This is a genomic window from Nitrospira sp. (assembly GCA_029194665.1).
In the GTDB taxonomy this organism is placed as follows: domain Bacteria; phylum Nitrospirota; class Nitrospiria; order Nitrospirales; family Nitrospiraceae; genus Nitrospira_D.
In genome coordinates, this window is sequence record JARFXO010000004.1 from 399598 (window position 1) to 455577 (window position 55980).

60 protein-coding genes and 1 tRNA gene (2 of these 61 cut by a window edge) are annotated in these 55980 nt (G+C 54.8%); 35 read left to right on the forward strand and 26 right to left on the reverse strand.

Translation table 11 applies throughout. The annotated features are described in order from the left end of the window. Both prpB and P0119_15280 read left to right on the forward strand, forming a co-directional pair. Positions 1 to 1840 carry the 3' portion of a methylisocitrate lyase gene (gene prpB / locus P0119_15275; protein MDF0667418.1) on the forward strand. Its footprint begins 224 nt before the window's first position, so 1840 of the gene's 2064 nt are visible here — the last part of the coding sequence; the start codon falls outside the window, past its left edge; it ends in the stop codon at positions 1838 to 1840. Positions 1841 to 1905: 65 nt separating this feature from the next. Next, positions 1906 to 3630 (forward strand): class I adenylate-forming enzyme family protein, encoded by a 1725-nt coding sequence (locus tag P0119_15280; GenBank protein ID MDF0667419.1) that lies wholly within the window; start codon positions 1906 to 1908, stop codon positions 3628 to 3630. Between the two features lie 314 nt (positions 3631 to 3944). Here the strand turns inward: P0119_15280 and P0119_15285 are convergent, their stop codons facing one another. The 5 genes from P0119_15285 to P0119_15305 all read right to left on the reverse strand — a co-directional run bounded on the left by P0119_15285 (position 3945) and on the right by P0119_15305 (position 6190). After that, the gene (locus P0119_15285; GenBank protein MDF0667420.1) at positions 3945 to 4172 is read right to left on the reverse strand and encodes a hypothetical protein; all 228 of its coding nucleotides are present in this window, start codon (positions 4170 to 4172) and stop codon (positions 3945 to 3947) included. A 61-nt stretch (positions 4173 to 4233) separates the two neighbouring features. Next, positions 4234 to 4605 (reverse strand): hypothetical protein, encoded by a 372-nt coding sequence (locus tag P0119_15290; protein MDF0667421.1) that lies wholly within the window; start codon positions 4603 to 4605, stop codon positions 4234 to 4236. Between the two features lie 466 nt (positions 4606 to 5071). Further along, on the reverse strand, positions 5072 to 5206 hold the full coding sequence (locus tag P0119_15295) for a hypothetical protein (protein ID MDF0667422.1): 135 nt from the start codon (positions 5204 to 5206) through the stop codon (positions 5072 to 5074). Positions 5207 to 5375: 169 nt separating this feature from the next. After that, entirely contained in the window at positions 5376 to 6062 is a 687-nt protein-coding gene (locus tag P0119_15300; protein MDF0667423.1) for a response regulator transcription factor, read from the reverse strand. Continuing rightward, on the reverse strand, positions 6059 to 6190 hold the full coding sequence (locus P0119_15305; protein MDF0667424.1) for a hypothetical protein: 132 nt from the start codon (positions 6188 to 6190) through the stop codon (positions 6059 to 6061). Before P0119_15305 ends, P0119_15300 begins: the two co-directional genes overlap by 4 nt. Positions 6191 to 6520: 330 nt before the next feature. On the opposite strand from P0119_15305, the gene P0119_15310 reads away from it, so the two are divergent. Beyond that, positions 6521 to 7015 carry a thermonuclease family protein gene (locus P0119_15310; GenBank protein ID MDF0667425.1) on the forward strand — a complete coding sequence of 165 codons (495 nt, stop codon included), beginning with the start codon at positions 6521 to 6523 and terminating at the stop codon, positions 7013 to 7015. Positions 7016 to 7614: 599 nt separating this feature from the next. Here P0119_15310 and P0119_15315 read toward each other — a convergent pair. After that, positions 7615 to 7959 (reverse strand): hypothetical protein, encoded by a 345-nt coding sequence (locus P0119_15315; protein ID MDF0667426.1) that lies wholly within the window; start codon positions 7957 to 7959, stop codon positions 7615 to 7617. 506 nt (positions 7960 to 8465) lie between these two features. On the opposite strand from P0119_15315, the gene P0119_15320 reads away from it, so the two are divergent. Beyond that, positions 8466 to 9149, forward strand: a complete 684-nt coding sequence (locus tag P0119_15320; GenBank protein MDF0667427.1) for an Abi-alpha family protein — start codon at positions 8466 to 8468, stop codon at positions 9147 to 9149. Positions 9150 to 9298: 149 nt separating this feature from the next. After that, positions 9299 to 9721 (forward strand): hypothetical protein, encoded by a 423-nt coding sequence (locus P0119_15325; GenBank protein ID MDF0667428.1) that lies wholly within the window; start codon positions 9299 to 9301, stop codon positions 9719 to 9721. A gap of 12 nt (positions 9722 to 9733) precedes the next feature. On the opposite strand, the gene P0119_15330 is transcribed toward P0119_15325, so the two are convergent. Together P0119_15330 and P0119_15335 are read right to left on the reverse strand one after the other, a co-directional pair. Then, positions 9734 to 10207 (reverse strand): IS630 family transposase, encoded by a 474-nt coding sequence (locus tag P0119_15330; GenBank protein ID MDF0667429.1) that lies wholly within the window; start codon positions 10205 to 10207, stop codon positions 9734 to 9736. Continuing rightward, positions 10158 to 10562, reverse strand: a complete 405-nt coding sequence (locus P0119_15335; protein MDF0667430.1) for an IS630 transposase-related protein — start codon at positions 10560 to 10562, stop codon at positions 10158 to 10160. The genes P0119_15330 and P0119_15335 overlap by 50 nt, the downstream gene beginning before the upstream one ends. A 496-nt stretch (positions 10563 to 11058) precedes the next feature. Here P0119_15335 and P0119_15340 point away from each other — a divergent pair, with 496 nt between their 5' ends. Both P0119_15340 and P0119_15345 read left to right on the forward strand, forming a co-directional pair. Next, the gene (locus tag P0119_15340) at positions 11059 to 11250 is read left to right on the forward strand and encodes a hypothetical protein (GenBank protein ID MDF0667431.1); all 192 of its coding nucleotides are present in this window, start codon (positions 11059 to 11061) and stop codon (positions 11248 to 11250) included. After that, positions 11247 to 11729: a hypothetical protein gene (locus P0119_15345; GenBank protein ID MDF0667432.1), complete on the forward strand. Its 483-nt coding sequence runs from the start codon at positions 11247 to 11249 to the stop codon at positions 11727 to 11729. The genes P0119_15340 and P0119_15345 overlap by 4 nt, the downstream gene beginning before the upstream one ends. A gap of 65 nt (positions 11730 to 11794) precedes the next feature. Here P0119_15345 and P0119_15350 read toward each other — a convergent pair whose 3' ends face one another. From P0119_15350 to P0119_15360, 3 genes are all read right to left on the reverse strand, one after another. Then, positions 11795 to 12217, reverse strand: coding sequence for a hypothetical protein (locus P0119_15350; protein MDF0667433.1), 423 nt, complete (start codon positions 12215 to 12217; stop codon positions 11795 to 11797). A gap of 229 nt (positions 12218 to 12446) precedes the next feature. Continuing rightward, complete coding sequence (locus P0119_15355) at positions 12447 to 12749, reverse strand: hypothetical protein (GenBank protein ID MDF0667434.1); 303 nt, start codon at positions 12747 to 12749, stop codon at positions 12447 to 12449. 89 nt (positions 12750 to 12838) lie between these two features. Next, positions 12839 to 13186: a 4Fe-4S dicluster domain-containing protein gene (locus P0119_15360; protein ID MDF0667435.1), complete on the reverse strand. Its 348-nt coding sequence runs from the start codon at positions 13184 to 13186 to the stop codon at positions 12839 to 12841. 762 nt (positions 13187 to 13948) lie between these two features. Here P0119_15360 and P0119_15365 point away from each other — a divergent pair. Next, entirely contained in the window at positions 13949 to 15097 is a 1149-nt protein-coding gene (locus P0119_15365) for an FAD-dependent oxidoreductase (GenBank protein MDF0667436.1), read from the forward strand. A 101-nt stretch (positions 15098 to 15198) separates the two neighbouring features. Here the strand turns inward: P0119_15365 and P0119_15370 are convergent, their stop codons facing one another. Continuing rightward, on the reverse strand, positions 15199 to 17004 hold the full coding sequence (locus P0119_15370) for an OmpA family protein (protein ID MDF0667437.1): 1806 nt from the start codon (positions 17002 to 17004) through the stop codon (positions 15199 to 15201). A gap of 568 nt (positions 17005 to 17572) precedes the next feature. Here P0119_15370 and P0119_15375 point away from each other — a divergent pair. The 9 genes from P0119_15375 (at position 17573) to P0119_15415 (ending at position 27675) form a co-directional block, all read left to right on the forward strand. Next, positions 17573 to 18538 carry a hypothetical protein gene (locus P0119_15375; GenBank protein ID MDF0667438.1) on the forward strand — a complete coding sequence of 322 codons (966 nt, stop codon included), beginning with the start codon at positions 17573 to 17575 and terminating at the stop codon, positions 18536 to 18538. Positions 18539 to 19047: 509 nt separating this feature from the next. Continuing rightward, entirely contained in the window at positions 19048 to 19698 is a 651-nt protein-coding gene (locus P0119_15380; GenBank protein MDF0667439.1) for an isoprenylcysteine carboxylmethyltransferase family protein, read from the forward strand. A 117-nt stretch (positions 19699 to 19815) separates the two neighbouring features. After that, positions 19816 to 20103, forward strand: coding sequence for a hypothetical protein (locus P0119_15385; GenBank protein ID MDF0667440.1), 288 nt, complete (start codon positions 19816 to 19818; stop codon positions 20101 to 20103). A gap of 259 nt (positions 20104 to 20362) precedes the next feature. Next, positions 20363 to 21973, forward strand: coding sequence for a DUF2235 domain-containing protein (locus P0119_15390; protein MDF0667441.1), 1611 nt, complete (start codon positions 20363 to 20365; stop codon positions 21971 to 21973). 590 nt (positions 21974 to 22563) lie between these two features. Beyond that, a complete protein-coding gene (locus P0119_15395) occupies positions 22564 to 22788 on the forward strand; it encodes a hypothetical protein (GenBank protein MDF0667442.1) in 225 nt (74 codons plus the stop codon). Then, positions 22785 to 24248, forward strand: a complete 1464-nt coding sequence (locus P0119_15400) for a class I SAM-dependent methyltransferase (protein ID MDF0667443.1) — start codon at positions 22785 to 22787, stop codon at positions 24246 to 24248. The genes P0119_15395 and P0119_15400 overlap by 4 nt, the downstream gene beginning before the upstream one ends. After that, the gene (locus P0119_15405) at positions 24245 to 25945 is read left to right on the forward strand and encodes a hypothetical protein (protein MDF0667444.1); all 1701 of its coding nucleotides are present in this window, start codon (positions 24245 to 24247) and stop codon (positions 25943 to 25945) included. Before P0119_15400 ends, P0119_15405 begins: the two co-directional genes overlap by 4 nt. Before the next feature lie 426 nt (positions 25946 to 26371). Next, entirely contained in the window at positions 26372 to 26719 is a 348-nt protein-coding gene (locus P0119_15410; protein MDF0667445.1) for a DUF3574 domain-containing protein, read from the forward strand. 161 nt (positions 26720 to 26880) lie between these two features. Next, positions 26881 to 27675, forward strand: a complete 795-nt coding sequence (locus P0119_15415) for a hypothetical protein (protein ID MDF0667446.1) — start codon at positions 26881 to 26883, stop codon at positions 27673 to 27675. Between the two features lie 127 nt (positions 27676 to 27802). Here P0119_15415 and P0119_15420 read toward each other — a convergent pair whose 3' ends face one another. Both P0119_15420 and P0119_15425 read right to left on the reverse strand, forming a co-directional pair. Then, positions 27803 to 28225 carry an HIT family protein gene (locus P0119_15420; protein ID MDF0667447.1) on the reverse strand — a complete coding sequence of 141 codons (423 nt, stop codon included), beginning with the start codon at positions 28223 to 28225 and terminating at the stop codon, positions 27803 to 27805. Next, positions 28222 to 28944, reverse strand: coding sequence for a hypothetical protein (locus P0119_15425; GenBank protein MDF0667448.1), 723 nt, complete (start codon positions 28942 to 28944; stop codon positions 28222 to 28224). The genes P0119_15420 and P0119_15425 overlap by 4 nt, the downstream gene beginning before the upstream one ends. 124 nt (positions 28945 to 29068) lie before the next feature. Here P0119_15425 and P0119_15430 point away from each other — a divergent pair, with 124 nt between their 5' ends. The 9 genes from P0119_15430 to P0119_15470 all read left to right on the forward strand — a co-directional run bounded on the left by P0119_15430 (position 29069) and on the right by P0119_15470 (position 38195). Then, the gene (locus P0119_15430; protein MDF0667449.1) at positions 29069 to 29884 is read left to right on the forward strand and encodes an HD domain-containing protein; all 816 of its coding nucleotides are present in this window, start codon (positions 29069 to 29071) and stop codon (positions 29882 to 29884) included. Continuing rightward, on the forward strand, positions 29881 to 30306 hold the full coding sequence (locus P0119_15435) for a secondary thiamine-phosphate synthase enzyme YjbQ (GenBank protein MDF0667450.1): 426 nt from the start codon (positions 29881 to 29883) through the stop codon (positions 30304 to 30306). The genes P0119_15430 and P0119_15435 overlap by 4 nt, the downstream gene beginning before the upstream one ends. Next, complete coding sequence (locus P0119_15440) at positions 30299 to 31417, forward strand: trypsin-like peptidase domain-containing protein (GenBank protein MDF0667451.1); 1119 nt, start codon at positions 30299 to 30301, stop codon at positions 31415 to 31417. Before P0119_15435 ends, P0119_15440 begins: the two co-directional genes overlap by 8 nt. A 65-nt stretch (positions 31418 to 31482) precedes the next feature. Further along, a complete protein-coding gene (locus P0119_15445; protein ID MDF0667452.1) occupies positions 31483 to 33219 on the forward strand; it encodes an AAA family ATPase in 1737 nt (578 codons plus the stop codon). A gap of 86 nt (positions 33220 to 33305) precedes the next feature. After that, positions 33306 to 34832, forward strand: a complete 1527-nt coding sequence (locus P0119_15450; GenBank protein ID MDF0667453.1) for a proteasome accessory factor PafA2 family protein — start codon at positions 33306 to 33308, stop codon at positions 34830 to 34832. Continuing rightward, positions 34829 to 35020 carry a ubiquitin-like protein UBact gene (locus tag P0119_15455; protein MDF0667454.1) on the forward strand — a complete coding sequence of 64 codons (192 nt, stop codon included), beginning with the start codon at positions 34829 to 34831 and terminating at the stop codon, positions 35018 to 35020. Before P0119_15450 ends, P0119_15455 begins: the two co-directional genes overlap by 4 nt. A gap of 88 nt (positions 35021 to 35108) precedes the next feature. Continuing rightward, on the forward strand, positions 35109 to 35882 hold the full coding sequence (locus P0119_15460; GenBank protein MDF0667455.1) for a proteasome subunit alpha: 774 nt from the start codon (positions 35109 to 35111) through the stop codon (positions 35880 to 35882). Positions 35883 to 35894: 12 nt separating this feature from the next. Then, complete coding sequence (locus P0119_15465; GenBank protein MDF0667456.1) at positions 35895 to 36704, forward strand: hypothetical protein; 810 nt, start codon at positions 35895 to 35897, stop codon at positions 36702 to 36704. Between the two features lie 3 nt (positions 36705 to 36707). Next, positions 36708 to 38195 (forward strand): proteasome accessory factor PafA2 family protein, encoded by a 1488-nt coding sequence (locus tag P0119_15470; GenBank protein ID MDF0667457.1) that lies wholly within the window; start codon positions 36708 to 36710, stop codon positions 38193 to 38195. 44 nt (positions 38196 to 38239) lie between these two features. Here the strand turns inward: P0119_15470 and P0119_15475 are convergent, their stop codons facing one another. Beyond that, positions 38240 to 39229 (reverse strand): alpha/beta fold hydrolase, encoded by a 990-nt coding sequence (locus tag P0119_15475; GenBank protein ID MDF0667458.1) that lies wholly within the window; start codon positions 39227 to 39229, stop codon positions 38240 to 38242. A gap of 127 nt (positions 39230 to 39356) precedes the next feature. Here P0119_15475 and P0119_15480 point away from each other — a divergent pair, with 127 nt between their 5' ends. Then, complete coding sequence (locus P0119_15480) at positions 39357 to 40004, forward strand: class II aldolase/adducin family protein (protein ID MDF0667459.1); 648 nt, start codon at positions 39357 to 39359, stop codon at positions 40002 to 40004. A 459-nt stretch (positions 40005 to 40463) separates the two neighbouring features. On the opposite strand, the gene P0119_15485 is transcribed toward P0119_15480, so the two are convergent. From P0119_15485 to P0119_15535, 11 genes are all read right to left on the reverse strand, one after another. Further along, positions 40464 to 41162 (reverse strand): outer membrane beta-barrel protein, encoded by a 699-nt coding sequence (locus tag P0119_15485; protein ID MDF0667460.1) that lies wholly within the window; start codon positions 41160 to 41162, stop codon positions 40464 to 40466. Positions 41163 to 41433: 271 nt separating this feature from the next. Further along, positions 41434 to 41509: transfer RNA gene (locus P0119_15490), tRNA-Asn, on the reverse strand. Positions 41510 to 41572: 63 nt separating this feature from the next. Further along, positions 41573 to 41890 (reverse strand): hypothetical protein, encoded by a 318-nt coding sequence (locus tag P0119_15495; protein ID MDF0667461.1) that lies wholly within the window; start codon positions 41888 to 41890, stop codon positions 41573 to 41575. Between the two features lie 28 nt (positions 41891 to 41918). Continuing rightward, positions 41919 to 42197 (reverse strand): pyruvate ferredoxin oxidoreductase, encoded by a 279-nt coding sequence (locus P0119_15500; protein ID MDF0667462.1) that lies wholly within the window; start codon positions 42195 to 42197, stop codon positions 41919 to 41921. An 18-nt stretch (positions 42198 to 42215) separates the two neighbouring features. After that, positions 42216 to 42923: a 2-oxoacid:acceptor oxidoreductase family protein gene (locus P0119_15505; protein ID MDF0667463.1), complete on the reverse strand. Its 708-nt coding sequence runs from the start codon at positions 42921 to 42923 to the stop codon at positions 42216 to 42218. Between the two features lie 15 nt (positions 42924 to 42938). Continuing rightward, a complete protein-coding gene (locus P0119_15510; GenBank protein MDF0667464.1) occupies positions 42939 to 43850 on the reverse strand; it encodes a thiamine pyrophosphate-dependent enzyme in 912 nt (303 codons plus the stop codon). 56 nt (positions 43851 to 43906) lie between these two features. Next, the gene (locus P0119_15515) at positions 43907 to 45118 is read right to left on the reverse strand and encodes a transketolase C-terminal domain-containing protein (GenBank protein MDF0667465.1); all 1212 of its coding nucleotides are present in this window, start codon (positions 45116 to 45118) and stop codon (positions 43907 to 43909) included. A 40-nt stretch (positions 45119 to 45158) separates the two neighbouring features. Then, complete coding sequence (locus P0119_15520; GenBank protein ID MDF0667466.1) at positions 45159 to 45794, reverse strand: carbon monoxide dehydrogenase beta subunit family protein; 636 nt, start codon at positions 45792 to 45794, stop codon at positions 45159 to 45161. 343 nt (positions 45795 to 46137) lie between these two features. After that, positions 46138 to 47244 carry a hypothetical protein gene (locus P0119_15525; GenBank protein MDF0667467.1) on the reverse strand — a complete coding sequence of 369 codons (1107 nt, stop codon included), beginning with the start codon at positions 47242 to 47244 and terminating at the stop codon, positions 46138 to 46140. Between the two features lie 238 nt (positions 47245 to 47482). Next, positions 47483 to 47764 (reverse strand): YciI family protein, encoded by a 282-nt coding sequence (locus P0119_15530; GenBank protein MDF0667468.1) that lies wholly within the window; start codon positions 47762 to 47764, stop codon positions 47483 to 47485. A gap of 56 nt (positions 47765 to 47820) precedes the next feature. Next, positions 47821 to 48237, reverse strand: coding sequence for a DUF2203 domain-containing protein (locus P0119_15535; protein MDF0667469.1), 417 nt, complete (start codon positions 48235 to 48237; stop codon positions 47821 to 47823). Positions 48238 to 48722: 485 nt separating this feature from the next. On the opposite strand from P0119_15535, the gene rho reads away from it, so the two are divergent. From rho to hisB, 8 genes are all read left to right on the forward strand, one after another. Then, positions 48723 to 49970, forward strand: coding sequence for a transcription termination factor Rho (rho, locus tag P0119_15540; protein ID MDF0667470.1), 1248 nt, complete (start codon positions 48723 to 48725; stop codon positions 49968 to 49970). Between the two features lie 96 nt (positions 49971 to 50066). Further along, positions 50067 to 50273, forward strand: a complete 207-nt coding sequence (rpmE, locus tag P0119_15545; protein MDF0667471.1) for a 50S ribosomal protein L31 — start codon at positions 50067 to 50069, stop codon at positions 50271 to 50273. A 98-nt stretch (positions 50274 to 50371) separates the two neighbouring features. Then, entirely contained in the window at positions 50372 to 51451 is a 1080-nt protein-coding gene (prfA, locus tag P0119_15550; protein ID MDF0667472.1) for a peptide chain release factor 1, read from the forward strand. A 41-nt stretch (positions 51452 to 51492) separates the two neighbouring features. Continuing rightward, positions 51493 to 52344, forward strand: a complete 852-nt coding sequence (prmC, locus tag P0119_15555) for a peptide chain release factor N(5)-glutamine methyltransferase (GenBank protein MDF0667473.1) — start codon at positions 51493 to 51495, stop codon at positions 52342 to 52344. 9 nt (positions 52345 to 52353) lie between these two features. Then, the gene (murA, locus tag P0119_15560; protein ID MDF0667474.1) at positions 52354 to 53622 is read left to right on the forward strand and encodes a UDP-N-acetylglucosamine 1-carboxyvinyltransferase; all 1269 of its coding nucleotides are present in this window, start codon (positions 52354 to 52356) and stop codon (positions 53620 to 53622) included. Between the two features lie 9 nt (positions 53623 to 53631). Further along, positions 53632 to 54330: an ATP phosphoribosyltransferase gene (gene hisG / locus P0119_15565; protein ID MDF0667475.1), complete on the forward strand. Its 699-nt coding sequence runs from the start codon at positions 53632 to 53634 to the stop codon at positions 54328 to 54330. After that, complete coding sequence (hisD, locus tag P0119_15570; GenBank protein ID MDF0667476.1) at positions 54327 to 55610, forward strand: histidinol dehydrogenase; 1284 nt, start codon at positions 54327 to 54329, stop codon at positions 55608 to 55610. The genes hisG and hisD overlap by 4 nt, the downstream gene beginning before the upstream one ends. Then, a protein-coding gene (hisB, locus tag P0119_15575; protein MDF0667477.1) for an imidazoleglycerol-phosphate dehydratase HisB crosses the window boundary here: on the forward strand, positions 55607 to 55980 show its 5' portion. 235 nt of this gene lie beyond the right edge of the window; 374 of the gene's 609 nt are visible here — the first part of the coding sequence; the start codon lies at positions 55607 to 55609; the stop codon falls past the right edge of the window. The genes hisD and hisB overlap by 4 nt, the downstream gene beginning before the upstream one ends.

Here is a 55980-nt window from a genome sequence, read left to right on the forward strand (position 1 = left end):
CGCCCGCTCGGTCTCGATTCCGACCATTGTCGATGCGGACACAGGATATGGCGGTACGCTATCCATCGCGGAGGCGGTGTGGGCTTTCGAGGAGAGTGAGCTCGCCGGCATGCAGATCGAAGATCAAGAAACGGCCAAGAAGTGCGGCCATCTTTCTGGGAAAAGTTTGGTGCCTGTAGAAGAAATGACAGCCAAAATCAAGGCGGCAGTCCATGCCAAACGAGATCCAGATTTCATGATTATTGCGCGCACTGATGCCCGCAGCGTGGAGGGACTTGAGGCGGCAGTTCAACGTGCCGCGGCTTACGCGGAAGCTGGGGCGGATGCGTTATTTCCCGAGGCTCTGGAATCGGCCGTAGAATTCCGAACGTTTGTTCGCGAATTGACGGAGAGAGGAATCACTGTTCCACTGATCGCCAATATGACGGAGTTCGGGAAAACGCCGCTATTGAGCGTTGCAGAATTTGAGAGGCTAGGGTATCGCGGCGTGCTCTTTCCTGTTACGGGGTTACGAACGGCTTTGCAAGCGGTCGAGAGGCTATTGGCCGAGCTGAAGCTGTTTGGGTCTCAGAAGGACTGGCTCCATCGCATGATGACAAGACGAGAACTGTACAGTCTGCTCCGGTATACCGATGCCGGTGAGCATCGGGAAGGGGGACGTATGAGCATCGCAATGAAGGGGTCTCTCGTGGATGAGGTGAAAGGTCGTCCTGCTTATAGCCCCGGTCTTGAAGGCGTGATCGCCGGGGAATCGGCTCTCTGCCTTGTCGACGAAGGGGAAGCCGGTCTCCTCTATCGCGGTTACCCGATCCGTGATTTAGCGGAGGATGGCACATTTGAGGAAGTCGCCTATTTGCTGCTGTTCGGTCATCTGCCGAATCGGCTGGAGTTAGCAGACTTCTCAGCGCAACTCATCCATCACGCTGTCCTTCCTCATTTCCTCGAAGTGTTCCTTGGTGCAGTGCCTTCCGGCTCACATCCGATGGATATGGTCCGAACGGGCGTTTCCCTGCTGGGCATGGTCGATCCGGACGCAGCCGACAACTCGCACGAGGCGAACGTTCGGAAATCGGTCCGGCTGTTGGCACAGATCCCACTGATGATTGCGACCTCCTATCGGTTCGTGAGCGGCAAACCTCTGGTGCGACCGCAAGGGGATCTGACCTTTGCGGAGAATCTCTTGTACCTCCTCACTGACCGGCGGGGAAGCGATGAAGCGAAAGCCATGGCTCACGTTCTCGACGTCTCCCTCACACTGTACGCCGAACATGAATTCAATGCGTCCACGTTTGCCGCCCGGGTGACTGCGTCGACAATGACGGATCTGCATTCGGCCGTTACTTCGGCGATCGGAACGCTCAAGGGACCGCTCCATGGCGGGGCCAACGAGGCGGTGGCCGAGATGTTTCTCGGTATCGGCAGCCGTGAACAGGCGGAAGCATGGGTACGGGAGGCGCTCCGACAGAAACAGCGGATCATGGGTTTCGGTCACCGCGTGCTCAAGAAGGGAGACAGCCGTTCAGCCATCATTCAACGGCACGCTGAATCGTTGAGCTGGATCTGCGGAGACCGCCGATGGTACGAGATTGCGACCGCCGTCGATCAGGTCATGGAACAGGAAAAAGGTCTCCGTCCCAACCTGGATTTCTACACCGCGGTCGCCTATCTTTTGATGGAGATCCCCCGCACGCTGTATACGCCGGTGTTCATCTGTTCCCGCATCACCGGATGGTGCGCCCATGTCATTGAACAACAGGATCGCAATCGGTTGATGAGGCCCCGGGCTCTCTATACGGGGCCGCCGAAGAGGGAATATGTCCCCCTTGATCGTCGTACCTGAGCGCATCACGCATGCACGGTTGATGAGGCTGGGTGCCCTCTACACGGGATCATCGAGGAGAGGATATGTCTCCATTAATTAGCGTACCTGAGCACATCACGCGGGCGCGGAAGGGCGAAGGCCTGTGTCCTCTGCTCCCATGGAACTCGTTCGCGGACTTCTTCAAATCCCGCGTCTACGATTGCGCCCTGGTCAATCGGCCATGCTTGACCTATTGCGACGATGACAGGTCTGTTCGCTATACGTACAGCTACGCGGAATTCGGAACGGTAGTCCAACTGGCCGCGGCGTTCCTGCATGACCATGTGGGGGTACGACGGGGGGATCGGATGGCGACGATCCTCTTTAATCACGACGTCACTGTGGTGCTGTACTTTGCTGCGTGGGTCCTGGGGATCACGATTGTTCCGATCAACGTCGAAGAATCCATGGAAAAGAAACGTTACATCCTGCAACATTCCGAGGCATCGGCCGTCTGTTGCTGGCACTCCTATCTTGATGAGGTGAAAGACCTTCAGCGAGAGCTTCCGTCTTTGCGCCATGTGATTGCGGTGAATGACGAAGGCTTCGTGGAAGGACCGAAGCCTAGGACGGGTGCTATGGTGGGAGTCTCCTCCCACCTAGACACAGCATCCCACACTCCCAGACTCGATGACGAAGCACTCATCGTTTACACATCCGGGACGACCGGTCCGCCCAAAGGTGTGATCCTTACCGTGGAGAATTTGCTCCTTGATGCTGACGCGATCACCGACTGGCATCGGTTCGGAGAGGGCGACCGCTTGATGTGCGTGCTCCCGATTCACCACGTGAACGGGATGGTCGTCACGCTGATCACCCCGTTTTACTGTAAAGGCGGTGCCGTCCTGAATCGCAAGTTCAAAAGCGCCACGTTCTGGCGAAGATTGCACGAGGAGGGCGTGACTTGCGTGAGCGTCGTGCCGACGATCCTGGAATTTCTCCTTGATGCGAACGAAGATCTAACGGCATACAAGCTGGAGGGTTTCAGTGGACTCATCTGCGGCGCGGGCCCCTTGCTCAAAGACACCGCGACAAGGTTCGAAGCCCGATTCGGGTTTCCGATTCGCCATGGTTACGGCTTGTCCGAAACCACCTGCTATTCCTGTTTTCTGCCGAATGACCTCTCGTGTGATGAGCATCGCCATTGGATCGGAGATTACGAGTTCCCCTCCATCGGAGTTCCGCTGCGACACAATCGGATGGCGATCGTGGACAGCGATGGGCACCAGCTGCCGGAGATGGCAAGGGGAGAAATTTGCATCCGCGGCGGGACCGTATGTGCCGGGTACTTCAAGCGGGACGACGCTAATGAGGCGGCGTTCCAATGGGGGTGGTTCCGCTCCGGAGACGAGGGGTTTTATGTCCGCGATCAGCTCGGTCGGCCGTTTTTCTTCATTTCAGGTCGGCTCAAGGAATTGATTATTCGAGGCGGTGTCAATATTGCTCCGCTCGAAATCGACGCGGTGTTGAGGACTCATCCTCTCGTCCGTTTCGCGATGGCCGTTCCCTTCGAGCATCGCTACTATGGGGAAGAGATTGCCGCCTATGTGGTGGCGCGAGACGATGTTTCGCCACCCACAGAGGCCGAATTACTCGCGCACTGCCGTCGGCGGCTTCCCTTCTCGAAATGTCCCAAGGTCGTCCAATTTGGACAGGCGGTACCCTATACCTCGACCGGCAAACCCAAGCGCTTGGAATTGAAAACCTCCCTTGCTTCCGCATTGGCGGTCTATCGTGACTATCAATTCAAGGACGCAAAGGTGATATAGCACGGAGAGGCGAATCACCGGCGAATAGACGCAGCCGGTGGTGCTGATCAAAAGAGTGGGGGTTGCGGGCCCCATTGCAAGCCGGCGAGGTCAGGGTCTTCACCCTCTTGTGTCGGTCGATTGAGCTTGGCGGCCTTCCGCTGTGCACGGCGCTCTTCTTTGTCACGTTGTTTCTGCAGACGTGCTTTCTCGCGGTCCCGCTTTGCGGCTGTGGTTTTGCCTGTTCCTCCGATGATGTCCTCCTTTCGGGTGCGACGCGTCTATATAAGGCCTACTACGAGGCGGCACCACGCTTGTCGGTAACCACCGACGCCTTAGGGTCCCGGTTTGGGGCGTCCGGCCTTTGCATGAGACCGGGAGAGCGTATCTGAGCTGAGGCCTTGTTTTGCTGCTGAGATGATCTGGCGACGAATATCGTCTATCGACATTGTCGACGACGTCCGTTCCGGGTCTTGTAGTCCGAGCAGATCCCACCGGACCTTCGTCCTACGAATGGCCCGCTTTCGTCGGTGCGACGCTTTGGTTCCCCATGATGTCTTCATCGCATTTACACCTTCAAGGGTTGAACGTTACGAAATGGACGGGAAGATGTCCGCCTTACAATCATCGCGACTTGTCGAGAGACGGAGCCACTTTGTCCCCAGCAGTCACGAACCGATCTTCCGGAAAGACTGCCCGGAGCCGGTCGGTGACGGACCGACGGTACAGTTCCGGCTCGCGAGCGAGCAGAACCAACTTGTTGTTGTCGAGCAGAATATTGAGGTGATCCTCCGAGACGAGTAACCGCGTGCTATCCCCTACATTCACGCGATACAATGTTTTCCCGTCAGGATTACGCTCTGAGCCGGATACCATCTCCGTCAAGCCGTCAATGACACCTTCATAGGCCTCCGAGCGATGACGCACTCTCGTGCCGTCTGGGATGCGGACCCAACGCTCAACGGGTGTCGGTCGATTCATCTTGGCGGTACTCATGGACATTCACTCCGCGTGTGGTCGCTCATCTGTTTGTCTCCTTGACTCTATGTCACAGGGCTGCCGGATACGGTGCACATGCAGCCTGCACCAGCCTCCCTTGCCCGAAGTAGCGGTCGAGGGACACCGCTGAGTCGATCTCGGAGTCTCCGTCGGCTACACGGATGGCGGAGGCACAAAGGTCGCTGCTCGACGAACTCACCGCAGACTGATCAATACAATCGCGCACGAGAGAAACGGTGAGGGAAAAGCGCGAGGATCAGAATTCGTGTGGCTCAGTGTACCATATGGGAATGTGGATTGCGAACGAAGAAAGCCCCACTGCGGCAAGCTGGCGTTTCGGCTAACAACATCGTTCATAGGCAGCCGGAGCCGTGGGAGGACGGCTCCGGCTGGCATTCCCGTCCTTACGGTAGACACTCACCTCATCACGCCACTCAGCTGGACCTCTGCTATCGATCGATCATCAGAAGTGGAAACCGAAACCGCCGGACAGGACTGCAAAGACAACGATCCCGAGAAAAAACGCCGCATACACGTACGTCCATGTTGGCTCAGACTTGAGCTCGTCTTTTACATCCTTCATGTGTATATGCTGCATCGCGCTTCACCTCCTTGCTTCGAACGTTCGGTTTTCCGGATCAGGATGTCTGGACCGCCCTCTGTATTTAGTCAGATATTATGAAGTGAGCCGCTCCTTCGCCATCGCTCAGAGGATGGAATTTTCACCTACATCGTTAGAGTGAGAACATACGTGTGAGCAGGCAGGTTTAGTGAGTGCGAAGATAGGTAATGACGGCCTCGACACGTCCCTCGACGGAGAGCTTCTGATAGATGTGATGAAGATGCGTCTTTACTGTATCGACCGACAGGCACAACTGGTCAGCAATTTCCTTGTTGCTCCGACCGGCAGACGCGCAAGCCAAGATCTCTTGTTCACGGTCAGTCAGACTGGAAAGCAGAATGTTATTGTCCTCATAAGTGTGCCGCACCGCGCCGGGAACGGTGCGGGCGAGGTGTTCGAGCATGGTTGGTGACAAGACGTGTTCTCCACGAGCGGTTGTTCTGATTATACGAAGGAAGGCCGTACAATCGGTGTCTTTCAGGATGTAGCCGAAGGCCCCAGCCTGCATGGCTGCGACAATCCTGTTATCCTCATCGTACCGGGCCAGCAGCAGCACTCGCGTGTTGGGAAGGTGCTTGCGAACGAGTTTCGTGACCGATTCCACATCGAGATCAGGCATATCCACGTCTAACAGGACGATGTCGGGTTTGTGTTCTAGCGCCTGGCGATGGGCCTCGCGCCCATCCGTTGCTTCCACCACTGCGGCGATATCTCGCTCCCGTTCCAAGAGTACCCGCAGGCTTTGTCTGAACAGGCGTTGGGCTTCGACAATGAGCAGTCGGATGGACTTGGGTTGTATTTTGTGATCGGTACGATGGGCTGCGCTTCTCATGTTCGTGATCCCACCGGGATCGCTTGATAGGTTCCGTTGGCGGCGCAAAACAACAGGAGTTCCCTAAAGTGAATCGCACAGATCTCGACGCCTAGGATGATATCGACGGTGTTATAGCGGTACGACATACCTGCCTCCCTACTACATCGGGCAATCGCATGTGTGGCCGCAAGTCACAGCGAAAGAAGTTCGCCGGGCTCGCGAGCCCGATGACATCCTTCCAAGACAACTCAGTGAGATAATTGTTCAGAGACACAAGAGAGCAGGGGCCACAGTTGCCATGCACAGTCGGTCGGTGCGGTATTCTCACGACGAACATGACCACCACCCCCTGGAAAATGAGGCGGTATCGACAATTCAATCTACGCCTCACAGATATGACGATCAAGGGGGCACTCGTGGTGTCCAAGAATCAGGAAATAGTTGGCCGGAACATGCTGAGGCGCTAGCATAGGCCCATGTTCCGAACAGTCCTGCTTGTGTCAACAATAGCGTCTACATGGTTGATGGCCTGGCCGACGGTGGCGGCAACCGACGTTGTCGCACGGGTTCTCATCGTTCACGAGGGAGATCATCTGACAATCCACCATCAAGGCCGAAGGGACATGATTTATCTTCGGGATGTGGATTGTCCTGAGTTGAAACAACCCTATGGGAAACAGGCGAAGCATGCGACGGCTGCCTACATCGCTAACCGGGAAGTGATCGTGCGAGACTTGAAGCGCGATCGACAGGGCCGGATGATCGCCGACATTCTCCTGCCGGATGGGCGACAGATCGCCCATGAATTGATCAAAGAGGGGCTTGCCTGGGTGCAGCCGGGAGGGGCCGACGATCAGGCTCTGAAAAATATGGAAGAACTGGCTAGAGCCGGGGGGATGGGTCTGTGGGCTGAGCCCAATCCTGTCCCTCCCTGGAAGTGGAGATCCACCAAGCCTGCTCGCCACAACTAAATAAAGGGCTCTGCTGCTCATGCAATTTAGTTAAGTAGACGAACAATATTGAAAGATTCTAAGAATCGTTTCCTTGGATGGAGGGATTGGCGTGAGAATTCACATCCACATCTTCTGTGGATAACCCTGTGAACAAGTCTCTTGATCAGAGAAGGACGGTGCGAATGTCGCGCGTATTCATCGCCTCGCCTATTTTTTAGGCATCCGCCTCATAGAATCAGACCCACAAGTAATTGTGGTTACAGAATGTCTTCCTCCCTTTCTTGCATATTCCTAGGACGAGTACGTAACACGACCAATTAGCCCCTACTGGTGCCCTTGTCATTCCCTCCATTCGGATCGTTATCCACAGGGCCAAAACTTTTCTGTGGATGACCGTTCCTGCTCCAGGAGCGTGGTTTCGTATCTGTCAAGGGGTTCGAACAAGAAAAAACAGCTCCATCGAATGGCGAAAGAGAGTTAGTACCGGTTTCCCAATGTCAGAGCCAAATGGTCGGCTCCCGCCCTGCTGGTTGGTGTAGCCCTGAATCAACACGCCATAGTCCTCATGCTGCTTCAGCATGATGGCCTATGTAACGAGTGGGCCTTCCCTTCGTCGGTCAGGCCCTTCCGGTCGACTTCGAAATAAATATCGGCATGGATAATGTCCTGGGTAGAGACAACCGGAGTTGTGACCTGGGTGGGGTGGATGGTTGAAGTTTCGACTTGGCTTGTGACAGCGGTGTTTTGAGCAGATTCGGGACATTGGCGTTCTCTATCCTGCTCATGACAGGAGTAACCTCACCTTGGTCGCCGGGCTGACTATAAAGCCATGCTGCGGCGAGTAATCCTCCGAGGAAGAGGACGACTCCGGCTAGAACCATGACCTCTTTCGCATCTCTCTCCGGCACCTTGATCGTGGGGGCGATATTCCCTGACGACAACTGTGATGCACCCTGTGGCATGGCGAAATCCTCCTTCTTTCGTAAAAAGTGAAAGGTGAAACGTGAAACTCAGCACTCACCACTTGCTTGGGCTTGTTGAGATCCACATCCTTTCGGTTGTTGGTTCGTTGTGCCGGCGAAGGATTGCGTGAGCAACGGGAATGCCAAAGACGAAAAGTTGGAAAGTTGAGAAAGTTGTGGGGAAAGTTCGGGGGGTAAGTAATTGGGCAAGACTGGAGAAAGATGCGGGGAAGTTGAGACCATCACGCCATGCGAGGATCGCCCCGCAAAGAAGTAAGGCAGGCAAATGTCTGTAGCCCGCTGGTGGGTTGTGAGCTTATGCATGGACTCGTGTTCTGCCGGTTCGTTTATGATCCAGTGACGAATGACCTCCCCCGTTGCAACTCGTTGAAACGGAAACGGTTGTGGCGTATTGTCACGGAACCATAGTGGCTTCGCGTACGACAGAGATTAGTGGATCCCGGTCTTATGCGTATCGGTCTAGGCCATTGCTAACCGGTGTGAATATGAGCGACGAATCCAAAGCCGTTGAAGAAGTAGCCAAGACAACTGGCAAGGCCATTGACGCAGGGCGACAACTTGGAGGTTTTCTATCCAAGTATGTCGGCGGCTCGATTGAACAGGCGATGGGCATTGTCGAAGACAAGCTGAAATATTTGCGTTGGGAGCGTCAAGTCCGATTAGTTGAGCGTGCTAATCAGTTCCTAGCCAAGAAGGGGCTATCAAATCCGAGTCGGAAAGTTCCACTGCAGATAGCCATCCCTTTAGTTCAAGGCGGCTCTCTCGAAGAGGATAACGAGCTGCAGGACAGATGGGCGACTCTTTTGGTTAATGCAGCTGATGCCTCTTCAAATGTTGAGGTTCGACGAGCGTTTATCAGTATTTTGGAGGACATGACTCCTTTGGACGCCTTGCTACTTGAAAGGATCTATTCATCAACTGAAATTCTGGACGTTAATGCAGAAATATGGACGACATACTTACCCGATCGCATCACGCTGGAAAAGCCCAATCAGGAGAATCTACGGCCTCCAAATCACGTGGAAATATCCCTCAGCAACTTGGCGAGGTTAGGGCTCATTGCTACTGCAATGGCATGGGGAGGATTTGCCATGTTTAGCTGTGTGTACCGAACTGTTCTTGGCCGTGAGTTCCTGAAGGCCATTTCAATTGGCAAAGATAGCTCTTAACCCGACAATAAACCGGACCGTAGGAAAACCCGCGCAAGCCGGTTATTCTAGGTTATAGGAATTTTGGGGGTTACACCTCGATTTTATTCGGATTGGCTTATAACTGTTAGACGAGGTCAGTGGTAAACGTAAACGTGCTGGAATCTAAGGTGCCACAGAAAGCCAATCTCAGACTTGCGCTTCATGACAACGGGAAATACCAGCTGATTCTTGCCGCGAATGTAGAAGGCTTCGACATCTATGTCTGCCCGCATGGAACAAAGAACAAACTTCGTAGCAGCTGGCACGAGTCAGGGAAGGTACATATTCACACGCCGGTTGGGCGCAAGATCGGCGACGCTCAGATAAGGCCAGAAAATTTCACTGGCAAGGTCAACCTTTATCAGGGCGGGTACAGTGGTTCTGATTGGTCTTATCGACCAAAACAAGACTCTGAAACTAGGCGCACCCTATTGATTGAAAAGCCGCGACCTGGGCGTCCGTTGAACTGTGCAATCTGGGCAGTTGAGCGAGGCAGAAGCGATTTGGTGAAAGAGGTGCTAAGTGAATACGATGGTTCGCGGGGATTATAGCTAAGCCCATAGTTATGAATAGGCCTTCACGATCTGATCGAGGGTAGCGGTTTCATGGTATTCCCTGCGTTTCTTGAGGGCAGCGAAGTCCTGTTCGATCGGGTTAAAGTCGGGAGAGTACGGCGGCAGGAACAGCAGCGTGGCGCCGGTGGCCTCGATGAGCGCCGCCGTCTCCGACGATGTGTGAAAGGCCGCGTTGTCCATGATCACGAGGTGCTGGGCATTGAGACGCGGGCACAGCCTCGTCTTGAGCCAGGTGTTGAAGACCACCGTATCGCACGTCCCCTCAAACAGCAGTGGTTCTTCGAATCGCCCATCCATACGGGCCGCAATCAGCGAGGTCCGTGGCCGGCGCTGCCCGGAGACCAGGCCGTCCACGCGGTGACCCTTCGGTGCGTACCCATACCGCCGCGCCGTCGACGACGCAAACCCGCATTCATCGATATGGACGGGTCGTTTGCCACGGCGAAAGAACCGCTCGCGCAGGCGCAGGAATTGTTTCCGTTGCTGCGGATCGCGCTCCTGGTACCCGATCCTTTTTTTTATGGGTCAACGCCAGTTTGTGGAGTGCGTTCCAGATGCAATGCCGGGACACCTGGAAATGCCGTGCTCGCTCCGCTTGTGTCCGATCGGGATGGACTTCCACATGACGACGCAAGGCGTCCCAATCCAGTTTGTGGGGTCGTTGTGGGCCGGGACGCTTGTATGCTAGGCCGCCGGGCTTGAGCCAGCGGTAGACGCTGGCCTCGCCCACCTTGAATCGCCGAGCCGCCTCGGCCTTGCTGCCACCACTCCGGACAAAATCCACGACCCGTTGGCGCAAATCTGATGAGCATCTCATGCCCCATGATCGCAAAGTCCACCGTCAATGTCCATCAGTAATTGAGGGCTTGGCTATAACCCTTGTGGCACATCTCATTGCGGACTGGACACAACCAAGTCTGTTAGCTGTGGTGAGTAAATTGTCCGATATCGCATGGGCTTCCTTAAATGCTGCAGTAAAAAATCCATAGCACATCGCTGTGGTCAGGATTATCATGGGAGCTAGGGACAGGCATGACTATTGACTTATTTGTAGATGGGGACGAGCAAAGATTTGAAGAGGCGGACCCCGTTTCTTCTAATCAGCCCGTCATGCGGTATTGCTGAATCAGTTTGATTCGATGATCTGAATCACGGCTGCTCGGACTCTGACGTCTCGCGGAGTCTCACTTTTCCGTACCTGTACCTGCCCGGTCACTCGCGCGCGGTCCCCATCCTTCTCCAATGCCTCAGCTGTGACGGCTGGGATTCATAGGGTTGACAAGTGATACCTCTGAGGGTAACACTCGATTACGATGAAGGTTCGCGGGGGTGGGTATGTCTTTATCACCTTGAAGGGCGATCATTCTCCCCGCCATGTACATTGCTATCGAGACGGCGTACTCGTTGTGAAATGGGATTTGGAGAACATACAGCCGATGATCGGGAAGACGTCGAGACGAGTGCGCGCATTGATTAAAGAATTGGACGACGAGGGGATGCTATGAAGATTCGATCGGTGATGTGTAATAACCGCAAAAAGGTATTTCAAGTGAAGGCCTCAAAAGGCACGCTGCTGTTTCCCTATTCGAAGGTCGAGGTTCGTCCGAGCAGCAGCGATCCGGTCGTCAGTGTCTTTGTCGATAAGGAGTTGGGAGGAGAGGGGTTCACCTATGTCTTGGCATCCGGGAAGGAAGGTACGGTTCATAGCGAGCAGGTGTTGGAATACAATCAAGCCCCATCCTTCTTGAGAGATGCGGTGCTGTACAAGTTGACGATTGAAGCGCAGAAGCGGATCGAAAGCAGTCCGCTCTCAAAACGGGAAATTATCAGGCGGTTGCGCACATCGGGGACGCAGTTGTACCGCTTGCTTGATCAAACCAACTACCGTAAGTCAGTCGATCAGCTTCTCTCGCTGCTCCATGTTCTGGACTGTGATGTCGATCTGCTTGTCAGGAGCAGGAGCTCGTCCGGAAAGGCAGCCTAGCTGGGCACTCCGAGAAGCCGGTTTGTTGGTCGCATTAGATCTGCAGCATAACCTGAGAGAAGGTGTTATGACAGGGGTGCCTCTGACGACGCGCCCACGAAGTAGAGGTGTTTCTCTCCGGTGAGATGCTGCGGCTGGACGATGTAGTCGCCTGTCATCGAGGGAATCCAGATGGACTTTGCCACCTTCATATTCCCTCCCGTCAGCGCCCAAGTGAGGCCGCCCACGATGCCTCCGCCGATCGCATAGGCCATTTTCGCCGCACCATAGGGAATGGTGAGAGCCCAGCAGGATGCTTGGAGCCCGGCTGTCTTGGGGCTGGACAAATTCGACGAGTTGGACGAGCCCGATGGCGGTGGACTCATCTCGGAGATGTCTTCACCATGAGCCAGTACAGATTCCTCTGTGACGACCAGTAGTGTGCAGAGGGTAGCTCCCACAAGGAGCACCAGCCTGGCCTGCACCCATGGAAAGCGATTCGTGTTCATGTCTATTCTCCAGTGGTCAGACTTGTCCAACAAACGAAACCACCACGAGTGCTCGTCTACGGCGGGCTAGATGGTTCTTTAATTATTCAAACAGTTACCCTCAATGCCTCGCACGTCGCAAGGACCGTAGAGGAGATCGATGAGAAATTTCCTTTCAGCGTGACCGTTTCTGTGGAGACTTGTAGATGACACAGAATAAAAACCCACCCTATGGAACCGGAAGTTTGGTTTATGGTTCGTCTTTAGAGGACTCCTCGCTCTGTTTGAGCCAGAGTTCAAGAAGTCTTGTCTCGCGTTCAGACTGGGAAATGTGTTCCAGCGCGAACGCGCCCGTCAAGCGATCTTCATAAAAAGCCCTTTGCTTCGCGTAGGTTTTTTTAAAGGCTTCCGTCTTAAGAACTTTCCAATCGGCATCGGATATGCCGGCATGGGAACGCAAGAGGTTGATCTCGATGGCTTGGAAAGCAAAGACTTTGGCCAACACCTTAATGACGGTTGCATTTGTCATAAACCTTGGAACTTTGTCAGCCATGAGGAATCGTTTCGGTAAGCCCGAGGCACACAGGACTCTAGCGGCGGCGTTATCAGCGTCGCAGAGTCGGAACCTCGAAGTGAAAAGGATCAGTTCCGCACGCCGCTCCACACTTTTGCCGGATCGATCGGCTTGTCAGGATTGAGTGTCTTCGCTTTTTCCAGCAGGACATCGGTCCCCTCCGGATAAGCTGGGTCAGAAATACAACAATTATCGACCGGACAGACTGCCGCACATTGGGGTTCGTCAAAATGGCCGACACACTCGGTACACCGATCATGAGTGATCACGTAAATATTATCCCCCACTCCCTGGCCGTCGCCCACATGATTGCCCTTCCCCTCAGCATCGCTGCGAGTTTCGAAGATGGCCTCGTTCGGACATTCCGGCAGGCAAGCGCCACAGTTGATACATTCGTCGGTAATCAGCAGTGCCATGATTCGAGCCTCCTTATATTCTAAGATTGAACAGGGCGCCGTACGTCCTCTTTATCCTATTTCCCGCAAGGTCCCCTCAAGAGATCTCATCGTGGAAGTGTACTCATGACCATATCACTGAAAGCGCAATGAATATGGCAGCCAAGCTGTCTGATTCGGGTTTTCACTAGATCAATAGGATACGCATGTTGCACCTTCATACGCGCTCCTGTCAATGCGGTGGTTCGAAAGGAGAATTTTTGGGGGAAGAGAAGTGGGGGCTTGCCTCGTAATAGGAGTCTGAGTTCAGGGGTGGGCCCCGTTGATTCGGCTCAGGCTGTCATGCGGGCACCGCTGAATCAGTGTGATTCAAAGATCTGAATCACGGTTGCCTGCACTCTTACGTTGCGCGGAACCTCACGCTTCAGCACGTGTGCGACGCAGGTTACGCGCCCCCGATCCCCATCCTTCGGAAACGCCTCAACCACACTCGACTTACGGCTTCCCATGACTTTCACGGGCAACGAGCCCGTCTCATCCTCCAGTACGAAGCGTAGGTGGAGTATGAGGTTCGGTCTGGTTCTGTATAGCTCAACGAGATAGAATAGGTGCCAAGGGCTGACCGCTACCTATCGAATTCCCTGGAGCGCGCTACCGCGTTACCCCTCTGAGGCAACAGCAGTAAGACAGCTTTCTCGACGGCGAGAAACGAATGAATGAAGCGCGGGGATGACCCCTTAAATATTCTTCCGGTTCGGTTGATGGCGCACAGGGTGAAAACCCATGAACTCGTACGATGTCTCCATCGTCGGCGCCGGTGTCGTCGGATGTGCGATTGCCAGGGAATTATTGTGTCGGTGCCGGGCCGCCCCGATCCGTATCCTCGTCCTCGAACAGCACGAGCGCCCCGGCGAAGAAACCAGCGGGCGCAATAGCGGCGTCCTTCACAGCGGGATCCATGAACCTCCCTTTTCTCTGAAAGAGCGGCTCGCCGGCGAAGGTTGCCGGTTGGCGACGGCATATGCTCTGGAACATGACGTTCCGTTACTCAGGGCCGGCATGATCATCGCTGTGTCAATGGAGGACGTCCGTCGAGGCCTCTGGCGCGACATCTCTATGTTGCGGCGATTGTGGTTCAACGCCTGGAGGACGAAAACGACGGTGAGGTTCATGGCGCCCTCCGCCTTACGAGCTTGGGAACCGTACCTTCACGCCTGCTGTGGCATCGCCATTCCGAGCGTCTCCGTCATCGATTCTCAAGCCTTCGTGCAATCGCTCAAGACCGAGTCAGAAGCGGGCGGCGCAGAATTTGCCTTCAACAATCGGGTCACCGGCGTCGAGGAGGCAGCTGGCTCGTATCTCATATCCACCGACCGCCAACAGATCCAGACCACCTGCCTCATCAATGCGGCGGGACTCTATGCCGACGAGATTGCGGCACTGGGCATGTCCTACAAGAAATATGTCATCAGCCCCCTGAGGGGTGAGTATTACGAACTGGTCACTCCCGAGAAGCAAAGCCTGATCGGGCGTCCGGTGTATCCTGCGTTACCACCTCAAGCGACCGGGAAGGGAATTCATTTTAGTCCCCGTCCAAACGGACGGGTGTATCTCGGGCCGAACGAAATGCCCATCACCGACAAAGCGGATTACAGCTCGCGCAAGACGCCGCCTGGTTTGTTCGTTGAAATCTTGCAGAAATTCCTTCCCTCGCTAGACGAACGCGATCTTCGTTGGGCCTATTCCGGAATCAGGCCGCGTGTCGTGACGAATAGCCGTGCCAAGAGCGACTTCATCATCTCGGTCGATCGTGAAGATCCCCCGTTGATTAATCTGATCGGCATTGAATCACCGGGGCTCTCTGCCGCCTTGGCGCTCGCACGACATGTTTGCGATCTGCCGTCCCTTCGGAGCCGGTTTCCGTCCGCCTAATTCTCCTCCCGGCTTCATGACACCTACGAGCTGGGCGTGGAGTTAAGAGGTCGGGTACCTTTGTCTCCGTCATCATCGCTTCCGTAACTGTCAACGAAAGGTCACCGTTTGACAGGGGAATCCTGGGGTTTCTTACCTGCTTGCGCTTTTCCGTCGCCCACAGTGCCACCCGGTTCCGGCCACTGAGTAATCACGATTTCCATTCGCCGGTTCCTACTCCGACCATTTTCAGTATCATTCGTCGCGATAGGCTTGCTATCTGCGTACCCCACTGCTTTGATTCGGTCGGCCCCTAGCCCGCCGCTGACCAGTACCTGAACGGCATGGTCGGCCCTGGTCCGAGAGAGTTCGGCATTATCCCGAAAGCCTTTCCGAGGGTCGTTCCGGAGCGGCTGGTTATCGGTGTGCCCGGCTACCTCTATGTTCTGGTAACGGAATCCATGCAAGACGACGCCGATCCGCTCAAGCAGCGAGGCGCCTCCGATGGTGACCGTCGCGTCACCTGGGGGGAATAACTCACCGGCTGCCAATGCGAGGGTCAATCTATTTCCCCGCTGCTTCAAGGCAGCACTGCCCTTCCTGAGTTCGGGCTGTAATAGGTTCGCAAGGCTTTCGCTTACTTTGCCGAGCTCGCTATTCGATAGGAATGCTTCCCCATCATCTGCGACCTCAGAGTCTGGTCCGAGCAGGTTGGTCAAGGAGAGATTGTGATCGATAGGTAGCAGCGCAAGCGAGGGAGGTTCTTCTTGAGCGGAAGGTGGCGTGGTTTGTTTGGACGAATTGAGCTCAAGCTCCGCCAGCAATTGCTTTGTGCGCACAAGTTCCGCGTCTTTTGCCGTGAGTTGAGGGTTGAGATCCGCCAGCTTTTGCGAGGCTTGTTTGAGGTCCTCCTTGACCTGTGCCAGTTCTTGGTCTTTCTTCGCCGTCTGCTGTTCCGCTTCGGCGGTGCGGCGCTTGGCCTGGGCCAGTTCCAGTTCTTTTCCCGCTATCTGCTGTTCCGCGTCGGTGACACGACGTTTGACCTGCGTCAGCTCTTGCTCTTTCCCCACCGTCTGTTGTTCGGCTTCGGTGACACGGCGCTTGGCCTGCGTCAAATCCTGCTCTTTTCCCGCCATCTGCTGGTCCACTTCAGCGGCGCGGCGTTTGGTCTGGGCCAGTTCATGCTCTTTCTCTGCCATCTGCAGTTCGGTTTCAGTGACACGGCGCTTAGCCTGAGCCAGTTCTAGTTCTTTCCCGACTATCTGCTGTTCCGCGTCGGTGACACGGCGCTTGGCCTGTGCCAGTTCCTGCTCTTTTCCCGCCATCTGTTGTTCAACTTCGGTGACACGGTGTTTCGCCTGCGCCAGCTCTTGCTCTTTCCTCGCCGGCTGTTGTTCGGTCTCAGCGCCTCGGGCCTTCGCCTGCGCCGGTTCTTGTTCTTTCTTCGCCATCTGTTGTTCAACTTCGGCGACACGGCGCTTGGCCTGCGCCAGTTCTTGCTCTTTCTTCGCCATCTGTTGTTCAACTTCGGCGACACGGCGCTTGGCCTGCGCCAGTTCTTGCCCTTTTCCCGCCGATGCCAACTGTTGCTCGAGTTCGGCAATACGGCGCTTGGCCTTGTTGAACTCCTCAGTCTGGGACGCAAGATCATCTCGAAGCTGCTTGGAAGTCTCGTGGCCGCTGGTTATCAGGGCTGCGAGCTCATTATCCTTGGCATGCAGCTGGAGAACGAGCTCACCGATCCGTTGCTTGAGTTGTCGCTCGAGCTCATCGATTTTGTGCTTGGCCTGCTGGAGTTGATTCCTCGCCACACTCAATTCGTCTTGCGATGACTGGCCGTCTGAATCTTCAACAGCCATGGAAACCGGGATGTTTCCGCATAGCATGACGATGGAGACAAGAGCAAAGGCGGATAACCTGATGATCATGTTTCACCCACAAATCGATAAGGTGCGGTGACCACAAATGGATTCCCCGCCAATGGGCCTCACTTCACTCATGTGCGCATGAAATCCGCTCAGGAGGCTTAGGCGGAAGCACCTGAATCCAAGCCTAAACCGATGTTGGCGCGTTCCCCTCTTTATGAAGGAAAAGAAAAAGCGGGAAAGAGATCGTATCGCCTTCGCGATTCACTTTGCAACGGGGTGTATGGGGTCATGACACGCAAGACTGCGGGCGGCGAGAGGAATCTGGAACAGCCATCGAAATGAACAATCTGGAATCCAAATGGTGTAAAAAGCCTTCACCGCACCGATGCACCGTATTTTCTCTGGCAATTTGACAACGTATTCGCGAACGGATCTGCGAGGCAGAGACCGAATCCCATCACAGGTTGATGCTCTGATATAGGTTCCAGCTTCCCGCCTTGAATCTGATCGTCCGTCTCGCTAGACTTCGTTCCGCTCGAGGCGTTCTGCTTTTTCGGAGGTTACCCAGATGACGGTTCGCCCTCTTCCTCACGCATTCATTGTCTTCGCAGCATTGGTCTCAGCAGGGATGAGCCCTTCGGAGGCAGCCGACCAACCGCAACAAGTGAGAGCAGCGTGCGAGAAAGGCACTGCAACAGCATGCAACTCCCTCGGGTTGTTGTCTCTGAAAGGGGAGGGGGTGAAGCAAGATGACACTCGAGCTGCAGCCCTTTTCAGGAAAGCCTGTGACGGCGGGGATGCGGGTGGTTGCTCCAATCTTGGCGTGATGTATGCCGAGGGGATCGGGGTTCCACAGGACGACGTTCAAGCCGCTGCCTTCTCTCGGAAAGCCTGTGACGGTGGGAATATGAAGGGCTGCTTCAATCTTGGCGTGATGTATGCTGAGGGGACCGGGGTTCAACAGGACGACCTTGAGGCCATCGACTTCTATAGGCAAGCCTGTGATGGGGGGCATATGAAGGGTTGCTACAACCTTGGCGTGATCTATGCTGAGGGGATCGGAGTCCCACAGGACGACGCTCAAGCCGTTGCTTTCTCTCGGAAAGCCTGTGACGGTGGGAATGCGAGGGGCTGCTACAACCTTGGCGTGATGTATGCCGAAGGGGCTGGGGTCCCTCAGGATGACGTTCAAGCAACTGATTTCTATAGGAAGGCCTGTGACGGCGGGAATCCGAGGGGCTGCTACAACCTTGGCGTGATGTACACTGAGGTCCAGCAGGACAACTTTCAAGCCGCCGACTTCTATCGAAAAGCCTGTGACGGTGGAAATGCGAGGGGTTGCTCCAATCTCGGTCTGATGTATGCTCAGGGGACCGGGATCAAGCAGGACGACATTCGAGCCATCCACCTCTACAGAAAGGCCTGTGACGCTGGGGATGCGAAGGGCTGTATCCATCTCGGCATGGTCTATCAAGTTGGAAGGGGCATCAAATCGGACGATACTGAAGCACTGAAGTATTACGGGAAAGCCTGCGATCTCAGGGAGCCAAAAGGCTGCTCTCATTACGCAAAGTTGAAGACGGGTAGACGGTGAGCTGGTCTGTGCTCAAGACCATCATGAGTTCATAAAGCAGAACAGAGGCAGAGAAAAACAGAGGGTCAGCGGCAGTAAAAAAGAGCGCTAAATTCCTATCAAGCCATCCGAATTTCTTCCCACCGGCCCTGTTCGATTGCGTCAATCAGAGCCTAGCGCTTTTTAACAGAGCTTCTTGGCCACACGTGAGGAGGGTTACTCCTTTGTCCCCGTTGAGGCCCTGTTCCTCCATCCTGCTTATTGACCATGAGCGGCACTTGCGGTTGTCCGCTCGAGCACGACGAGGAACTGAACCGCTCAGCAGCCTCTCGTGCTGACTACTCCCCCGGAGAAGAGTAGGCAAGCGTGGCCAGGTCCCTTTCCAGTCTGGACAACGCCGGAAGGAAGAGAGCCGTTCTCAATAAGGGCCGACTGACCTACTCTGGTTCGGTACGGTATGGTGTAGCAATTGAAGGAGGCTGCCGCCTTTCTGTTTCGACACAGGGCACATGACGGCAGAGAGAGGACACATGGATAATGACGCAGCCTACGGGGTGTGGTGGCTCGTCCTCATTAATTCCCTGTTCTTTATTCTTTTTGCGCTGAGCTTCACGCGTCCTCGGACCGGACGTGATTGGCGATCCCTTGGAGTCTTCTCCGCGTTTATCGTGGCCCTATTTGCGGAGATGTATGGGTTCCCCCTGAGCTTGTATCTGCTTTCGGGGTGGCTGGCGAACCACTATCCGGAGGTCGATCCGTTTGCTCACGACACCGGCCATTTCTGGCATGTCTTGCTCGGCATCCCTGGCCCCGCGCACTCTGATCCAGTGCATATTCTCAGCGAGGTGCTGGTTTTCATAGGGCTGATCCTGCTGGCGGTGTCCTGGCGCGTCTTGTATCGGGCGCAGCGCGAGCAGACCCTGGCCACAAGTGGAGCCTATGCCTTGGTCAGGCATCCGCAGTATGCCGCCTTCATCATCATTATGCTGGGTTTTCTTCTCCAGTGGCCGACCTTTCCGACGCTGGTCATGTTCCCTGTGCTCGTGGGGATGTATGTCCTGCTTGCGCACGAAGAGGAAGCAGAGGCTCGTGCGCAATTTGGCGAGGCCTATGAGCAGTATGCGGCAGTGACCCCGGCCTTTGTTCCTTCATGGAAGCGGGTACGAGGACCCGAAAGCTGAACGTAGGAAAGCCTGGTCCATGGATGGGGCAAGAATCATGAGCGGAAGGGCAGGATGGGTGCTGTATAACCCGCCTGGGTGTTATGGTACCGTGCCTACCTCCATGGAGGAATTACAATGATATTCAGACGGCCGGAGCTCGAAAAAGATAATCCGATCGCTCCTGAACCGTATATAGGTCCGCGCCGACGGCTGGCGCTGGCTCGAGTCTCAGCATCGAGGGAATTTACGGAAGAGCATGATTTGAAAAAGATGTTGCAGGATTTAACGCTGGCGGCATCCCGTTATGTGGACAGTTTGCAGAAAAAGAAGAAAACAGAGAAGAAGCTGAAGATACTGCAGCATGCGATTGCACAAGCCGAGAGAGTGCTCGACGAACCGGAGGGTAAGTCCGTTTGCTTCTGAAACCTCGTACGGTCACGCGGTGATCCAGCTGCCCCGCCTTGAATCATTTCCGATACAGTCTGTTATCCTTATAGATACAGAACCATCGTTGTAGCACTCTCCCAACCTCCGTTCTATTTCGTAAGACCTTAATATAGAAGCAGATACTTCTCCAGTCCCTCTGGTGCAAAGTTTGCTGATACCACAAGTGGAACGTCTTTCTTGTACTGAAGACGAGTCAGCGGCGGAGTAAATCCGGGGAGAAGACGGGGAGGATCGCATGTCAGGGAAAAATATCGTGTTGTGTTCAGATGGAACAGGCAACACCGCCATCAAAGCGCGGGGGACCAACGTCTTCAAACTGTACGAAGCGGTTGATATCCAGGGTCATAAGTACGACCAGACCTTGAGGCCGCAAGTGGCATTTTATGATGACGGAGTCGGCACGTCGCGGCTGGCTCCGGTCAAGTTGATCGGCGGCGCCTTCGGCTATGGGTTTCGCAGGAACGTCAAAGAACTCTACATGGAATTGATTCATGTCTACGAGCCGGGCGACCACATCTTCCTCTTTGGGTTCAGTCGGGGAGCCTATACGGTCAGGGCTCTCTCGGGGCTCATCCAGTACTGCGGCATTTTGGATGTGGGGAAAGTCAGCCATGCGGCACTCAAGCATTGCGTGAACAAATGCTGGACGGCGTTTCGGCGCGAGGCGTTCCAGAGGGTGACGGAAAGCGAGCGGCGGAAGAATCAGCCGTCGCCCGACAAGGTCAAGCAAGACCGAGCGCGACGTGAAGCGTGCGGCGCGATCATCCACGATGAACATGCGCCAGATGGGGCTGTGACCATAGATTTTGTGGGAGTCTGGGATACGGTCGGCGCAGTCGGGATGCCGTTTGAGGAGCTACGCGATCTGTTCAACTGGATCTATCCCATGCGGTTTTCTGAATTGACTCCCAGCAGCCGCATCATCCGTGCCTGCCACGCCTTATCGATCGACGACGATCGTCGGACTTTTCACCCGGAATTGTGGAATGAAAAGGACATACCTGCTGCTCAGGTTGATCAGGTATGGTTCGCGGGTGTGCACTCCAACGTGGGAGGCGGCTACGTGAAGCACGGCATGTCTCTGGTGGCTTTGGATTGGATGATGGCCGAGGCTGAGCTCTGCGGGCTACGTTTTATCAAGGCGGACCGCGAGTACGTCCACACACACCAAGACGTGCATGACGAGCTCTATGATGCCCGTGCTGGCTTAGGCGCGTACTATCGCTGGGAGCCGCGTGACATCGTGAAACTCTGTCGCGATCACCATATGGGTTTGCCGAAGATCCATGTCAGTTTGTTTGAACGGATTGCCAACGGCACGGGGTGCTATGCTCCCATCAATCTTCCCGTTCAGTGTGAGGTGGTCTGTACAAATGAGGAACAGTCGTGGCCTTCGGACCGGATTCTGTGGACGATTGAGCGTGAGATTGGGCGTGGTGAAGAGACAGGCATGAAGCCGGCAGGGAATGAGTCTCTGCTGGAACGCATGACCGGAACCATCAAGAGCGGAAAGATGTCCTACTACTGCTTCGTGGCGGCCTCGATCCCTGCCGTCGGTTGGTGGTATGCCTTGCCGCCCTTTCCACAGGCTGCGGAGACCGTAGCTCAATGGTGTCCCTATCCCAATCTCGTGATCGGCGGCATCTACGCCTGCCTTGGTGGGCTGGTCTGGTGGTGGTCCGATCGGGTCGACCGACGGATGGACGTTGTGGCCCAGAAGCATTGGCAACCGCGTCGTGAAGCGCTACGGAACATCTTCACGGAGGCTCGAACGCGACGGGAATTGGAGCAAGCCGAGGGGGGAACATCGACAGAACGAGAGCCAGGTAGTTTCGCATTGAGGTAGGATGATGGGTCTCTGTGCATCATTCCTCGGGTGTCACAGAATAAAACTCGGATAACAAGCCCTCGCCAATCGGGTTGGGAATGGGCAATAGGTGGGCAAGAGGACAAGAGGAGAAATAGATCTGCAATCGAGTGAGGAGCGGGGTTCAACAACGACCGCCATCTGTGATTACTCCTTTTCCAAGCCGATGATTCGCTTCCGTCCGCTTGATATCCATTTCGATACACCTTTTTATCTGCTGAGGATGCGGCTGTGTAGATCTATCGGGCAGGCGGCTTAAAATTACGGAGTGAGACTTTGGACTTGCATCGTGGTACCCGAAGCGCGTAGCATGCCCTCTTCGCAGTAGTAGGATTCATAGTTGACGATGTCGGGTGCTATCTAATGCGGTCTTCCCTTTTCTCTTTGATGTGGGTCGGTCTTTGTCCGCGGGGTCCTACCTAGAGTGTCGGACGTTTGTCCTCTCTTGCAAAAAATGCGCGTGTGGATGCAAGGAACCTATTGGTCCAGGTTATTTTCTTCTCTGACTAAGCAAGCCCATCCGAATGGCTGGACAAGGTTCACCCTTTAATCAAGTTAGGAGACACATCATGCTGAAATGGTCGACAGTTGGAGCGTCTGGTAGCCTGTTCATTCTTCTCAGCAGCATCTTCGTCTCTGATGCTCATGCGTACATTGATCCCGGAAGCGGGAGTGCCTTACTCCAGCTCATTCTCGGAGGTATCGCCGGAATCGGGGTTGTTGCCAAGTTGTACTGGGATCGAGTCAAAACCAAGTATCACTCCTGGTTCGGTCGAAAGAACGAATCGTCATGAATAAGTCGACGATGGCCGACACTCGACCTACCAGGGTAGGTGGGTCTTTTAGAGATCCTAGTGGGTACGTCTATCGCCATGGTGACCGCATTTTTCGTACCGTAACCAATGCGGGGAAAGAGCAATTCGACTTCGTTCACCAGTCCGGACTCTTCAAGTTGCTCATGCGAGAGGGACATCTCTTGCCTTTCGAGCTCATTGAGCGGCCTCTTTTGTCGGATGGAGATGACGAATCAATATCCTATGTGCTTGAGGTGCCGAAACTCACGTTTATATCGTTTCCTTACGAATGGCCGTTTCCAGCTCTCAAGGCCGCGGCCCTGTTGCATCTAGATATTCAGCTGACTGCTCTTGACCACGGCGTGACACTGTCTGATGCCTCTGCATACAATATCCAGTTCATTGGCGCCACTCCTACATTTATTGACCATCTCTCATTTCGGAGGTACGAACAGGGCGAGATGTGGGCGGGGCATCGGCAGTTTTGCGAGCAGTTTCTGAGTCCGCTCTTGTTGCGGTCGCTGTTCGGCATTTTCCACAACGCCTGGTATCGTGGGAGTCTGGAAGGGATTCCGGTCGTTGAATTGAGCCGGTTACTAACCTGGCGGCACTACCTCAAGAAGAATTTGTTAACGCATATTGTTTTCCAGTCCTGGCTGCAACGATCGACTGAGTCCACTTTACAGGGGCAGGGTCTCGACAAAAATGCCGTGAGAGAGGGGGGCCTCCCCCGGCAAGCGTATCGCAAGCTGCTCACCGGCCTGCGCGATTGGATCAGAAGCATTGAGCCTCTTCAAACAAGCAAATCGACTTGGCAGGACTATGCCAAGGATAACTCGTATCAGGCCGCCGAATCGGGTGAGAAAGTGGCCTTCGTGCGCGACTTTGCTGCGCAGCATCGCCCTCGGCAGTTGTGGGATTTTGGTTGTAATGCTGGAGTCTTTGCCAAGGCGGCCCTAGAAGGCGGCGCCGAGTACGTGGTCGGGTTCGATTTCGATCAAGGTGCACTCGACGGTTGCTACGCCGAGGCACGTAAAGATCAGCTTCCTATCCAATCAATTGTGATGGACATGGCCAATGTAAGCCCAGACCAAGGGTGGCTGGGAATCGAACGAGAAGGGCTTGGTGCCCGTCGATCCGCGGATGCCCTAGTGGCTCTCGCGGTAGTGCATCACCTGGCTATTTCACGGAACATTCCTTTTGGGGAGCTCTTGGATTGGCTAGTGGACCTTGCTCCTTGTGGGATCATCGAATTTGTCCCAAAGACAGATCCTATGGTGAAGAAACTCCTGGCGCTTCGGGCGGATATCTTTGAAGCCTACACGTGGGGATTTTTCACGGATCGCATCGGCCAAAAAGCACGGATCGACCGTGTTCTACAAGTCGGGCAACACGGCCGCACCCTCGTGAGTTACATCCGGCACGGATATGAGGGAATCCGCCGAGAGCATCCCCTGTGAATCCGGAGCAGTCCTCGGAGACGTTCTGGCTCGACCACAGAGTATTCCTCGCGATTACCTTCCCGTTCCTCACGTTGCTCAGTCCCTTTGCGGTCTACTTGACGAAACGGGACTATCCCCTGATGAGTCCCGAAATCTTGCTCATCCTTGCGGGCATGTTGTGTGTGTCGGGGGTGATTGGGTTGTTCCGCTGTGCCGGCGGAAGACTCGTATACGCAATGAGTGTGAGCGGCCTTCTCGCTGTTGCTGCCGACTATCAATTTGAGTGGGTTGCACAGAGTCGCACCATTACGCTTCTTGTTATTTTTGGAATACTCGTGGTTCTGATGCGACGTTTCGAAAAGACCATGACCTTGGCAGTAACGGCGTTTCTCTGTGTGTTTGTGATTTCGACCTTCCTGCGCAATGGATTCGGGGACGCGTCCGATCCTGTCTTGGCTGCGCCACGCATGGATGCGACGACAGATGGTCCACCCCGGCTCATCCATCTCATCCTGGACGAACATCTTGGTGTCGAGGGAATCCCCGACGATACCGACTATGCCAGGGAGCTGAAGCGCAAGATCAAACAATTCTATCAACGTTACGGTTTTGAGCTGTACGGTGGAGCATACAGTCATTACCTCGACACGGAAGACTCAATCCCGAATCTGGTGAATTTCTCAGCGCAAAGCGTCAACATGGTATTTCTTACGGGTGAGCGCCCTCCATACGCCTTGCAGCAGAACCGCTATTTTCAATTGCTGAAAAGTATGGGGTATCGGATCCATGTTATACACGGGGACTATGTAGATTTTTGTTCGAGCCCAGATGCGCAGCCGCACTCCTGCGCTAAATTTGGATGGTTTACCTTGAGTAATGTGGCGAAGCTGGACATCCCCTTACTTACGAAGACGACGACGGTGCTGGCTAGCTTCGTGGCCAGTTACACTCGATATCAAGCTATACTGGATCTCTATGAACAGCGGGCACGTCCGCTCTTGCTTTCGCGAGGGGTGGTCGGTCCGGCCATTGATCGTGAATCTCTCTGGACAAAGCGACGCCTTCACCCATTTTCGGTGAATGCGCTGGTGGCGATGGACGCGGTATCCGACAAGATTCAGCAACTGACGCCGGGGCACATGTTGTTTGTGCATCTCATGCTTCCGCATTTCCCCTACGTGTATCGGGAGGATTGTTCGCCGCGGGCGATTCCGGAATCAATGGATGACCTGGAGGGCGTTCCTCTGGAGTTGCGCACTTCCGAAGACAGAAGGATTCGTTACGACCAATATTTGAGGCAGATGGGGTGCCTCTATGTCAGGTTGGATGAATTGTTCCAGATGATGCAATCGTCCGGAATATTTGATGATTCAATCGTTATGGTTCATGGGGATCACGGTGGACGCTTGGGCCTCCGACAACCGATAGCGAAGGAGCAAAGCCAACTGACGCCGATCGATTATAGAGATGGGCTATCCACGCTGTTTGCCGTCAAGATCCCTGGGGAGCCGGGCGGCTATGATCCTTCATTGCATGCCATCGACGAACTCCTGGTTGAGACTCTCGGCAGAGCCTTCGGCAACGTTCCTCCACTCTCAGTTCCACGGCCAGAGCCGTTTGCTTATCTAAGGGACAAGTATCGAGGAGAACAGTTGCTCCTGGACATGCCATGGGATCCGTTGAACGCACTTGATAGGCCTACCGCTGTTCAATAGCAGAGACTTCACTCCTGAAACCACGTGAAGAGGTCTTTGAAATCGGCTGCTCCAATGGCCGTATCACCGAATATCTGTCCGCAAAAGCCGGTTGTTCAACTTTGGGGTGATTACTCGGACGCTGCTATCACCCAGGCTCAACACCTTACCCGATCTGAAGGACAAGCTGACCATTCAATGTGTGGATTTGCTTGCCGTCGAGAATCCCGGCGAAAGGTGCGACACCATCGTCGCGGTGGATTGCATTTATTTCATGGGCCACTATCTTCATAAGGTGTGGTGAGATAGAAACTCGGGAGCCCGATCTTCTGGCGGGTTGATTCAACTGGTCTGATCTATCCCAGAGAACCAATAGTCCATCGCAGCATGCTTCAGAATCCATTAGGCGTTTTGCTGCTCCTCGTCTCGATCACAGGCTGTGGGGCAATGAACATGGCGCCGTGCAGCGCCGCTGGGCAGCTTGCAGTGCAGGAATTGTTGTATTTCGGTACGGCAACGCCGTCCGGTCATGTCACGCCGGAGGCTTGGACGCAATTTCTTGGCGAGATAGTCACTCCACGTTTCCCCGAAGGACTCTCGACCTGGCGGGCCTCCGGCCAGTGGCGATCGGCCGCCGGTGAGATCATTCGCGAGCCCTCGTATGTCCTGAGTCTTGTTCATCCGAATGATCCCGCGTCGAACAAGGCCCTTCAGGATATTATCGTGACTTACAAGACGCGTTTCCAGCAAGAAGCCGTGCTCCGAGTCACGTCTCATACATGCATGTCTCTCTAGCCCTTGTCCGTCGGCTTTCCAGAAGCTTTCCAACTATTCCTTGTCTGCAAGTCTGTTGCTGATAGAGTTCTGTCGTGGGCAACGGGTCGTATTCTTTCGCCAATCCTTTGAGGAGTACTATGCGATGCCGATGTCAGAAACCAGTCTCTGCCGAGAGCTTCATGCCTCTGCGGCTGTTTGTATTTCTGATCGTACTCCCATTGTCATTCTTGCCGATTGATGGTGTCAGAGCTGATACGACGGTTCGTGTTGTCGAGACTTGGCCGCCCGGTGATCACGTCACGTTGGGGAAGAACCAGAATTTCTATCTCAGGCTGGTGTATGAGACGGACAAGCCTGTCCATATCTGGGCTAGGCCGTACTTCAACGGCAAGCCGGCCAATGTCGGCAGCAACCCTTCGCAGACATATTCAGGCAAGGGAGAGACATATGGCTGGTTCTTTTTTCATGCGCCCGGGGACATGGTGGATGAAGTCAGGATTACTGCGGGCGACGGTAGGGTCTCCAATACGCCCGTTGTCGTTGTGTGGCGCGGCTATGTCGTGGGAGGCAGCGAGGTGCCGGATGCACAGACTCAGCCGGCCTGGATTGCCGAGATGAACGCACGTGTCAAAGCATCCGAGGCCGAAGCCCATCGAGCCAGGAGGCAGGAGCCTGTCAGCGCCTCCGATCAAGCCCTCATGACCGGATTCCTCCTGGCCGTGCTCGCAACCGGGCTCCTAGGGTTTGGCTTGCCGGCCTGGGGAGTATGGCGATGGCACGGGGCCTGGAGAATCGCGGCGGCTGTTCCGGGCGCGATGATGGTGTTCGTCGTTATGCGAATCGTGGTCGACGGTCTCCGCGATCCCACTTCACACAACCTGTTTCCTTTCGAGATTCTCATGACAGGATCGATCAGCGTCGGGATGATGGCGATGTTGTATCTTGCACACAAGCTAGTCAGCAAGAAGCGCTGAGTCCGTGGAGGCCAGGACTTCGCAACCGGGCGTTCCTGTGTAACATTGTATCTCAGTTCCGACCCGCATGGTCTGCTTCTCGGGGGGAATTGTCGATCCTGCTGGAAGCATCGCTGCAACGGTGTTTCTACTTGCGAAGAAGGTCTGTAAGGCGGTTGATAGCTTTTTGAAGGGTCGCTCCCGTCAGAAGATGGGGCTCATGCGGTACCCTCCAGACCGGTTCCAGGGGAGCTGGATCGCTCGAGAGCCGGGGAATGATATGCCAATGAATATGGGGAAGTTGGTTGCCAAGGAGTTCATAGTTGATCTTTTTGACCTGGTAGACTTCGGCTAACGTCTTGGCTACCCGATTGACTTCCTCGATCAGCTGAGAACGTTCGGTGGGGGCAAGTTGGAATAACTCGGTGGCGTGGCGCTGGAAGACCACGACGGTCCAGCCGGGGAAGAATTGGTCATCATGGAGGTAGACCTTCGACAATCCGATGTCTGCGATGAAATGGTCCTGTCTTGGCCATATTCCGAGACAAGCTTTGCATGTCGGGTCGGTCATGGCTGATTCGCATTGCGCCATTCTTCTTCAGTCAAGACGCCTTTTTTGATCAGTAGTTGAATCAGCTTATCGACGGCCTTCTGATTGGCTGCCACTGGAGCCTCGGGAGCAAGTGTCGGTGTAGATTTTCGCTTTGCTTCGGGAGGGGGCCGCTTCTGTCCAAGAACCTTGAACGATGGGGTAAAGACCGCCACATAATCCCGATTCCTGATCCGGACCACGGCGGGAAGACTGTCGGTTTGTGGTACGAGGTCCGGGGAAGCTCCAGTCGGAACGTGGAAGTATGGCTTCCCATCGGCTGTTTGGCCATCTTGGTCCAGCACGTCGAATCGTTTCAGGAAGGACTCTCCCGTGAGCCCCTCTCGGTCCTCCCCGGCCAAGTTGGTAATCCTGTCCAGCACGATGATCAGTGAGTCGCTGATGATGCTATCCGGTGACAGGTTTCTGACAGTCACGTCGTAGCGATATTCGCTGGTGAAGTTGTCGCGACCCTTCAATGTCACGATGGCCTGTACTCGTCCGGTCAGATCGGTCAATTGGTCCAATGATCCGGCGAAGCCGCACACCGGTTCCATGGCAATGACCGAAGCTGCGACGAGACAACAGGTTTGTAACCAGTACACCATTTCCATGTACTTACGTGCGCGCCAATAGGTAAGCATAGCAAAGTCCATGATATTGGGCGAGCCGATTTCCCACGACTCGCCTTGACACGTCATTTCGACCGACGATATTCTCGCCTCGGCTCGCTTGATCAATAAGCTCTCGCTACGAACTATGGCTCTATCCGATTCCCGTCGACGGGAAACTCTGGAAGTCTCCCGTTCTCTCGCGAAAGCCCTCATGAAACTCTACGATTATCCGGACCCCCATCGAGCAGGGCGAACAATCCGCGGCTATGATCGGCCACATGCCATGCGAACGGCGAAGATGTGTGTCACCGTCGCCGATCGATTAGGCCATCCGCGCAACCGGATACGGCTCTATCACATTGCCTGCCTTTTGCATGACTTGGGTCGCGCCGGCCTCGATCGGCAACTCTTTGGAACGATTTGGTCTTGGGCCAAGCAGCGGGACATTCCGACGAGACCTCGTGAATGGCGGGCGATTCACCCGGAGACGACGTATGGCCGGGAGACGGAAGCCTTCGTTTCCTTGTATCGCCAGGATCTGATCGCCTCCGGCGTACCCATGGACACGTGGGCCGTCGAGCAGATCGAAATGCGGCTGGGCTATGCTCGACGCCTTGCCAGACGATTGCGTGCGGTGAAGCCGGAGCTGAAGACACTTGGTATCGAGTGGCAGCCTTGGATGCAGCAGGTGATGCTGTATTACTACTATCCAGAGCAGCTGGCTAAGGCAAAGGCATGGGTGCGGCAATTGTCGGAGGTCCTCGTTGCCTGCGAACAGTTTGAGGCCTACAGTAATCAGCGCCGGGGACGCGATTATTATGCTCGGAACAAAGAGAGCTTGCCGGAGGCTTTTGCCTATCTCGACAAGCTGGGGCAAGAAGGCATTTTGAGCGGACAAGTCTTGAGCGCCGTACGATTGCTGACGGCTGAAGGCGCGTTCGATGCTGTCCTGGAAAAAGCGCGAGGCAAGCCACTGACGCGGAGCAACCGCCGTTACCTTCGCAGCCTTGCGGATTGGAGAGGATGATGGCGGTCCACACTGTTTCGCTGACGATCCGTATGGAAGGCGGCACGCAGGTCGATAACATCACGAAATCCGTTGCCGATGCGTTGGCTGGTTCCCATCTTACAGCCGGAATTGCGACGGTCTTCGTCAAGCACACCACCGCCTCCGTCTTGATCATTGAGGACGAACCAGGGATTCGCGCAGACACGAAAGCGTTTTGGGACCGGCTCATTCCTCCTGACCCCCGCTGGCGACACAATACGGTCAATCCCGGCGAAGACAACGGCCACAGCCATCTTCGAGGGCAACTTCAAGGGCCTTCCATCACCGTTCCATTTGCAGCCGGCAGACTGCTGCTCGGCACCTGGCAACAAATCGTGGTGGTGGATTTCGATACCCGCCCCAGAACCCGAGAACTTGTCGTGCAGGTTCTTGGTGAATAGCCACGCCAAATTCATGACGCTCCTCCTGGTGACATCGATGCTTGCCTCACCGATCAATGCGGCGGAATGGGGCAAGCCGCTTGGTGCCGTCTATGACGGGCCTGAAGGGAAGCCACGCCCGGTGACGCCCTCTCCGGTTGAACTAAGCGCCGATGAACGATCAACGATCGCGGTGTTTGAACGGGCGACCAAATCCGTCGTGTTCATTGCCAACACAGCAATACAACAAGATGTCTGGTCGCTCAACGTCATGGAAGTGCCTCAAGGGTCAGGGTCCGGTTTTGTGTGGAGCAAGCAAGGCCACATCGTCACCAACTTTCATGTTATCTATGGTGCCGACGCGATCAAGGTTACGTTGGCCGATCGGAGTGAACACCAGGCGAAGCTGGTCGGGGCCGATCCCGATCACGATCTGGCCGTACTCCAAATTCAGGTGCTGGATGGTTATCTGGAGCCGTTGGCGATCGGTGCTTCGCATGACTTGCGGGTGGGGCAGAAGGTACTTGCGATCGGGAATCCATTCGGGCTCGATCATACCTTGACGACCGGAGTCGTGAGTGCGTTGGGACGAACCATCAAATCCCTGTCGAATCGGACGATTGAAGGTGTAATCCAGACCGATGCGGCGATCAATCCTGGTAATTCGGGCGGTCCTCTTCTCGATGGGGTTGGGCGATTGATCGGCGTCAATACGCAAATCATGAGTCCGAGCGGAGCCTATGCCGGGATTGGTTTCGCCGTTCCCGTCGACATGGTGAATCGGATCGTTCCGGAACTCATCAAGCACGGCAAGCTCATCCGCCCGGGGTTGGGTGTCTCACTCGTGCCGGACGCAATGGCGAAGCGATGGGGGATCAACGGAGTCATCATCGGCAAAGTAACACGCGGCGGTGCGGCCGATCGCGCTGGGCTCAAGGGGGCTCGTGAAACCAGGATCGGGCGGATCCGACTCGGCGACGTTATCGTCTCGGTCGCTGGAAAGACGGTGACTACCATTGATGACCTGATGGACGTGATGGAAGCGCACAAAGTCGGTGAAGAAGTGAGCGTGGAAATTGTGCGGGAAAATCGGCGTGAAAAAGTGTCGGTGACTCTTCAGGCGGTCAATTAGTGTGAAGGCATTGCAGGACACCTCTGTGTTAGGATCATGTGGTCAAGCGTCGTGAGGGACCAGGTATGAGTGATCGCAGACCTCCTGATCAAGATCATTTCAAGGATCGGAGAGATGAGCCATCGCAGAAGACCGGCACCGATCCGCTCGAATTGATTGAGCAATGTTTGGCCGCATTTCCGGAGGGGGATGTTCGACAGAAACTGCTATATAAGTTGCGTCATGCGGTGACGCTGTCTCAAGCCGCCCATCAACAACGTGAGCTGGAATTCAAGAAAGTGAGCGAGGTCGTCGCCAAACTGACGGCACCGGCCAATCGTATCGGCACCTTACTTGATGTTCCAGATGAAGGACTCGCCCGCATCGTCGTCGGTGGGGCCGAGTATTATGCCAACGTGGACCCCCGGGTCCCCGGTACGGATCTTAAAATCGGAACGCAGGTTCTAGTCAACGAAGCCTACGCCGTGATCAGGACGCTCGGGTACGATCGTACCGGCCCTATCTTGAAATTGGCCGAGGCCATGCCCGACGGACGATTGCGGTTTGAGCAGGAGATGGGCCGGCAATCGTTGATCTTGCAGAGGTCGACCGATCTCGTCCCTGCGGAGCTCAAGGCAGGCGATGAAATTCGCATTGATCCCAGCCATCGTGTGGCGATCGAAAAAATGCAGGATCGCAAAGCAAGCCGCCATCTTCTCGACGAAACCCCGAAAGTCACTTGGGATCAGATCGGCGGGCAGGACGAGGCGATCGCCGGCATCCGAAAGGCGATCGAGTATCCGCTGTTGCATGCGGAGACGTTCGAACGGTTCAAATTTTCCCAGCCGAAGGGCTTTCTGCTCTATGGCCCGCCTGGATGTGGGAAGACGCTCATCGGACAAGCGGCAGCCGGTAGCTTGGCCAAACTGGTCAGTGAATCAAAGCAGGAACAGACATCTGATACAGCTAAGCGCTCGCCGGTGATAAGCGGAGCATTTCTGCATGTGAAAGGGCCTGAAATCCTCAACATGTGGCTTGGAGAATCCGAGCGGATGGTTCGGGATCTCTTCGAACAGGCCCGGGCGAGGCGCAAGGACGGCGCCTTGCCGTTTATCTTCATCGACGAGGCGGAGTCGATTTTGGGGACAAGACGCGCCATGCGCTCCTTCAATATCTCGAATACGCTCGTGCCGATGTTTTGCAGCGAAATGGATGGGATCGAATCGCTACGTGACGTCGTCATTATTTTAGCCTCCAACCGCCCTGATTTGATCGATCCGGCGGTACTGCGCCCAGGCCGGATCGATCGGAAAATCAAAGTGAGTCGGCCGAACAAGGACGCTGCAGCCGAGATTCTGAAGGTCTATTTGACTGTGGATCTGCCGCTGGACTCAGTGCTGGTGAAAGAGCGAGGCGGTGAGCAGGTGCAGGCAGTGGCCTCGCTCGTCGAAGACATCATCGAGTCGATCTTCCATCGAACGGAGGATAATCGGCTGCTGTCGATCCGGCTCAGGAGCGGGCAAAACAAGGTGTTGTATCGCGGTGATTTGGTGAGCGGAGCTATCTTGGCCTCGATCGTGCAGCGTGCCAAGGAAAAGGCGATCGATCGTACCGTTCAGTCGGGGCAGCAGTCAGGACTGCAGGCCAAAGACCTCTTGGATTCCGTCTCAGAGGAATTTCGAGAGGGTGACATGTTGCCGCCTGACGATGCTGCGGAGGAGTGGCTGAAGCTGCTGGATCATCACCCGGAACAGGTGATTGGAATTTCCTCGTTCCGGCGGGGGCGTCAGACGGAAGAACGACCCGTGAATCAGATCATCTAAAGGCGTGAAATGTGGGATGTAAAGGTGAAAGGTTGAGGGCCAGGATGGTGCCTGTTTCACGCGTTACCGTTCACATCTAACGGACCATGCGGCTTTTTGGCATCGAAACCGAGTATGGGATTACGAGGGATGACGTACCAGAGATAGATCCGGTCGTGGAATCGATGGAATTGGTGCGGGCCTATCTGGAAGCTTCCTTTGAACGCCGGTGGGATTATGCCGGCGAAGATCCCCACGAAGATGCTCGTGGCTTTCGCGTCCCCGGTCTCCAGCAAGATAAGGAAGAAGATGAGTTTGCGAAGGTGGATGCCCATCGCCCCTTTTCATTCTATGAAATGAAGAGCGATCTCGTGTTGCCGAACGGCGCGCGATTCTACAACGACCATACGCATCCCGAGTATTCGACTCCTGAGTGCCGGACCCTGAGAGATCTGCTGGCTCAGGATCGTGTGGGGGAACGTATTGTGCTGTGCGCCGCCCAACGCCGTAATCGAGCGCTCGGAGGCGATCACGTCCGACTGTATAAGAACAACACGGATTTCCATGGCCACAGTTACGGATGTCACGACAACTATCTTGTCTCGCGAGCTGTTCCCTTTCCGGCTCTCGTTGCCGGCTTGGTGCCGTTCTTGGTAAGTCGGCAATTGATCGCCGGTGCGGGAAAGGTGGGGACTGAAGCACAGGAGTCTCGTTATGTTCCAGGACAGTATCAGCTCTCGCAGCGCGCCGACTTTATGGAAGCGGAGTTGGGCGTCGATACGATGCATGACCGACCGATTCTCAACACCAGAGATGAACCCCACGCTGATCGCAAGAAATATCGCCGACTCCATCTCATTATCGGCGATGCCAACATGTGCGAGTATGCGACAGCGTTGAAGGTGGGCACGACCAGACTGGTGCTCGACCTCATCGAGCGAGGGGCTATGCCGAACATCGAGCTGGATCAGCCGGTGGCAGCCGTGAAACAGTTGTCGCGTGATCCGGACCTGAAAGCTGAGGTTCGTCTCAAAAACGGACGGAGGCTTTCAGCTTTAGAGCTTCAAGAGTATTACTGTGAGGCGGCAGGTCGCGAGTTGGCCGGATCCGATGAGGAATCGGATTGGCTGTTGAGGGAATGGGGTGAAACTTTACGTTTGTTGGCGCAAGACCGCTCGCAGTTGGTGGGGAAGCTGGACTGGGTCACAAAACAGTGGTTGCTCGAAACCTTCATGCAGGAGGAACGTATCGGCTGGGACGATCCCTGGTTGGCCAGCCTGGACTTGGAGTATCACAATGTCGATCCCGAGCAGGGGCTTTACCTGGGGTTGGAGGCAGAGGGGAAAGTTTGGCGGATGACGACAGACGAGGCAATTGACGAGGCGTTTCAGAACGGTCCGAGCGATACTCGTGCCGGGCTGCGTGGACTCTGCGTGCAGAAATTTTCGGATCAGATTAAGTCGATGCAGTGGGAGCGGATCCAGTTTGCGGGCGGGCTTGGCACCCCTAATTTGGACATGGGGGACCTTTTTAATCCGCGGGAAGTCAGACGGTGTATGGACATCTTCCAACATGCCCATTCACCGGCTGATGCGCTGGCAACCTGGAGCCGCAGAAAGGATATGGAGACATGAAACACAGCATGATGCCGGAACGGCGCGAGGGGCCGGTGGATCCCATGCCGAAATCTCCCAGCCCGGAAGAGGGAAGTGGGCCACGCCGCCCGGACACGGGATCGCCGGACAAGGATATTCTGATGAAGCGGATGCGGAAAGTTGATCCCAAACAGGCGGAGCGGTATCGGCAGAGGACAGGGGAGTAACGTTAATCGTGAATCCTGAAATGTTGTAAAGACGGAACTCAATTTCCTGCGTTTGACGAATTTCGAGTAACGAATCACGGTGAAAAGCATGGGGATGCAGGGCGATTTCTATCAGCTCTTGAAAGAACAAGGATACGTGTTCGGATCGTCGGGACAGGCCGGCACAAAGCAGGAATTGACGACCGCCACAACCATCCTTGCCTTTAAGTATCGCGAAGGCGTTCTGGTCGCTGGAGATCGTCGCGCGACCGCCGGAAATATGGTGATGTACGACCGCACGGACAAGGTATTGGAGATCGACCAACATAGTGTTATGGCGATCGCCGGAGTGCCGGCGACCGCCTATGAAATGGCGCGCATCCTCGAACATTCTTTCAAGTATTATCGGCGGACACAGCTCCAAGAGCTCAGCTTTGAGGGAAAGCTCCGGGCTCTCTCCAAATTGTTGAAGGAGAATGTCGCGGCAGCCTTAGCGGGGACCGGAGCCGTGGCCCCGATCTTTGCCGGTTACGATGCCGGGCAAGAGGCAGCGAAAATCTACTTTTACGATATTCTCGGCGCGGAGTTTGAGGGAGTGGAATTTGCGGTATCGGGGTCCGGTTCATCGACCATCCGAGGGATTCTTCATTACTTGAATACATGGGGCGATCAGCCGCTGAGTGCGATGTCGGAAGAGCAAGCAACCGTTCAGGCGTTGCGACTGTTGACGAGTGCGGCAGAATTCGACAGCGCGACCGGCGGAGTCAACCGCGAAGCCGGTCTCTATCCGGTCATTAAGTTCATCACCGCCGGCGATGTCAGAGTGATGCCGGATCTTCAGCTCCGATCGCTGTTTGAATCAAGGGTTGCTCGAAGCGTGTAAGGGGCATTAGTTATGTATGAAGAGCCATATCGATGGGTGGAAGCAGTCGGAAATCGCCGGCAATATCTCGACAATCAGCTTAAGGAGGGGACACCCGTCGTCGGGGTCGCGTACGAGCGCGGCATTCTGCTCATGACAATGAGCAAAGGCACCTCCAAGTTATATGAGATTTACGATCGTTTAGCCCTCGGAGGTATGGGACACCCCGCCGACCTGGAGAAGCTGCGTTTCAATCTGCTGGAAATGGCTCATGTCGAAGGATTCAATCGCTCCGCTGCCGATGTGACCGGGAGCCGCCTGGTGAAGTACGGCATCGCGCCGGTCATCAAACAAGCGTTCGAAGAGGTGTTCAAAGCCCCCTTCATCGTGAAAATCCTGCTGGCAGAATTGAGCCGGAAAGCCGGGAGAGACGGTTTCTTGACGATCAACTACGACGGGACATTTGAGGAAAAGAGCCGGTATGCGGTGCTCGCCGCAACGTCAGTGATAGAGCAGAGGATGATCGGATATGTCCGACAACAGTCCATCGTGTCACTGAAGGACGCTGTGGATGTGGCGATTCGTACGTGGGCGGTCGGTGATCGAGCGCAACGATCGGCACTGGAGGATGGCGAAGGCCATCACGAAGCAATGGTCGCCACTGATCAGCAGGTCACTGACCCGGAGCCGCTCTATGCGCATGCGCGTCGGTGCATTGCCGAAAAGACGATCGAATGCGTCCTGCTTGATCGACAGGTGCAAGGACCATCCAAGTATCGAGCACTCGAGGCCGATGAGTTGGGAAGAGTGCTTCCAGAGCATTTGAACGCACCAATTTCGTGATCCATGGTAAACCGTATCTTCGGGTTGGAGACTGAATACGGGCTCTTGATTCACGAGGATCGTCCTGACCATTCACCGACCTGGTTTGCCCATAGGCTCCGCGACCAGCTGTTCCATGTCCAGCGGAGAGGTGTCCTCGACCTCCACCATCGTGGGCATGACGAGCCTCCCGGCAACGGGGGATTTCTCGTCAACGCCGGACGAATCTATTTGGACATGGGACATTTGGAGTACGCCTCGCCGGAATGTCATTCTCTCACCGATGTCGTGGCGTCCGATCGTGCGGGAGATCTCCTGCTGCAGCAAGCTCTCGAAGAGCTCGGCTTGTCAGAACAGGTGTCCTTGATCAAGAACAACATCGATCATGAAACCGACGCGACCTTCGGCTCGCATGAGAACTATCTGGTATCTCGGCGGTTCCCTTTTTCGAGGCGAGGGCTGGCTCCGCTCGTGACGTTTCTGGTGACCCGGCAGATTTTTACCGGCTCCGGACGGGTCGGTTCCGCCGCTCCACAAGATGCCTGGATTCAGACGGATCGGTTGATCGTTCCACGTTCGGCGTTCGGTACGCACCAGGTATCGGATCTATCCTTTCAAATCTCCCAACGTGCCGACTATATCGTGAACGATTTCTTCGAATGGGTGCAGCACAATCGGGCCATTGTGAACACGAGAGATGAACCGTTGGCCGATCCCAATCAGTACCGTCGGATCCATCTGCTGCTGGGCGATTCCAACATGGCCGAATATGCGACGGCATTGAAGCTCGGAACGACAGGACTGGTGCTGCAGCTCATCGAAGAAGGACATGCGCCTCAGGATTTAGAGATCGACGAACCGGTGGAGGCGCTTCAAGAGATTTCTCAGGATCAAGAACGGCGCTGGTTGATTCAGTTGCAGTCTCAAAAAACGATGTCGGCTTTGGATATTCAAGAACGGTTTCTTGACTGTGCCGTTCAGCATTGCAAGGGGCAGGATGAAGAAACCGATTGGGTGCTTGCTCAATGGGCATCGGTGCTTCATGACCTGCGCGGCGATTATCAACAGCTCGTCGGGCGTGTCGACTGGGCGTCCAAACTGTGGTTGCTGGAATGCTTCCGCGAAGCGGAACATGTCGACTGGAGCGATCCCATGATGAAAAGTTTGGATTTGGAGTATCACAATTTGAATCGCGCGAAGGGGTTGTACCATGGATTATTGGAAGAGGGGCGCGCCCCTCGGATGACGACAGACCGCCTCATCCATCTTGCGATGGACACGGCCCCGAAAAACACGCGTGCCTACGGCCGCAGTGAACTGGTCAGACATCTCCTGAATGAGGGGTCTGCTTCAGCAGTGAATCGGGCTCCGTCGCCTGATGGATCGTTCCCTCCCTATGTCATCAACTGGTCGATTTTCCAAGTGCGCGGTCATGCCCCGTTTCCCATGCCGGATCCGTTCAAGACATATCTGGAAGATGTGCGGACCCACTTACAAAGCGTGATCGTGTAGTCACTCACTTGGTCGTGCATGAGACGAGCTTGAGGCAGGGTCTGTCATAGCCGCCCCAGTAAAAAGTCCACGATTCGGTTCTCCGCCCAGTACGGATCTTCTCCGTTTTGGCCTCGGTGAAAAAACCCGCAATGACCTCCGTAGCGAGGCGCCACCACACGAATGTGACGGTGTCGCCGAATCGTCGGTGCGGTGAACATCGAGTATGGAATAAACGGATCGTCTTGTGCCGTGATAATGAGCGTAGGAACTTCGATGGCATCGAGTACATGGCGTGCGCCTGCTCGATCGTAATAATCAACGCCGCTTTGATACCCTCCATCGTGAGCGGTGTAGCGATCATCAAATTCGCTGATGGTGGCGATCCGGTCGAGTTGCGACAGATCCCATTTCCCGGGTAGCAGGGCCGCCTTTCTCCGCAATCTCGATTTCAACCGCATCAGAAAGTGACGATGGTAGATGAAATTACGAGACTCCTCCAACGCACGAGCGCAAACGGTCGGGTTGATGTTCGGACATACTGCTGCGATTCCCGCCAGCGCCGGCTCGGTCCGGCCGAACTCGCCGCCCGCCTTCAAGGTCAGATTTCCGCCCATCGAATATCCGACAAACCATACGTGGCCGAGTCCGTCTCGATGAGCGAGCTCCTTAAGAATCGTGCGGTAGTCTCCGCTCAAGCCGCTGTTATAAAGGGTCGGGGAGAGATGTTCCGTGCCGCCGCACGTGCGCTGATTCATGCGAATGACGTTGAAGCCTGCCCGATAGGCCTTTGCAGCAATGCCGCGCATGTATCGGGATTCACTGCAGCCCTCAAGGCCGTGAACCAGCACCACTGTGGCAGACGCCCTGCGATCGGCTTGCCAATGGCAGAATCCCAGAAGCTGTGCGTGTGGCTCAACAGTAAACAAACGCGGCTCCTGAGGCAATCCCGCCAAGGACGTGTCACGCGGCAGGTAGCGGGGGACGAGGGTCATGAGATGAGCGTTGCGGAGAGGTAACGGCGGCCGGAAGGATGAAGCGATGCCGGTGATCATGTCATCGTTCATGGTGTACAATAGGCACGTCTGTGATGGGACGCTTGGAGGACGGCTCCCAACGTCGACTTAAGACGCCAATAACGAAACCATATCAGAGCTATTCTGTGTTTTAAATGGAGGAATCATGCTGACGGCCATCGGCGATGTCATGAGACGTTGTTATGAGCGAGGTTGGATCACGACAAGAGACGGCAATATCAGTATGAGGAAGCGGGAAGGGAAGTATTTGTACATCACGCCCTCCAGTTGGCGCAAGACGATCGTTCATCCTGAGCATGTTGTCAGGCTGGAGATCATCACCGATCCGTTGACCGGTCGGCTGGTCCCCAACGTAAGAGATGGGCAAAAGCCGTCCGGAGAACTGTGGATGCACTGGAATCTGCAGCGTGATTCCAAGCGGACGCGCACCGTCGTTCATGTCCACGCCACACACGTTGTGGCGGCTATCTATGCGGGGATCGACTTGCAGGCAATCAGCTCGGAGTTTCCGGAAATTGCCCGCTACACCAGAGTAGGGCCCACAGTGCCACCGCTGCCGGCTTTGTCTCGTGATCTGGCCGATGTAACGTCGGAGTGCCTAGGTCTTGGAAAAGATGGTGCACTTGAGTTCGACATTGTGGGACAGGCAAATCACGGAGTCTGTTCGGTCGCCATGGATCCCTGGGCGTCTTACGAGCATATCGAGCGACTGGATCATGTCTGTGAGATCGTGCTGAAGAGTGGAGCGGGCGTGCGAGCGATCAATCACCGGTTGGCTTCCGTGACAGCCTAGGAAGCGGTCTAGAATGCGAAGGCTGAGACACTATCGACGATTGTCGATGGAACTATAAATACTACTCTGATCGTTCTATCTGGTGCCGGTCAAGTCGGTGCTTCCTCCTGGTTGTGTTGAGGGTTTGTGTAGGGCGAACTCCTTTCCTTTTCACAGCGTTCGTCCTGTCAGAAGCATACCCTAACAGGCTGCGGAAAACCCCTCCGTTCACCCTTCGAGAGCCTCAGGACGAGTGGCGTAGTCATTAAATTTGCTGAGGTTTATCGTTCGCGCCGAGCCTTTTGAAACACACATATCGAGTTTTTCCGCAGCTTGCTAAAGGTGAACCCAGCCACGATGTTTAACAGGGAGTGTGTAACTTGGGCCACTCAAATGTCGAATGGGCTCCCCATCAGACTTCCTCGTGGTCCACGAGATCAGCGCCGGCATGCAGGTGCCCCGCGAGCCCGTGCAAGCGACCTAAAAATGCCAGCCGATGCCTCCTACGGCGATGTAGGAACGGTATTGCGCTTGCCCTCCCCCATCGGTTGATCCTATAGGCATGCTGTCATAATTATACTTCACTTGGTTGTATTTCCATTCTCCGAACAACGCAAGGTGGTCCGTCACCATCCATCGTAGGCCAGCCTTGGCAATAAAGCCCAGGGCCCCGTTGTCGCTTGACGATGTGTTAGTCTGAGCATCGTGGGTGTTGATAAAGTAGATCCCCAATCCACCCCCCGCGTACGGTTCCAATCGACCTATCTGGTAGCGGAACATGACGCTGAAAGGTGAAAAATTAGTGACTCGGACATCTTGCCCACGGGTAAGCTCGACGGTGGTGTTTCCTCCGTCATTGATCGTTACGGCTTGTTGCTTAATATTCGGTGTCGAAGTGAACACCTCCATCTCGACACCCAGCCATTTGAACCCTGGGTCGTCAAGATAATATCCGACCTTGCCCCCATAGAGGACCGAATTCTGAAGGCCGAGTTGCGAGAAGTCCAGGCCAGCAGCGTTACCCGTCGTCCCTGCTATGTGACCGAAGTAGCCGTTAAAGGTGGCTCCAGCCTGCCCCGCCACATACCACTCGGCCTGGGCTGGGCTGCTGAACAGCACGAAGACCAGCATCACAACCGCAAGAGAATAGCGGACAATGGTACAGCACAATCCACTCATGTAGCACCCTTCTTTCTCCGGCGGTTCCGCCGGTGAGGATTCTCCTACCGACTCGTGGACGTGATTCTGCCCTAATGAGGATTGGGCAAAATGGCTGCACAGTTATAGTGGAGGGCTTCCTCGAAATCAAGCCACCTAGGTAAATTGTTGCGATCGAGATCAGACCGGACTTCGGTATCCGAACGCTTGAAGCGGCTGCTGAACCACGGCAACCCAACCGTGGACAGCCTGATAAGGATACGAAATGGAGAGCTGTTTAGAAGAAAGGCAGTGGCTCCCCGGGCAGGACTCGAACCTGCGACCAGCCGGTTAACAGCCGGCTGCTCTACCAACTGAGCTACCGGGGAACAAGCATTTCTGTAAAAGAGTGGGGTATTCTAGCAAAACTCTTCGACGAATAGGGAGATTTTTTAGACGTCGAAATCTTCGGTTTCGTCTTCATCGGAGGAGGCGTCGGTGTTGCCTTCCGCTAAGGCGGCGTAATGTTTGGCCCACGTTAGATAGAGGTTACCACTATCGCGCATGGTGTCGGCGGCCTTGACGAGCTTCTCGACGAGCTCATGATCTTTGCCTGTGGCCTGGATGACCGCTGCCCGTCGCTCAATAGCCTTTGGGTATTCACCGATCAACGCGGCAATCTCCCCAAGCAGCTCACCGATGACGTTGTCTTCATTCTCCATAAGGTCCTCGCGGACTACCAACAAAAAGCCCCATAGCGTTGGCGCCATGGGGCTTTGTCATTCAAACCGAATCCGGTCAACCCTGATAGGCTTGCCCCAAAGCTGCGGATTCCCCCTTTTTCGACATCAGCTGACCGCTGGCGCTGACAGCTTGCATCACAATCGCCTCGTGCTTGGCGGCGTTGCAAACGACCACGCATAGCTCGCAGCCTTTGCAACGATCGATGAACACTTCCGCTACCATCTTGGTCGTATTCAAGTCCAAACAATTAGCCTCAGGACAGTACATGATGCACAGCCGGCAGCCTTTCTTGGCCGTACATTTTTCGTCGATGACTTGTGCGACATTATACATGCAAGGTGATTCCTTTTCTTACGCAGCGACGGCCGGATTGCCAACCCGCAATTCGATCTTGTTCTTTTCCGCCCACTCACTAGCGATATCGTAAGCACGCTTGACGGTCGCCAAATTCTTTGCCAGAAGCATTTCCTTCTTCGCGAACTTTTTCTTGATGGCTTCGTCCAGCGAGGCGGTGCCCCCCGAGGCGACGAACTTCTTGCCGAATCGTTCCTGGAGTGCGCCATCGAGAGCTTCCATCGATACGCACTTGGTGATCCCGGCGACGGAACCGATCATGGTCATGTTCGTCGACAACTCCGTTCCGGCTATTTCGATCGCGATCTGCGTGCCTGGAATATAGAACACGGCAACGTCCAAATCTTTTAGACGTTGGATATCCTCTTCGGAAAGCAGCGGAACATCGGAGTTGATGATGACCACACCGCCTTCTTTGATGCCTGAATAGAACGGCATGGTGTAACTTTTACCCATGGTAATGACCTGTGGATGGAATACCTGGATCACATCCGGAAACACGAGCTCCCCTCGATCATAGATCCGCTCAATGCCGATACGACAATAACTCTCAGCTGGAGCCATGCGCTTCTCGGCACCAAAAAACGGGTTTGAGATGGAGAACTTTCCATCCCGATTGGCGGCCATGGCCATGACGTGAGCGGCGGTGACGGCACCTTGTCCGCCTAAACCTGACATACGAATATTAAGTCGCTTCTTGATCATCAATGGCCTCCCGTTCTAATTGGCTTGTGCCTGAGCGGCCAACTGTTTAGCGGCTGCCTTCCGTTCTTTATCCTTGGCGGCCAGCTCAGCCAAGAGTTGCTTCGCCGGATCGCTGATGTATTCCTTATACGCGAACCGCTCGGTCGGCTTTTCAGAGTCACGCATTTCTTGCAAGCCTTCCATGCTGTTCTTGCCGATTTCGAGAATGCATGGAGTGTAGAGCTGGAGATAGGTCGGGCCGATTTCTCGGGCTATATGCACGGCGTTGCGGATAACCTTCTCGACCAGTGATGGTTTGCTGACCGTGCAGTTCACTACATAGTGACAGCCCGACTCACGGGCTATCTCCGGCAAGCGCACTTTATCGAATAACTTCCCGACCGGCGCCATCTTCGCGACAAAGCCTTTCTGCATCAGCCCGCTCTCCTGTCCGCCGGTGTTGGCATAGAGTTCGTTGTCGAAGCAGATGGTGGTGAACTTCTCTTGTCTGAACCAAGCCTGCAGCGTCATATCCAGACCGATGTCGACCGTCGCACCGTCACCGGCGAGGACGACGACGTCTTTCACACGGCCTGGGAATCTGACGCTGAGGGCACGTTTAAGACCCGATGCGATCGCATTCTGATTTCCAAACAACGAGTGAATGTTATGGACGGCGACCATTGGAAACACCAGACTGGTACAGCCGGTCGAGCCGACCATGACCGTATCCTCTGGATTGGGAAGTGAGGCCAATATGTAGCGGAAGGCCATGGACTCGGGGCAGCCGGCGCAGAGCGAATGTTGCTCAATCAACTCCTTCGATGTCCCAATGTCTTTCCAGCCTCGGTCATCCTTGCCGTAGGTGGCGCTCTTTACGAGATCCTGATAGTCCGACGGCATGATGTCGTACAGAGCTTCGGAAATTTGTATGCGCTCTTTGCTCATATATAGGCCTCCTCGGTGTCGCTCGTCAGAGCGGACAGGTTCACAGTCAGTGTAGTTCAGCTTCCACGACCAGCCAGGGAGAAGGTCTTCATCCCAAGAGCTGTCTTAATTTCAGACACGATGATCTCCGGCGGCATCGTCATGCCTCCACAAACGTGTGGACCGGCATGGACTCGATGGTGATTTGGGACGGTGGCCCGGATTTCTTTGGCCAGCCACCCGGTCACGTTGAACTCCGGCACAAAAATGTGTTTTGCGTTCTTGGTCGCCTCGCGAATTTCTTCTTCCGGCCAGGGGCGTAAGGTTTTCACCTTTACCAGACCGCATCGCACGCCTTCATCTTCCAACAACCGGATTGCTTCTCGACCCTGAGAAACGGCGGTGCCTGAAGCTACGATCACGATATCTGCGTCCGTGTTTTCGGTGTCGATCAAACCATTCAGCCAATGGATCGAATGTTTACGAGAGCGTTCAACAGCAGCCCAAATTTCTTGCTGCCAGCTGGCATGGGTTGCATAGCTGATGTAGTTGCTTTTCATGACAAATGGGTCGCGCATCATCCGAACAGGTGGACACTCCATATCCATACAAGGTACGGGAGACCGGTAAGGGTCATATGGTGGGAGGCACATGTCCGCTGGCGTCAGATTCACCACGTCTTTCGTGTGGGTGACGAAGAATCCGTCGCAGCACAGTGCGAGTGGAAGATGCACCTCCGGCTCTTCCGACACCATGTAACCCTTCAGAATCCAATCGAAGAAGTCTTGAGCAGTCTCTGCATGCCACACTAACATGCCGGTGTTCAGCAGATAGGCGATTTCAAGGGTGTCTGGTTGAATCGAGAGCGGTGAGTTGATGCCTCGACAGGTGACGATCATCTGAATCGGCAACCTGGCGCCAGCCCACATCGGGAAGTTCTCCATGGCCCGCATGGTGCCAGGTCCTGCTGTTGTTGTGAACACACGAGCTCCGCCAAATGCGGAACCGGCGCATTGCGACATGACGGCAAATTCGCTCTCGCCGCGGAAGTAGTCTCCGATATAGCCTTCAGCAAATAATTCGCCGATCAATGCAGCGGCCTCACTCTGTGGCGTGATCGGATACGCGATCATGACATCGCAACTTGCCCGACGGAGAGCTTCCTTGATGACTTCGCTGCCCGTGAAGAATGATGGTGTGCGAGGAGCCTCATTCATCATTTTCCAGGTATCAGTATAGGTCTGACCTTTTTTATTTTGCGTCCCAATGAGGGATTTTGCTTCTGCCATGGACCCAGCCTCCTTTCACATACAGACAGGTTCAAAAGGATCAATCTGAGACGGCGTTCTTCACCGGCGTCACTTTTGGTTGGACGGTCCCTTTCAAGCGTTTTATGGTGTCGGCCAATCGCATGATCTTGTCGACCGATGCATCGCGGAATGAAAGCATGGCATCTTCATGGCCAGCCTGCGCGCACATGGCGATAGTATAGCAGGATGTCCCTCCACGAATAATCTTTAGCGATAGATTGGCTTGATGACAATGGACGCCGATAAATACGCAGCAGTCGATCTTGTTGTGCCAGATCGTCAAATTCGGATGATTCGGGTTGATCTCAATTTCGGGGTTGATCTTTGGGTACTTGGGACGGTAGTCCGGCATCGGAATCAACATCGGCTTTTGGTTCGGCTGAACACATTCCTTCAGTGTGTTAAACAGATGCCGAATGGCCGTCGCTTTCTTTGCGGCCTTTTCGTTCCATGCCCAAAGCACCAAGGGCCCGGGGAAGATGGTCGGTACTTTTGCCATTAAGAACTGACGCGCCGCTTCATCGTAGGCATTTTCTTCCGAGGTAATCACGCCATTGATATGGGCTTCTCCTGGATTCGGTAATCGAACCCCCATGCTTGCAGCAGCTGGGGGAAGGAAGTGTTCTGGCCCTGGAAGCACACGATAGTCGGTCATCACAACCTTACACTCCGGGAAAAATTTTGTTGATGAAAGAGACGATAGCTGTTCACGTGCTTGATTCTCTGGCACACTCTACGCTGTTTTTCTACGTGCGTTCAAGACCCCAGAAGCCCCAGGGCAAGGAGCTTTCGGACCGCTATCTGACAGAGGCTTTAGGCCCGTTGCCACCATTTCTGCGTGCTGGTGGAAGCTGGTCAAATCGCCGACCCCGAGGCGCGGGACATTCTAGCTGTCCATCTTTTGGATTGTCAAACCATGTGGACGGGGTCATGACAAGTGAGACGGCAGAAATTGATCGACATGATGCACGAGGAGACGAGCGCGGGGAGAAATGTTGCTACGGAAGCTGTTCACAGGCAGGCGTTGCTCCGAGCATGCACGCACGTTCGAGGTCAACTTTTGCAGAGCGCCCTTGCAGTTCTTCCTGGTAAAGCGAGGCTCTCGCAAGCAAGGCCTGCCTATCAGTGGGATCGGCTTGCAGGATCACACTAAGGTCCTCGATCGCTTGGGTCGGTCGGCTCAACTTCTTGTAGATATTGCTCCTGAGTAAATAGGCCTCTTTTTGATGTGGAATCCAACTGTCAGGAGTTTTCGGGGACAAGCACTTTTGTAAGACAGTAAGCGCAGATGACCACTGCTTCAGGGAAACCAATTTGCGAGCCTCGGTGGTACACAGATTGATGAGGCGATAACGTGCTAAATCAAAAAAAGGGTCCAATTCGAGTATTTGTTCGAATGCGTGAGCTGCCTCGACGGGTCGATGCAGCCACGTGTTGACGTCTCCTTGGCCAAGGAGAGCCCAGGTATTCTTTGGATCGATTAGATTGGCTCGATCAAAATCCATTCGAGCATTGTCGATATATTTGGAATATTCGCTCAGTCTGGATTTGTTGGAGTAAGCAGCGGATGCGAGTCGCAAATATGTTTGACCACGCACGATCAGAGGTTCCACGGACTGGGGGGCCAAAGCAGCTGCCCGTGAGATCAAATCGAATTTCTGGGGAAGGTGTTGAGAGAGAATCGCTTTCTCGACCAAGATCCGAGCCTGTTCCCGATCTTTTGTACGACTCAACGGATCTATGGTGAGAGTTTGCACGCCGGTAGGAGTCGCTCTTAGCTTACGGAGCTGGGCCTTGAGTTCTGCATTCTCGCTCTGAAGCCGACGAAAATGTTCCGCAGATCGCTCCTCGGATTGCCATCGTCGAACTGCGGCTTGAAGATTGTCGAGGTCGACGGCAGCACGGATACGGATATAGAAACTTAGTCGATCATTGTCGAAGGAACGCCGTGATTCCAAGATTTCGGTTTTTGCGATCGAGGCAGCAATAGTCCGGATCTCCAATGAACTGGACTGCACGCTCTTGTCGGAGGAGGCTTTTTCTATGTCTTGAAATGTGGACTCGATATACAGTCCGGCCTCTTCAATCGCTCTACGCTGAGCCATCCGAAGGACTCGTTCCTCAGCCATTGCGAGAGTGTCATTATCTCCCATGACATAACGTCCCTCGGTCACTACCGTGGTTTCCGAAGCCCATGCAGGCTGATACATGATAAAAAATGAGGCGGCGGCGAGAGCAATCTGTCGTACAGGCCGAAAATTCATAGGAGCACTATACCGCTCGGCTGAGCATGGGACAATGCTTCGAAAGAGGAGGCCAAACTTGAAACTGAGTGAACGGAACTTACGAGAGTGATGTGGGGAAAACCTGAAGAAACGGGTGAATTTCAACTCGTTCAAAGACTCCATGAACCGTATAGGGGTCATGGCTGATGAAGCTTTCAGCCTCCTCCCGCGTGTCAAACTCCAGCACCAGCAGGCTTCCGGCTTTATCCGTAAGAGGGCCTGCGAGGACGATTCGCCCTTGCCTATCCAGTGGTTCGAGGTTCGCTAAGTGGGCGGTCCGATGGATTTTCCGTCTGGCCTCCCCCTCCGGGCTGTCGTACCCGATGATGACAAACTTCATGTCTTTATCCAGATGTGTGCCCCGGTGCCGTTTTCTGACCCCCTCTTGAGAACTACTTAGGCGGGATCTTCTTCGATAGGACAACGATCGTTGTATCCGGATGTGACTTCGTGCCACCAGCGGATTTCTTTTTCGCCGAGTTTCCAGCACAAGTAGACGACTCGACCATCACGGATATGAGGGAAGTCGCATAGCCCGAGATCGATGTCCTTTACAACGACTCCCAACTCATGGATGGCATGGAGGTTGGCGCTGATGCCCTGGAGGCATTTCACGTAGGAAACGCCAGCTGGTGTCCCGCCTCCGAAGCATGCATTGGCCGATGCTTTGCTCACCTCTTCACGGGTTCGGATAAGGACGGTTTTACCTTCTCGGACGGTTGACAGATGCAGTTGGAGCTGAGGGATGAGCTGATTAGCTTCGAGGAGTGAAAACACGCGGTCCGGGCTGGTTTCGTTTTCGTCACGAGCCATGTCATACTCGCCGTATCTTTAGTTGACTGTGTAACACACTTTAAATTCAGGGAACAACCCGTTAAGCAGGATAAATTATTCCTCATGAACGGACAGAACTAATATTTTAGGTGCTAGTTGACAACAGAACCCTGTCTGAGTATTATCACTCTAGCATTCAGGCTATTGATTCTCTCCAGCGAAGAATTTCAACTCCGGAACCTGTCTCGAATCAAGTCTAGCAGCATGCGAGCCAAGCGATCAGAAGGCCGACCAAAGATCTCGCGTGGGCACTGAACATCGGGGGACAAAAGCCAACACTATTTCCCTACACAATTTCAGACAAAGAACTCCCACAAGTTATCCCAACCCAACAGACCAAAACCTAAGGCTCGTCGCCAAGACAAAGACACGTTTCGCATGACCAATCAGTTTGAGTGTATTTCGGAGGGTATCAACACCATAGGCTCGAGAGGGGTCGTATGTCAGTAGCTAGGGGGGAAGTGATGCATCTTGCAGAATTGAAACAGAAGTCAATCGCGGATCTCAACGATGTAGCCCGTGAGCTGAAGATCGAGGGGGCTGCCAATTTGAGGAAACAGGAGTTGATCTTTGCCATTCTCCAGGCTCAGACCGAAAAAAACGGCGTGGTTTTTGGAGAGGGGGTTCTGGAAACCCTTCCAGACGGATTCGGCTTCTTGCGCGCACCGGATTCTAATTACCTGCCGGGTCCTGACGACATTTACATTTCACCCTCGCAGATTCGTCGGTTCAACCTCCGCACGGGCGATATCGTATCGGGTCAGATCCGTCCGCCGAAGGAGAGCGAACGGTATTTCGCTCTTCTGAAAGTTGAGAAGGTCAACTACGAGGATCCGGAGGTTGCTCGAGACAAGATTCTTTTCGATAACCTGACGCCGCTCTACCCTGAAGAGCGGATCCAATTGGAATTTGACCGAGAAGAATACTGCACCAGGGTCATGGATCTGATCACACCGATCGGTAAAGGTCAACGTGGATTGATTGTCGCTGCTCCACGAACCGGCAAAACGATGCTCCTTCAGGCGATCGCCCGGGCCATTCTCAAGAGCCACAACGAAGTCACACTCATCGTTCTGTTGATCGACGAACGACCGGAAGAAGTCACCGATTGGCAGCGACAGGTGAAGGCCGAGGTCATCAGTTCTACGTTTGATGAACCGGCACAGCGACATGCTCAAGTGGCGGAAATGGTGCTGGAGAAAGCGAAGCGGCTTGTCGAACACAAGAAGGACGTCGTCATCCTGCTGGACAGTATCACGCGTCTTGCACGAGCCTATAACACCATTGCGCCCCCCAGCGGCAAGGTGCTCTCCGGCGGCCTGGATTCCAACGCGCTACAGCGGCCTAAACGCTTCTTTGGAGCCGCTCGCAATATCGAGAACGGCGGAAGCCTCACCATCATGGCGACCGCGCTTGTGGACACCGGCAGCCGCATGGACGACGTGATTTTCGAAGAATTCAAAGGAACCGGCAACATGGAGGTGCACTTGGATCGTCGTCTGGCTGACAAGCGTCTCTTTCCGGCGATCGATATCAGTCAGTCCGGGACGAGAAAAGAAGAATTGTTGGTGGACAAGGATCGGCTTAACAAGATGTGGATTCTGCGCAAGGTGCTCAGTCCCTTGGGGACCATGGAAGCAATGGAATTCCTTATGGATAAGATCGGGGGCACCAAGAACAATCAGGAGTTCCTGCAATCGATGAATCGATAATGTGCTGCTTGTTTCTTATGCTCCCTTCAGATAAAGTGTTCTCCTTTGGGAATGGGCCAGAGGCGCTTGTAATTCTTCAGTAAGGAGTTCCAGGTCATGCAGAAGGGCATTCATCCAGTCTATCGTGAGGCGACCGTTCACTGCGCCTGCGGGAATTCGTTCAAGACACGTTCGACCATCGGTGACATCAGCGTCGATATCTGTTCCAATTGTCACCCGTTCTTCACCGGCACCCAAAAAATTGTGGACACTGAAGGACGCGTCGAGCGATTTAAAAAGAAGTACGCGAAGAAAGGTAAGTAGGGCATCACCTGGGTAGAAAAGAGACCCTGCTTCGTGTTTGAAGCAGGGTCTCTTTTTTTGTTGCAGTGATGTCACTGTGAAGGTCTAGGTGCGAAACGATGGAAACAGCATTACGAAAAAAATGGGAAAGCCTCGCATCACGCTTTCAGGAGTTGACCGATCAACTCATGGATCCATCCGTTGCGAGCCAACCGAGCTTGTTGCGCAAACTGAGTAAGGAGCGGACCGATCTGGAACCAGCAGCCAGGCTCTTTGGCGCATACCATGAATTCGCGAAGCAGCTGGAAGGTGCAATGGGGATTCTCGCCGACCCGTCGGCCGGTGGTGAGCTGCACAAGCTGGCGACGGAGGAAAAAGTCGAGCTGGAGCGACAGAAGGCGGAAATTGAGGGACAAGTCAGGGAATTCTTGATTCCAAGAGACCCACGGGACGAAAAGAGTCTGGTGCTGGAAATTCGAGCTGGGACCGGTGGGGACGAGGCGGGCTTATTTGCCGGGGAGCTCTTTCGCTTGTATGTCAAGTACGCAGAAAAGAAAGGATTGAAGGTCGATACGGTCGAAACGTCTGAGACAGGCATCGGAGGCTATAAGAACGTTGTCGCATTAATCGAAGGCAAGGGAGCCTACGGCCATTTTAGGTATGAAGCCGGCGTTCACCGGGTGCAGCGGGTTCCGGTTACCGAGGCGAGCGGTCGCATTCACACGTCGACCGTGACGGTGGCGGTCATGCCGGAAGTTGACGAACTGGATGTGCAGATTGACCCGAAGGATTTGCGGATCGATACATTTTGCTCATCCGGGGCCGGCGGACAGAGTGTGAACACCACCTATTCGGCCGTTCGTATTACGCATCTGCCGACGGGTGTGGTCGTGACCTGCCAGGATGAGCGGTCGCAGTTGAAAAATCGGACCAAGGCCATGCGCACGTTGCGTGCCCGGATTGTCGAAGCTGAACGTGAAAAACAAGAAGCGGAGATCGCTCAGAACAGAAAGTCTCAGGTGGGGACCGGAGAGCGAAGCGAGAAAATTCGAACGTACAATTTTCCGCAGAATCGTGTCACGGATCATCGAGTCGGTGTGACGCTTCACAAGCTGGAATTGGTGATGGAAGGTGATCTCGACGAGATCATTCAAGCGCTGAAGGCACAACAGCAGCAGGCCGAAACCACCAACGTGTAACGATGCTCGCCCCCATTCCTGCAGATCCGATGTCGATTGGCATGCTGATCACGTGGGCCCAACGTGTCTTGGAGACATCTGGATCGACAAATGCGGCTCAGGAAACGCTCTGGTTATTGGCCTACGCGTTAGGAATGAAACACCACGAGTTGGTTAGCCGAAGAGACCAAGCGGTGTCGGGCGAAGATCTAACCCGTGCCGAATCGGTGGTATCGAGACGGATGGTGCACGAGCCGCTCCAGTATATCTTGGGGACACAGGAATTCTGCGGCCTCGACTTTCAGGTGAATTCGGCGGTGTTGATTCCTCGGCCTGAGACCGAACTCCTTGTCCAAGCGGTTGTCAGAGAGGGAGGATTTGCGGAAGGTGCCGTGCTGGTCGATGTGGGAACAGGTTCCGGTTGTGTGGCTGTAACCTTGGCGACCATCCTGAGCGGCATGCGGATTTTTGCTCTGGACTGCTCCCGAGACGCGTTGACTGTTGCAAGGGAGAACGCGGAGCGACACGGAGTCAGCGGCAACATAACCTGGAAGGAAGGGGATCTCTTCTCTGCCTTGCGCGAATGTAATTTGGTAGGCGCGGTGGATGCGGTTGTTTCCAATCCTCCGTACATAGCTGAAGCGGTCTGGGCCGATTTACAGCCCGAGGTCCGGGATTTTGAGCCACGGGCAGCATTGGTGGCCGGGCAGCGGGGAACGGAGTTCCATGAACGATTGCTGGACGATGCACGACCATTCCTCGTGCCCGGTGGATTGCTCGTCATGGAGCTTGGTCAAGGCCAAGCTCCCCTTGTGCGACAGGCTGCGGAACGAGCAGGGGGCTACATCGGGCTTCAAACGGTCAAGGACGAAGCCGGCATCGAACGGGTGATGATCGCCCGGCGGGCAGGCTAGGACCACGGTATGGATGAAATTCTCATCAACGGCGGCAATAGGTTGGTCGGGGAAGTTCGCATTAGTGGTGCGAAAAACTCCGCGCTTCCGATCTTGGCTTCGACCATTTTGGGAGGCGGGGAGTGTGTCATCACGAATGTTCCGAGGGTCGTGGATGTCCTGACGATGGGAAAGCTCCTGGGGATTCTCGGGGTTAATGTGTGGCACGAGGGTAACCGAGCCGTCATTCAAGCGGATGTGATTGCATCAACAGAAGCTCCGTACGATCTGGTCAAGACCATGCGTGCCTCGGTTCTGGTGCTGGGACCGCTGGTTGCGCGCTGGGGTGAGGCTAAGGTGTCTCTCCCTGGAGGTTGCGCAATCGGTTCCAGACCGGTGAATCTTCATTTGGCGGGATTGGAAAAACTAGGGGCCAACATTTCCATCGAACATGGCTATATCACGGCCAAGGCGAAACGATTGAGGGGTGCACGCATTTACTGTGATACACCGACGGTGACCGGTACTGAAAACCTCATGATGGCGGCATCACTTGCTGAAGGGGTCACCATGCTGGAAAATGCGGCCAAGGAGCCGGAGATCGTGGATCTGGCCGACTTTCTCGCTAAACGTGGTGCACGAATTTATGGTGCAGGAACCGATGTGATCACGATAGAGGGAGTGCGCGAACTGCATGGTGGAGACCACGAAGTGATTCCAGATCGAATTGAGGCTGGTACGTACCTGGCTGCAGGGGCCATGACTCATGGGGATGTGACCACGACACACTGTCGTCCCACCCACCTTGAAGCAGTCCTGATGAAACTGCGTGAGGCCGGGGCCCATGTACAGGAAGGAAAAGACTCGGTTTGTCTGACTATGCCGGATAGACTAAGAGGAACTGACCTGAGGACCTTGCCTTTCCCAGGGTTTCCTACCGATATGCAGGCGCAGATGGTTGCATTGATGAGCCTAGCCGAAGGCACGAGTGTCATAACCGAAACTGTGTTTGAGAGTCGGTTCATGCATGTAGAAGAATTGCGGCGTATGGGAGCGGATATCCGCGTGGAAGGCAATCGATTGGTGGTGACTGGAGGTAAGAAACTTACCGGAGCTCCTGTCATGGCATCCGACCTCCGTGCGAGTGCCAGTCTGATTGTCGCAGGGTTGGCTGCAGAGGGCGTGACCCAGGTCCAACGTGTCTATCATCTTGATCGAGGATATGAGCGAATTGAAGAGAAATTAGGAGCCTTAGGGGCCGACATACGACGCCGACAGACCACGATGAAGGTTCTCTAGGGAGCTTCCATGCTGACGATCGCGTTGTCAAAAGGAAAACTCATAGAGCCCGCACTGAATCTCTTCCGACGAGCCGGCTACGAGATTGTCGGATTGTCGGGGGATAGTCGACGACTGATATTTGTTAGCCCGGAAAATGACATGACCTTCCTCATCGTTCGCCCCAGCGATGTGCCGACTTATGTGGAGTATGGCGGAGCGGATGCCGGAATCGTCGGGAAAGACGTTTTGATGGAGCAAGAAAGTGACGTATATGAACCATTGGATTTGGGTTTCGGAGCGTGTAGAATCTCCGTCGCCGCGCTCCGGGGAGAGGGGGCGAATGATCGCCTGACATCCAAGGTTCGTGTTGCAACGAAATACCCCAGAATCACCGGGAGTTATTTCAATGCGCGCGGCATTCCGGTCGAGATCGTCAAGTTATACGGCTCTATTGAGTTGGCTCCGGTAGTAGGATTAGCGGATCGGATTGTGGATTTGGTTGAAACCGGCGGCACCCTCAAAGCACACGATCTCGTCGAACTCGAAGTCATTGCCCAATCGACGGCTCGTTTCATCGTCAACCGGGCGAGTCTTCGGCTCAAACAGGAACCGCTGATGGAGTTGATTCGTAAGCTCAGGGCGGCGGTACGAAATGAGCGTGCAGCATCCGGCAATGGTCGTCCGCCGGCTGTAGGCATGCGTAAGAAAAAAATGGTTCGCTCATGAAGATTGTCACACAGGCGGATCGCAACTTTCTTCCATCCTTGAAGAAAGCTGCGCTTCGAGGGCGGGTGACCGGCGCAGCGGTTGAAAAAGCCGTACGTGCAATTTTGCAAGCTGTGGAGCGAGGCGGCGACAAAGCCGTCCTTCGCTACACCGCGCAATTCGATAGGGTGGTACTGAAGCCGGACTCCTTACGTGTCACTTCGGAGGAGGTCAAGAACGCCTACTTCCATATCAGGAAGGACGAGGGCGATGCGCTGCGGTTAGCCGCTCAGCGGGTGACGTCGTTTCACGAACGGCAGCAGACTAAGACGTGGATGTATCAGGACGGGGATGCCACGCTGGGGCAGGTTGTCGGGCCAGTCGACGCCGTTGGAGTGTATGTGCCTGGAGGGAAAGCCGTTTATCCGTCGTCTGTACTGATGTGTGCCATTCCTGCCAAAGTGGCCGGGGTCCCACGCATTGTGATGGTCACACCGCCTCAGAGGGACGGGATTAATCCCTATTTGCTGGTCGCTGCTGATATTGCCGGGGTCACCGAGATTTATCGCGTCGGCGGCGTTCAGGCGGTAGCGGCGCTTGCCTATGGGACGAAAACCATCGGCCGGGTCGACAAGATCGTCGGTCCCGGAAATATTTACGTGGCCACCGCGAAACGATTGCTTTACGGAACAGTTGGAATCGACATGGTCGCCGGCCCAAGTGAATTGCTGGTGGTAGCGGATGACGACGCAAAACCGGCGCATGTGGCAGCAGATTTGCTGTGTGAAGCGGAGCATGACGAGGATGCACAGGTGTTTCTTGTCACGACATCGGAGCGATTGGCCAAAGATGTGTCTAAATCGATCGAGGATCAACTCAGGGGGCTCAAGCGAGAAAAGATCGCGTCAAAGTCGATTGCGCGCCATTCGGTGGCGTTCGTCGTGTCCACCATGGACGAGGCCATCGCAGTCGCCAACGAGATCGCAGCCGAGCATCTGACCCTCTCCGTGGATAATCCGTTCGACTATTTGGAGAAGATCCGCCATGCAGGAGCGTTGTTCTTGGGGCGCTATACGCCACCATCGGTCGCCGATTATGTCGCGGGTCCGAATCATGTCCTGCCGACAGGAGGCACTGCGAGGTTCTTTTCCCCGCTTTCGGTCAATGACTATGTGAAAGTCAGCAACATCGTGCACTACACAAAACAAGAATTGGCCAAGATCAAGGATCCGTTGGTTCGACTGGCGCAGATTGAAGGGTTTGATGCGCATGTCAAATCGGCGCAGAGCAGGTTTTCATGAAGAAGAACGGGTCTGCTCCACGACAGGCGAATGTCCCACGAACGACTAAAGAAACCGACATCCGCGTTGAGTGGACCTTGGACGGGAGCGGGCAGGGTAAGATCGATACCGGCATCCGTTTTTTCGACCATATGCTGGAGCTGCTCGCCAAACATGGGTTTTTTGATCTGACCGTCCAGGCGAAGGGCGACCTCGATATCGATGAACATCATACGGTGGAGGATGTCGGGATCGTGATGGGCAAGGCTCTGCACGAGGCATTGGGAGAAAAAGCCGGCATCAAGCGATTCGGGTTTGCTTCCGCGCCGCTCGATGAAACATTGGCTCAGGTCACCGTCGATCTCAGCGGCCGCTCCTTCCTTGTCTACAA

Excerpts from the sequence above, each read along its gene's own strand:
- P0119_15280 (MDF0667419.1), top strand. The coding sequence starts at position 1,906 with ATGTCTCCATTAATTAGCGTACCTGAGCACATCACGCGGGCGCGGAAG.
- P0119_15285 (MDF0667420.1), bottom strand. The coding sequence starts at position 4,172 with ATGAAGACATCATGGGGAACCAAAGCGTCGCACCGACGAAAGCGGGCC.
- P0119_15290 (MDF0667421.1), bottom strand. The coding sequence starts at position 4,605 with ATGAGTACCGCCAAGATGAATCGACCGACACCCGTTGAGCGTTGGGTC.
- P0119_15295 (MDF0667422.1), bottom strand. The coding sequence starts at position 5,206 with ATGCAGCATATACACATGAAGGATGTAAAAGACGAGCTCAAGTCTGAG.
- P0119_15300 (MDF0667423.1), bottom strand. The coding sequence starts at position 6,062 with ATGAGAAGCGCAGCCCATCGTACCGATCACAAAATACAACCCAAGTCC.
- P0119_15305 (MDF0667424.1), bottom strand. The coding sequence starts at position 6,190 with ATGTCGTACCGCTATAACACCGTCGATATCATCCTAGGCGTCGAGATC.
- P0119_15310 (MDF0667425.1), top strand. The coding sequence starts at position 6,521 with ATGTTCCGAACAGTCCTGCTTGTGTCAACAATAGCGTCTACATGGTTG.
- P0119_15315 (MDF0667426.1), bottom strand. The coding sequence starts at position 7,959 with ATGCCACAGGGTGCATCACAGTTGTCGTCAGGGAATATCGCCCCCACG.
- P0119_15320 (MDF0667427.1), top strand. The coding sequence starts at position 8,466 with ATGAGCGACGAATCCAAAGCCGTTGAAGAAGTAGCCAAGACAACTGGC.
- P0119_15335 (MDF0667430.1), bottom strand. The coding sequence starts at position 10,562 with ATGAGATGCTCATCAGATTTGCGCCAACGGGTCGTGGATTTTGTCCGG.
- P0119_15340 (MDF0667431.1), top strand. The coding sequence starts at position 11,059 with ATGAAGGTTCGCGGGGGTGGGTATGTCTTTATCACCTTGAAGGGCGAT.
- P0119_15345 (MDF0667432.1), top strand. The coding sequence starts at position 11,247 with ATGAAGATTCGATCGGTGATGTGTAATAACCGCAAAAAGGTATTTCAA.
- P0119_15350 (MDF0667433.1), bottom strand. The coding sequence starts at position 12,217 with ATGAACACGAATCGCTTTCCATGGGTGCAGGCCAGGCTGGTGCTCCTT.
- P0119_15355 (MDF0667434.1), bottom strand. The coding sequence starts at position 12,749 with ATGGCTGACAAAGTTCCAAGGTTTATGACAAATGCAACCGTCATTAAG.
- P0119_15360 (MDF0667435.1), bottom strand. The coding sequence starts at position 13,186 with ATGGCACTGCTGATTACCGACGAATGTATCAACTGTGGCGCTTGCCTG.
- P0119_15365 (MDF0667436.1), top strand. The coding sequence starts at position 13,949 with ATGAACTCGTACGATGTCTCCATCGTCGGCGCCGGTGTCGTCGGATGT.
- P0119_15370 (MDF0667437.1), bottom strand. The coding sequence starts at position 17,004 with ATGATCATCAGGTTATCCGCCTTTGCTCTTGTCTCCATCGTCATGCTA.
- P0119_15375 (MDF0667438.1), top strand. The coding sequence starts at position 17,573 with ATGAGCCCTTCGGAGGCAGCCGACCAACCGCAACAAGTGAGAGCAGCG.
- P0119_15380 (MDF0667439.1), top strand. The coding sequence starts at position 19,048 with ATGGATAATGACGCAGCCTACGGGGTGTGGTGGCTCGTCCTCATTAAT.
- P0119_15385 (MDF0667440.1), top strand. The coding sequence starts at position 19,816 with ATGATATTCAGACGGCCGGAGCTCGAAAAAGATAATCCGATCGCTCCT.
- P0119_15390 (MDF0667441.1), top strand. The coding sequence starts at position 20,363 with ATGTCAGGGAAAAATATCGTGTTGTGTTCAGATGGAACAGGCAACACC.
- P0119_15395 (MDF0667442.1), top strand. The coding sequence starts at position 22,564 with ATGCTGAAATGGTCGACAGTTGGAGCGTCTGGTAGCCTGTTCATTCTT.
- P0119_15400 (MDF0667443.1), top strand. The coding sequence starts at position 22,785 with ATGAATAAGTCGACGATGGCCGACACTCGACCTACCAGGGTAGGTGGG.
- P0119_15410 (MDF0667445.1), top strand. The coding sequence starts at position 26,372 with ATGAACATGGCGCCGTGCAGCGCCGCTGGGCAGCTTGCAGTGCAGGAA.
- P0119_15415 (MDF0667446.1), top strand. The coding sequence starts at position 26,881 with ATGCCTCTGCGGCTGTTTGTATTTCTGATCGTACTCCCATTGTCATTC.
- P0119_15420 (MDF0667447.1), bottom strand. The coding sequence starts at position 28,225 with ATGACCGACCCGACATGCAAAGCTTGTCTCGGAATATGGCCAAGACAG.
- P0119_15425 (MDF0667448.1), bottom strand. The coding sequence starts at position 28,944 with ATGACGTGTCAAGGCGAGTCGTGGGAAATCGGCTCGCCCAATATCATG.
- P0119_15430 (MDF0667449.1), top strand. The coding sequence starts at position 29,069 with ATGAAACTCTACGATTATCCGGACCCCCATCGAGCAGGGCGAACAATC.
- P0119_15435 (MDF0667450.1), top strand. The coding sequence starts at position 29,881 with ATGATGGCGGTCCACACTGTTTCGCTGACGATCCGTATGGAAGGCGGC.
- P0119_15445 (MDF0667452.1), top strand. The coding sequence starts at position 31,483 with ATGAGTGATCGCAGACCTCCTGATCAAGATCATTTCAAGGATCGGAGA.
- P0119_15450 (MDF0667453.1), top strand. The coding sequence starts at position 33,306 with ATGCGGCTTTTTGGCATCGAAACCGAGTATGGGATTACGAGGGATGAC.
- P0119_15455 (MDF0667454.1), top strand. The coding sequence starts at position 34,829 with ATGAAACACAGCATGATGCCGGAACGGCGCGAGGGGCCGGTGGATCCC.
- P0119_15460 (MDF0667455.1), top strand. The coding sequence starts at position 35,109 with ATGGGGATGCAGGGCGATTTCTATCAGCTCTTGAAAGAACAAGGATAC.
- P0119_15465 (MDF0667456.1), top strand. The coding sequence starts at position 35,895 with ATGTATGAAGAGCCATATCGATGGGTGGAAGCAGTCGGAAATCGCCGG.
- P0119_15470 (MDF0667457.1), top strand. The coding sequence starts at position 36,708 with ATGGTAAACCGTATCTTCGGGTTGGAGACTGAATACGGGCTCTTGATT.
- P0119_15475 (MDF0667458.1), bottom strand. The coding sequence starts at position 39,229 with ATGATCACCGGCATCGCTTCATCCTTCCGGCCGCCGTTACCTCTCCGC.
- P0119_15480 (MDF0667459.1), top strand. The coding sequence starts at position 39,357 with ATGCTGACGGCCATCGGCGATGTCATGAGACGTTGTTATGAGCGAGGT.
- P0119_15485 (MDF0667460.1), bottom strand. The coding sequence starts at position 41,162 with ATGAGTGGATTGTGCTGTACCATTGTCCGCTATTCTCTTGCGGTTGTG.
- P0119_15495 (MDF0667461.1), bottom strand. The coding sequence starts at position 41,890 with ATGGCGCCAACGCTATGGGGCTTTTTGTTGGTAGTCCGCGAGGACCTT.
- P0119_15500 (MDF0667462.1), bottom strand. The coding sequence starts at position 42,197 with ATGTATAATGTCGCACAAGTCATCGACGAAAAATGTACGGCCAAGAAA.
- P0119_15505 (MDF0667463.1), bottom strand. The coding sequence starts at position 42,923 with ATGATCAAGAAGCGACTTAATATTCGTATGTCAGGTTTAGGCGGACAA.
- P0119_15510 (MDF0667464.1), bottom strand. The coding sequence starts at position 43,850 with ATGAGCAAAGAGCGCATACAAATTTCCGAAGCTCTGTACGACATCATG.
- P0119_15515 (MDF0667465.1), bottom strand. The coding sequence starts at position 45,118 with ATGGCAGAAGCAAAATCCCTCATTGGGACGCAAAATAAAAAAGGTCAG.
- P0119_15520 (MDF0667466.1), bottom strand. The coding sequence starts at position 45,794 with ATGACCGACTATCGTGTGCTTCCAGGGCCAGAACACTTCCTTCCCCCA.
- P0119_15525 (MDF0667467.1), bottom strand. The coding sequence starts at position 47,244 with ATGGCTCAGCGTAGAGCGATTGAAGAGGCCGGACTGTATATCGAGTCC.
- P0119_15530 (MDF0667468.1), bottom strand. The coding sequence starts at position 47,764 with ATGAAGTTTGTCATCATCGGGTACGACAGCCCGGAGGGGGAGGCCAGA.
- P0119_15535 (MDF0667469.1), bottom strand. The coding sequence starts at position 48,237 with ATGGCTCGTGACGAAAACGAAACCAGCCCGGACCGCGTGTTTTCACTC.
- rho (MDF0667470.1), top strand. The coding sequence starts at position 48,723 with ATGCATCTTGCAGAATTGAAACAGAAGTCAATCGCGGATCTCAACGAT.
- rpmE (MDF0667471.1), top strand. The coding sequence starts at position 50,067 with ATGCAGAAGGGCATTCATCCAGTCTATCGTGAGGCGACCGTTCACTGC.
- prfA (MDF0667472.1), top strand. The coding sequence starts at position 50,372 with ATGGAAACAGCATTACGAAAAAAATGGGAAAGCCTCGCATCACGCTTT.
- prmC (MDF0667473.1), top strand. The coding sequence starts at position 51,493 with ATGCTGATCACGTGGGCCCAACGTGTCTTGGAGACATCTGGATCGACA.
- murA (MDF0667474.1), top strand. The coding sequence starts at position 52,354 with ATGGATGAAATTCTCATCAACGGCGGCAATAGGTTGGTCGGGGAAGTT.
- hisG (MDF0667475.1), top strand. The coding sequence starts at position 53,632 with ATGCTGACGATCGCGTTGTCAAAAGGAAAACTCATAGAGCCCGCACTG.
- hisD (MDF0667476.1), top strand. The coding sequence starts at position 54,327 with ATGAAGATTGTCACACAGGCGGATCGCAACTTTCTTCCATCCTTGAAG.